The organism is Enterobacter sp. PP-008-ECC_S150, assembly GCF_045257065.1.
GTDB classification, from domain to species: domain Bacteria; phylum Pseudomonadota; class Gammaproteobacteria; order Enterobacterales; family Enterobacteriaceae; genus Enterobacter; species Enterobacter chengduensis.
The window spans coordinates 1-57,671 of the sequence record NZ_JBJHHG010000014.1 but is presented as its reverse complement, the minus strand read 5'-3'; the positions used below and the strand labels follow the sequence as shown (position 1 = coordinate 57,671).

Annotated in this window: 51 protein-coding genes and 1 rRNA gene (1 of these 52 running past the window's edge); 36 read left to right on the top strand and 16 right to left on the bottom strand. The window is 56.0% G+C overall.

Features of this window, described 5'->3' with window-relative positions; genetic code table 11:
- The 6 genes from ACJBF3_RS15915 to fhuB all read left to right on the top strand — a co-directional run.
- Positions 1 to 2,337: the 3' portion of a fimbria/pilus outer membrane usher protein gene (locus ACJBF3_RS15915; protein ID WP_052951230.1), read on the top strand. The gene continues 141 nt to the left of window position 1, outside the view; only the last 2,337 of its 2,478 coding nucleotides appear in the window; its start codon lies beyond the left edge, outside the window; it ends in the stop codon at positions 2,335 to 2,337.
- Between the two features lie 11 nt (positions 2,338 to 2,348).
- Positions 2,349 to 3,347: a fimbrial protein gene (locus ACJBF3_RS15910; RefSeq protein WP_080351093.1), complete on the top strand. Its 999-nt coding sequence runs from the start codon at positions 2,349 to 2,351 to the stop codon at positions 3,345 to 3,347.
- A gap of 204 nt (positions 3,348 to 3,551) precedes the next feature.
- Entirely contained in the window at positions 3,552 to 5,807 is a 2,256-nt protein-coding gene (fhuA, locus tag ACJBF3_RS15905) for a ferrichrome porin FhuA (RefSeq protein ID WP_045327790.1), read from the top strand.
- Between the two features lie 50 nt (positions 5,808 to 5,857).
- Positions 5,858 to 6,655: a Fe3+-hydroxamate ABC transporter ATP-binding protein FhuC gene (gene fhuC / locus ACJBF3_RS15900; protein ID WP_032644120.1), complete on the top strand. Its 798-nt coding sequence runs from the start codon at positions 5,858 to 5,860 to the stop codon at positions 6,653 to 6,655.
- Complete coding sequence (gene fhuD / locus ACJBF3_RS15895) at positions 6,655 to 7,542, top strand: Fe(3+)-hydroxamate ABC transporter substrate-binding protein FhuD (RefSeq protein ID WP_045327793.1); 888 nt, start codon at positions 6,655 to 6,657, stop codon at positions 7,540 to 7,542. Before fhuC ends, fhuD begins: the two co-directional genes overlap by 1 nt.
- Positions 7,539 to 9,521 (top strand): Fe(3+)-hydroxamate ABC transporter permease FhuB, encoded by a 1,983-nt coding sequence (gene fhuB / locus ACJBF3_RS15890; RefSeq protein WP_045327794.1) that lies wholly within the window; start codon positions 7,539 to 7,541, stop codon positions 9,519 to 9,521. The genes fhuD and fhuB overlap by 4 nt, the downstream gene beginning before the upstream one ends.
- Before the next feature lie 67 nt (positions 9,522 to 9,588).
- Here the strand turns inward: fhuB and hemL are convergent, their stop codons facing one another.
- Positions 9,589 to 10,869 carry a glutamate-1-semialdehyde 2,1-aminomutase gene (gene hemL, locus ACJBF3_RS15885; protein WP_032644123.1) on the bottom strand — a complete coding sequence of 427 codons (1,281 nt, stop codon included), beginning with the start codon at positions 10,867 to 10,869 and terminating at the stop codon, positions 9,589 to 9,591.
- 177 nt (positions 10,870 to 11,046) lie between these two features.
- Between hemL and clcA the strand changes: the two genes are divergently transcribed.
- Together clcA and erpA are read left to right on the top strand one after the other, a co-directional pair.
- Positions 11,047 to 12,447, top strand: a complete 1,401-nt coding sequence (gene clcA / locus ACJBF3_RS15880; RefSeq protein WP_045327798.1) for a H(+)/Cl(-) exchange transporter ClcA — start codon at positions 11,047 to 11,049, stop codon at positions 12,445 to 12,447.
- A gap of 85 nt (positions 12,448 to 12,532) precedes the next feature.
- Positions 12,533 to 12,877, top strand: coding sequence for an iron-sulfur cluster insertion protein ErpA (erpA, locus tag ACJBF3_RS15875; RefSeq protein WP_008501923.1), 345 nt, complete (start codon positions 12,533 to 12,535; stop codon positions 12,875 to 12,877).
- A gap of 58 nt (positions 12,878 to 12,935) precedes the next feature.
- Here the strand turns inward: erpA and ACJBF3_RS15870 are convergent, their stop codons facing one another.
- The 3 genes from ACJBF3_RS15870 to mtnN are packed head-to-tail and all read right to left on the bottom strand — an operon-like array spanning position 12,936 to position 15,078.
- The gene (locus ACJBF3_RS15870) at positions 12,936 to 13,559 is read right to left on the bottom strand and encodes a TRIC cation channel family protein (RefSeq protein WP_045327799.1); all 624 of its coding nucleotides are present in this window, start codon (positions 13,557 to 13,559) and stop codon (positions 12,936 to 12,938) included.
- A gap of 27 nt (positions 13,560 to 13,586) precedes the next feature.
- Positions 13,587 to 14,387 (bottom strand): vitamin B12 ABC transporter substrate-binding protein BtuF, encoded by an 801-nt coding sequence (gene btuF / locus ACJBF3_RS15865; RefSeq protein ID WP_045327802.1) that lies wholly within the window; start codon positions 14,385 to 14,387, stop codon positions 13,587 to 13,589.
- Positions 14,380 to 15,078 (bottom strand): 5'-methylthioadenosine/S-adenosylhomocysteine nucleosidase, encoded by a 699-nt coding sequence (mtnN, locus tag ACJBF3_RS15860; protein ID WP_045327804.1) that lies wholly within the window; start codon positions 15,076 to 15,078, stop codon positions 14,380 to 14,382. Before mtnN ends, btuF begins: the two co-directional genes overlap by 8 nt.
- Positions 15,079 to 15,160: 82 nt before the next feature.
- Between mtnN and dgt the strand changes: the two genes are divergently transcribed.
- The 3 genes from dgt (at position 15,161) to cdaR (ending at position 19,547) form a co-directional block, all read left to right on the top strand.
- Positions 15,161 to 16,675, top strand: coding sequence for a dGTPase (dgt, locus tag ACJBF3_RS15855; RefSeq protein WP_045327806.1), 1,515 nt, complete (start codon positions 15,161 to 15,163; stop codon positions 16,673 to 16,675).
- Between the two features lie 131 nt (positions 16,676 to 16,806).
- Positions 16,807 to 18,243 (top strand): serine endoprotease DegP, encoded by a 1,437-nt coding sequence (degP, locus tag ACJBF3_RS15850; RefSeq protein ID WP_045327808.1) that lies wholly within the window; start codon positions 16,807 to 16,809, stop codon positions 18,241 to 18,243.
- Between the two features lie 146 nt (positions 18,244 to 18,389).
- Positions 18,390 to 19,547, top strand: a complete 1,158-nt coding sequence (cdaR, locus tag ACJBF3_RS15845) for a DNA-binding transcriptional regulator CdaR (protein ID WP_045327810.1) — start codon at positions 18,390 to 18,392, stop codon at positions 19,545 to 19,547.
- A gap of 89 nt (positions 19,548 to 19,636) precedes the next feature.
- Here the strand turns inward: cdaR and ACJBF3_RS15840 are convergent, their stop codons facing one another.
- From ACJBF3_RS15840 to map, 4 genes are all read right to left on the bottom strand, one after another.
- Entirely contained in the window at positions 19,637 to 20,026 is a 390-nt protein-coding gene (locus ACJBF3_RS15840; RefSeq protein ID WP_008501916.1) for a DUF3461 family protein, read from the bottom strand.
- A gap of 111 nt (positions 20,027 to 20,137) precedes the next feature.
- Complete coding sequence (gene dapD, locus ACJBF3_RS15835) at positions 20,138 to 20,962, bottom strand: 2,3,4,5-tetrahydropyridine-2,6-dicarboxylate N-succinyltransferase (RefSeq protein ID WP_008501915.1); 825 nt, start codon at positions 20,960 to 20,962, stop codon at positions 20,138 to 20,140.
- A gap of 32 nt (positions 20,963 to 20,994) precedes the next feature.
- Positions 20,995 to 23,670, bottom strand: a complete 2,676-nt coding sequence (glnD, locus tag ACJBF3_RS15830; RefSeq protein ID WP_045327869.1) for a bifunctional uridylyltransferase/uridylyl-removing protein GlnD — start codon at positions 23,668 to 23,670, stop codon at positions 20,995 to 20,997.
- 62 nt (positions 23,671 to 23,732) lie between these two features.
- Complete coding sequence (gene map, locus ACJBF3_RS15825) at positions 23,733 to 24,527, bottom strand: type I methionyl aminopeptidase (RefSeq protein ID WP_015572721.1); 795 nt, start codon at positions 24,525 to 24,527, stop codon at positions 23,733 to 23,735.
- Positions 24,528 to 24,848: 321 nt separating this feature from the next.
- On the opposite strand from map, the gene rpsB reads away from it, so the two are divergent.
- The 20 genes from rpsB (at position 24,849) to tilS (ending at position 48,331) form a co-directional block, all read left to right on the top strand.
- Positions 24,849 to 25,574, top strand: coding sequence for a 30S ribosomal protein S2 (gene rpsB / locus ACJBF3_RS15820; protein ID WP_013095653.1), 726 nt, complete (start codon positions 24,849 to 24,851; stop codon positions 25,572 to 25,574).
- A gap of 116 nt (positions 25,575 to 25,690) precedes the next feature.
- On the top strand, positions 25,691 to 26,542 hold the full coding sequence (gene tsf, locus ACJBF3_RS15815) for a translation elongation factor Ts (protein ID WP_014830708.1): 852 nt from the start codon (positions 25,691 to 25,693) through the stop codon (positions 26,540 to 26,542).
- A 150-nt stretch (positions 26,543 to 26,692) separates the two neighbouring features.
- Positions 26,693 to 27,418 (top strand): UMP kinase, encoded by a 726-nt coding sequence (gene pyrH / locus ACJBF3_RS15810; RefSeq protein ID WP_008501910.1) that lies wholly within the window; start codon positions 26,693 to 26,695, stop codon positions 27,416 to 27,418.
- Positions 27,419 to 27,585: 167 nt separating this feature from the next.
- Positions 27,586 to 28,143 carry a ribosome recycling factor gene (gene frr, locus ACJBF3_RS15805; RefSeq protein WP_014882629.1) on the top strand — a complete coding sequence of 186 codons (558 nt, stop codon included), beginning with the start codon at positions 27,586 to 27,588 and terminating at the stop codon, positions 28,141 to 28,143.
- A gap of 94 nt (positions 28,144 to 28,237) precedes the next feature.
- A complete protein-coding gene (gene ispC / locus ACJBF3_RS15800) occupies positions 28,238 to 29,437 on the top strand; it encodes a 1-deoxy-D-xylulose-5-phosphate reductoisomerase (RefSeq protein ID WP_045327813.1) in 1,200 nt (399 codons plus the stop codon).
- Positions 29,438 to 29,623: 186 nt separating this feature from the next.
- A complete protein-coding gene (gene ispU / locus ACJBF3_RS15795) occupies positions 29,624 to 30,382 on the top strand; it encodes a (2E,6E)-farnesyl-diphosphate-specific ditrans,polycis-undecaprenyl-diphosphate synthase (RefSeq protein WP_024907522.1) in 759 nt (252 codons plus the stop codon).
- Between the two features lie 12 nt (positions 30,383 to 30,394).
- The gene (gene cdsA / locus ACJBF3_RS15790; RefSeq protein WP_047716626.1) at positions 30,395 to 31,252 is read left to right on the top strand and encodes a phosphatidate cytidylyltransferase; all 858 of its coding nucleotides are present in this window, start codon (positions 30,395 to 30,397) and stop codon (positions 31,250 to 31,252) included.
- A gap of 11 nt (positions 31,253 to 31,263) precedes the next feature.
- Entirely contained in the window at positions 31,264 to 32,616 is a 1,353-nt protein-coding gene (gene rseP, locus ACJBF3_RS15785) for a sigma E protease regulator RseP (RefSeq protein ID WP_032644133.1), read from the top strand.
- Positions 32,617 to 32,647: 31 nt separating this feature from the next.
- Positions 32,648 to 35,065 (top strand): outer membrane protein assembly factor BamA, encoded by a 2,418-nt coding sequence (bamA, locus tag ACJBF3_RS15780; protein WP_045327819.1) that lies wholly within the window; start codon positions 32,648 to 32,650, stop codon positions 35,063 to 35,065.
- A 122-nt stretch (positions 35,066 to 35,187) separates the two neighbouring features.
- Positions 35,188 to 35,682 (top strand): molecular chaperone Skp, encoded by a 495-nt coding sequence (gene skp / locus ACJBF3_RS15775; RefSeq protein ID WP_032644135.1) that lies wholly within the window; start codon positions 35,188 to 35,190, stop codon positions 35,680 to 35,682.
- Between the two features lie 3 nt (positions 35,683 to 35,685).
- On the top strand, positions 35,686 to 36,711 hold the full coding sequence (lpxD, locus tag ACJBF3_RS15770) for a UDP-3-O-(3-hydroxymyristoyl)glucosamine N-acyltransferase (protein WP_045327820.1): 1,026 nt from the start codon (positions 35,686 to 35,688) through the stop codon (positions 36,709 to 36,711).
- 102 nt (positions 36,712 to 36,813) lie between these two features.
- On the top strand, positions 36,814 to 37,269 hold the full coding sequence (gene fabZ / locus ACJBF3_RS15765) for a 3-hydroxyacyl-ACP dehydratase FabZ (RefSeq protein ID WP_010426706.1): 456 nt from the start codon (positions 36,814 to 36,816) through the stop codon (positions 37,267 to 37,269).
- A gap of 3 nt (positions 37,270 to 37,272) precedes the next feature.
- Complete coding sequence (lpxA, locus tag ACJBF3_RS15760) at positions 37,273 to 38,061, top strand: acyl-ACP--UDP-N-acetylglucosamine O-acyltransferase (RefSeq protein WP_023310462.1); 789 nt, start codon at positions 37,273 to 37,275, stop codon at positions 38,059 to 38,061.
- Positions 38,061 to 39,209, top strand: coding sequence for a lipid-A-disaccharide synthase (lpxB, locus tag ACJBF3_RS15755; RefSeq protein ID WP_045327821.1), 1,149 nt, complete (start codon positions 38,061 to 38,063; stop codon positions 39,207 to 39,209). The genes lpxA and lpxB overlap by 1 nt, the downstream gene beginning before the upstream one ends.
- Entirely contained in the window at positions 39,206 to 39,802 is a 597-nt protein-coding gene (gene rnhB, locus ACJBF3_RS15750; RefSeq protein ID WP_045327822.1) for a ribonuclease HII, read from the top strand. Before lpxB ends, rnhB begins: the two co-directional genes overlap by 4 nt.
- A gap of 38 nt (positions 39,803 to 39,840) precedes the next feature.
- Positions 39,841 to 43,323 (top strand): DNA polymerase III subunit alpha, encoded by a 3,483-nt coding sequence (gene dnaE, locus ACJBF3_RS15745; protein WP_045327825.1) that lies wholly within the window; start codon positions 39,841 to 39,843, stop codon positions 43,321 to 43,323.
- 12 nt (positions 43,324 to 43,335) lie between these two features.
- Positions 43,336 to 44,295, top strand: coding sequence for an acetyl-CoA carboxylase carboxyl transferase subunit alpha (gene accA, locus ACJBF3_RS15740; RefSeq protein WP_045327826.1), 960 nt, complete (start codon positions 43,336 to 43,338; stop codon positions 44,293 to 44,295).
- 100 nt (positions 44,296 to 44,395) lie between these two features.
- Positions 44,396 to 46,528: a lysine decarboxylase LdcC gene (locus ACJBF3_RS15735; protein WP_045327827.1), complete on the top strand. Its 2,133-nt coding sequence runs from the start codon at positions 44,396 to 44,398 to the stop codon at positions 46,526 to 46,528.
- Between the two features lie 65 nt (positions 46,529 to 46,593).
- On the top strand, positions 46,594 to 46,983 hold the full coding sequence (locus ACJBF3_RS15730) for a VOC family protein (RefSeq protein WP_045327828.1): 390 nt from the start codon (positions 46,594 to 46,596) through the stop codon (positions 46,981 to 46,983).
- A gap of 58 nt (positions 46,984 to 47,041) precedes the next feature.
- Positions 47,042 to 48,331, top strand: coding sequence for a tRNA lysidine(34) synthetase TilS (tilS, locus tag ACJBF3_RS15725; RefSeq protein WP_045327829.1), 1,290 nt, complete (start codon positions 47,042 to 47,044; stop codon positions 48,329 to 48,331).
- 28 nt (positions 48,332 to 48,359) lie between these two features.
- Here tilS and rof read toward each other — a convergent pair whose 3' ends face one another.
- Positions 48,360 to 48,620 carry a Rho-binding antiterminator gene (rof, locus tag ACJBF3_RS15720; RefSeq protein WP_045327830.1) on the bottom strand — a complete coding sequence of 87 codons (261 nt, stop codon included), beginning with the start codon at positions 48,618 to 48,620 and terminating at the stop codon, positions 48,360 to 48,362.
- Complete coding sequence (locus ACJBF3_RS15715) at positions 48,607 to 48,807, bottom strand: YaeP family protein (protein ID WP_008501889.1); 201 nt, start codon at positions 48,805 to 48,807, stop codon at positions 48,607 to 48,609. The genes rof and ACJBF3_RS15715 overlap by 14 nt, the downstream gene beginning before the upstream one ends.
- Positions 48,808 to 49,003: 196 nt before the next feature.
- On the opposite strand from ACJBF3_RS15715, the gene ACJBF3_RS15710 reads away from it, so the two are divergent.
- From ACJBF3_RS15710 to nlpE, 3 genes are read left to right on the top strand one after another with little or no spacing between them, the layout of a single operon-like run.
- On the top strand, positions 49,004 to 49,549 hold the full coding sequence (locus tag ACJBF3_RS15710) for a YaeQ family protein (RefSeq protein ID WP_045327831.1): 546 nt from the start codon (positions 49,004 to 49,006) through the stop codon (positions 49,547 to 49,549).
- Positions 49,546 to 49,968 carry an alternative ribosome rescue aminoacyl-tRNA hydrolase ArfB gene (gene arfB, locus ACJBF3_RS15705; RefSeq protein ID WP_045327832.1) on the top strand — a complete coding sequence of 141 codons (423 nt, stop codon included), beginning with the start codon at positions 49,546 to 49,548 and terminating at the stop codon, positions 49,966 to 49,968. The genes ACJBF3_RS15710 and arfB overlap by 4 nt, the downstream gene beginning before the upstream one ends.
- Positions 49,969 to 50,002: 34 nt before the next feature.
- Complete coding sequence (gene nlpE / locus ACJBF3_RS15700; protein ID WP_032644146.1) at positions 50,003 to 50,701, top strand: envelope stress response activation lipoprotein NlpE; 699 nt, start codon at positions 50,003 to 50,005, stop codon at positions 50,699 to 50,701.
- A 47-nt stretch (positions 50,702 to 50,748) separates the two neighbouring features.
- Here the strand turns inward: nlpE and proS are convergent, their stop codons facing one another.
- The 6 genes from proS to metN form a co-directional block, all read right to left on the bottom strand.
- Positions 50,749 to 52,467 (bottom strand): proline--tRNA ligase, encoded by a 1,719-nt coding sequence (gene proS / locus ACJBF3_RS15695; RefSeq protein ID WP_045327833.1) that lies wholly within the window; start codon positions 52,465 to 52,467, stop codon positions 50,749 to 50,751.
- Positions 52,468 to 52,579: 112 nt separating this feature from the next.
- Positions 52,580 to 53,287, bottom strand: a complete 708-nt coding sequence (gene tsaA / locus ACJBF3_RS15690; RefSeq protein ID WP_045327834.1) for a tRNA (N6-threonylcarbamoyladenosine(37)-N6)-methyltransferase TrmO — start codon at positions 53,285 to 53,287, stop codon at positions 52,580 to 52,582.
- On the bottom strand, positions 53,284 to 53,688 hold the full coding sequence (gene rcsF / locus ACJBF3_RS15685; RefSeq protein WP_045327835.1) for an Rcs stress response system protein RcsF: 405 nt from the start codon (positions 53,686 to 53,688) through the stop codon (positions 53,284 to 53,286). Before rcsF ends, tsaA begins: the two co-directional genes overlap by 4 nt.
- Positions 53,689 to 53,794: 106 nt before the next feature.
- A complete protein-coding gene (gene metQ / locus ACJBF3_RS15680) occupies positions 53,795 to 54,610 on the bottom strand; it encodes a methionine ABC transporter substrate-binding lipoprotein MetQ (protein ID WP_014168729.1) in 816 nt (271 codons plus the stop codon).
- A gap of 40 nt (positions 54,611 to 54,650) precedes the next feature.
- Entirely contained in the window at positions 54,651 to 55,304 is a 654-nt protein-coding gene (locus ACJBF3_RS15675) for a methionine ABC transporter permease MetI (protein ID WP_014168730.1), read from the bottom strand.
- A complete protein-coding gene (gene metN / locus ACJBF3_RS15670; RefSeq protein ID WP_045327836.1) occupies positions 55,297 to 56,328 on the bottom strand; it encodes a methionine ABC transporter ATP-binding protein MetN in 1,032 nt (343 codons plus the stop codon). Before metN ends, ACJBF3_RS15675 begins: the two co-directional genes overlap by 8 nt.
- A gap of 188 nt (positions 56,329 to 56,516) precedes the next feature.
- Here metN and gmhB point away from each other — a divergent pair, with 188 nt between their 5' ends.
- Together gmhB and ACJBF3_RS15660 are read left to right on the top strand one after the other, a co-directional pair.
- The gene (gene gmhB / locus ACJBF3_RS15665) at positions 56,517 to 57,083 is read left to right on the top strand and encodes a D-glycero-beta-D-manno-heptose 1,7-bisphosphate 7-phosphatase (protein ID WP_045327837.1); all 567 of its coding nucleotides are present in this window, start codon (positions 56,517 to 56,519) and stop codon (positions 57,081 to 57,083) included.
- 371 nt (positions 57,084 to 57,454) lie between these two features.
- A 16S ribosomal RNA gene (locus ACJBF3_RS15660) occupies positions 57,455 to 57,671 on the top strand; the annotation flags it as partial.

Below are 57,671 nucleotides of genomic sequence, written 5' to 3'. Positions count from 1 at the left end.
CTCAAAAACTTCATTAACGATAACGGCTTGCTGGCAGGAAGCTATCTCACCACCATCGTGTGGGATCGGGACGTCGTGGATAAACGCGTCGTCAACTATGTACTTTCTGACGATAAGCAGCGGCTTCTGCCGGAGCTGACCAAAGCAGACCTGCGTGAATACGGCGTGAACGTCGACGCCGTTCCGGATCTCAAAGATCTGGACGACGCGGCCTGCATCCGGGATATCTCCCATTTTATTGAACATGCTCGCTACGATTACAGTCAGGATAACCAGACTCTGACGCTGGTCATCCCGCAGGTCTATCGTAGCCGCGCGGCTGCGGGCGCGATTAACCCGAAATTCTGGGATGACGGCGCCCCGGTGGCCTGGACAAGCTATCAGCTCAGCGGCTCTCAGCAGCACTACAGCATGGGCCAAAGCTCATCCACCTGGCTTGGCCTGACGTCGGGTCTTAATTTCGGCGCGTGGCGGCTGCGCAACAACAGTACCTGGAGTGATGCCTCGGGCTGGGACGCCATCGCCACCACCCTGCAGCGCGATATCAAAACGCTGCAAAGCCAGCTTGAGCTGGGCCAGACTTACACCAACGGCGAGCTGTTCGACAGCGTGCAGATGACCGGCATGACGCTGGAGACGGATACGGCTATGCTGCCGGTCAGCCAGCAGGGGTTTGCGCCCGTCGTGCGCGGGATTGCCAACAGCGATGCAAAAGTCACCATTAAGCAGAACGGCTACATGGTTTATCAAACCAACGTCTCGCCGGGGCCGTTTGAGATCCGTGACCTAAGCCAGGTTTCCTCCGGCTCGGATCTGGAGGTGACCGTTGAAGAGGCGGATGGCACAGAGCACAGCTTCATACAGGCGAGCGCGTCGGTACCGGTGCTCCAGCGCGAGGGCGGGTTTAAGTATTCGCTGGCGGCCGGACGCTATCGCGCTAATGAAGGGGAGGAGGAGCCAGCCTTCGTGCAGGGCACGGCCATTTATGGCCTGCCGTACGGGGTAACGGCCTACACCGGAGTGCAGGGGGCGTCGCTGTATCATGCGCTGCTGCTGGGGGTTGGCGCGGATTTGGGCCGTCTGGGGTCTGCCTCGGTAGATCTCACCTCCGCCCGAACCGCCTTTGATGACGGGCGTGACGACGCAAATGGGCTTTCATGGCGTGCACAATATTCAAAAGATATTTCCGATACGGATACTACCGTTACGCTTGCGAGCTACCGCTATTCCACCTCCGGGTTCTATACCTTCCAGGAAGCCATCGATCAGCGCGACAGCGCGATCGATGATGGCATTTATACCTACCGCAGGACCAACAACCGCCGAAGCCGCATGCAGGTAAACCTTTCCCAGCGTCTCTCTGACTGGGGCTCGGCGTATCTTAACGGCTATCAGCAGGATTACTGGGATATGGACGGTCACGAGCGCAGCGTCAGCGCCGGGCTGAGCTCCAGCTGGCGGGATATTACCTGGTCGATAAGCTACAACCTGACCCGCACGCCCGATGCCGATACCGATCGGCAGCTGGCGCTGAACGTCAACATCCCGCTATCGCGCTGGCTTTCTAACGCGTGGGCCAGCTATAGCGTGAACACTGCTGGCGGCGGGTTTGCCTCTCACCAGGTGGGGATCGGCGGATCCGCGCTTGAGGATAACAAGCTGAGCTATAACCTGCAGCAGACCTACGCCAACAAAGATACAGGCTATGGTGCGAGCGTATCAGGACGCTACCGCGGCTCGTCCGGCGAGGTTGGCATGGGGTACAGCTACGGTGGGGATAACCGACAGTGGAACTACAGCGCGCAGGGTTCCATCGTGGCCCACGGTCAGGGCATTACGCTGGGGCAGCCCGTGCGGGACGCCTTCGCGATTGTCCACATCGACGACGGCGAGAACGTCAACGTTCAGAACGGGCGGGGCATTTATACCGATGCCTTTGGCAATGCGATTGTGCCGTCGCTGACGGCATACCGACACAATATCCTTACGGTCAACACGCAGGATCGCAGCGATATTGATATTGACGCGGCAACGCTGGATCTCGTGCCGACAAAAGGGGCGGCGATACTGGCGACCTTCGAGGCCCGCGTTGGGCGTCGCGCGCTGGTCGCCCTGCGTCGTCAGGGTAAACCGGTGCCGTTTGGCGCCATCGTGGCGCTTGATAACACCACCGCGATTGTCGGTGATGAGGGCGAAGTCTACCTCTCCGGACTCAAAGGACACACCTCGTTCAGCGCGCAGTGGGGAGGGGCGCAGAACGAACAGTGCCATGGCACCATCGATTTGCCGGATGGCAATCCCGACGGAATCATTAACATCGCGGCCAATTGCCGCTGAAGCAGGAGTAAATGCGCGTGACTACGCTGGTTAGAAGCTTTATCTCGGTCGTCCTGCTGGCAGCCGCCTCGTTGATACACCCGGCTTTTGCCGACTGTTCCTTCAGCGGCGGGGAGGGCGGTATCGTTACCTTTCAAATTCCTCAGACCATTATTCTCGACCCCGATACGCCTGTCGGCACCATCATTTACGACCATGCCGTCGAAAGCGATGTCATTACGGTGCACTGCGGTGGCGCAGACGAGAAGATCCGACGCGGCTATTTAACCCTGACGGACGCCGACGCGCGCGAGGACGTTATGCCGGGGGTCTATAGAACCAACCTGCCGGGTATTGGCATCCGCGCGGCGGCCTCGACCGAGCGGGTCCCCGTCTACACGGCAGATGATCTTGTGCGCCCCTGGCAATATTACGGCTCCATCCATGGCTACTCTGATAATACGGTCATCTTTCGGGCCGCCGCCCAGCTGGTGGTCATCGGTCCGGTTCAGGAAGGGGATGTGGATACCTCGCGCCTGACCGCGCAGGATACGCTAGGAGGAGCCGTAATTGGCGAGATGCGTTTTTCGCCCACCAGCGTTCATATCGCCACCAACACCTGTAACCTTGCTGACCGTAACATTTATGTTCCCCTCAAAACGGTCAACGCGCAGGATTTTGTTGGAAACTACTCCGACATACTGACTGACAGCAGCTTTAAAATTGCAATAAACGACTGCAGGGCGGGGACGAAGGTGGATTATCAGTTTGTCAGCTCGCGCTCAACGGGGCTCATTAACGACAATATTCTGGACATTGCCTCCGGCGATGCCGCCGCCCAGGGACTAGGCATTCAACTTCTCGACAAAAATAACAATGTGCTGCAGTTCGACCAGACCTATACCGCGTTAACCACCACGCAGGACAAGGCGCCGGTAGAGATCCCCCTGAAGGCTCGCTATATCAAAATGGGGCCGATCAAACCGGGAAAAGTTGAGGCTGTCGCCACGTTCGAGCTGTTTTATCGCTGATGCTTCCGGCCCGCTCCGGCGGGTTTTGGCGATCCTTTCGCTAACATCATTAACCCCCTGTTTTCATCTGGTTAATTCTTAATCCCTTAATTCTGGTAGGGCCGCTTATTGCTTGCTATGCAACCGGCGTTTCGCCTATTATTCTTGCGCTCATAATAATAATTCTCGTTTACGTTATCATTCACTTTTCCATCAGAGATAAACATGGCGCTTTCCAATACAGCTCAGCCAATTAACGCGTCGCTGCGAAAAGTCGCGGTTGTCGTTGCCACAGCGGTTGCCGGCATGTCTGCTTACGCGCAGGCCGCCGACGCCCCGAAAAAAGAAGAAACCATTACGGTAACCGCAGCGCCTGCGGCACAGGAAAGTGCCTGGGGGCCAGCGGCGACTATCGCGGCAAGACAGTCTGCCACCGGCACGAAAACGGATACCCCAATCCAGAAGGTGCCGCAGTCTATTTCAGTGGTCACGGCCGAAGAGATGGCGCTGCATCAGCCCCGCTCGGTGAAAGAGGCCCTGAGCTATACGCCGGGCGTAGCGGTGGGGACGCGCGGTGCGTCAAATACCTATGACTACCTGGTTATTCGCGGCTTTGCGGCCGATGGCCAGAGCCAGAACAACTACCTCGACGGTATGAAGATGCAGGGCAACTTCTACAACGACGCGGTGATTGACCCTTATATGCTGGAGCGCGCCGAGATCATGCGCGGTCCGGTTTCCGTTCTGTACGGCAAAAGCAGCCCTGGCGGTTTGCTGAATATGGTAAGCAAGCGCCCAACCACCGAGCCGCTGAAAGAAGTACAGTTCAAAATGGGTACCGACAGCCTGTTCCAGACCGGCTTTGACTTCAGCGATGCCATCGACGACGATGGCGTCTACTCATACCGCCTGACGGGCGTTGCGCGTTCGAACAACTCGCAGCAGGAAGGGAAAGGCGAACAGCGTTACGCCATCGCGCCTGCGTTCTCCTGGCGTCCGGATGACAAGACCACCTTCACGTTCCTCTCTTACTTCCAGAACGAGCCTGAGACGGGCTACTACGGCTGGTTGCCAAAAGAGGGAACCGTCGATCCGCTGCCAAACGGCGATCGTCTGCCGACGAACTTCAACGAAGGCGCGAAGAACAATACCTATTCCCGTAACCAGAAAATGGTGGGATACAGCTTCGACCACGAGTTCAACGACACCTTTACCGTGCGTCAGAACCTGCGCTATGCGCAGAATAAAACCTCGCAAAACAGCGTCTACGGCTACGGCATGTGTTCCGATCCGCTTTACTCGAGTAATCCGGCCTCCAGCCCTTGCGCGAGCGTTCCTCAGTCGCAGTGGGGACACACGCTGACTCGCCAGTATGTGATCGATAACGAGAAGCTGGAAAACTTCACTGTTGATACGCAGCTGCAGAGCAAGTTCGCGACGGGTTCCGTCGATCATACTCTTCTGACTGGCGTTGATTTTATGCGCATGCGTAATGACATCGACTCTTGGTTTGGCTATGCCGGCTCCGTTGCGCCATCTGATATTTATCACCTCGATCGTGGCGACTTCGATTTCGGTTCTCATCCTGGACCGTCAGGCGCCTATCAGGTGCTGAACAAGCAAAAGCAGACCGGCATTTACGCTCAGGATCAAATTGAGTGGGATAAAGTCCTGGTGACGCTGGGCGGTCGTTATGACTGGGCCAATCAGGAATCGTATAACCGCGTGTTGAATACTACTTCCGAGCGTAATGACACGCAGTTCACCTGGCGTGGTGGCGTTAACTACCTGTTTGATAACGGTGTCACCCCTTACTTTAGCTACAGCGAGTCGTTTGAACCGGCTTCTCAGACCGGAGCGAACGGCAACGTCTTTGCACCGTCTAAAGGTAAGCAGTATGAAGCGGGCGTGAAATACGTGCCGAACGACCGTCCAATTGTCGTCACCGGTGCGGTATACCAGCTCACCAAAACCAACAACCTGATGGCGGACCCTGCGGGATCCTTCTTCTCCGTTGAAGGCGGTGAAATCCGCGCCCGTGGCGTAGAAGTGGAAGCCAAAGCGGCCCTGTCGGCGAGCGTGAACGTTGTCGGTTCCTACACCTATACCGATGCGGAATACACCACCGATACGAACTACAAAGGCAACACGCCTGCCCAGGTGCCTAAACACATGGCATCCGTGTGGGGTGATTACACGATGTTTGATGGCCCACTGTCTGGCCTGACGCTGGGTACCGGCGTTCGCTACACCGGCTCCAGCAAAGGCGATCCGGCGAACACCTTCACGGTAGGCAGCTACACCGTTGTCGATGCGCTGGTCAGATACGATCTGGCGCGCGTGGGCATGGCAGGCTCGAACGTGGCGCTGCACGTGAACAACCTGTTCGATCGCGAGTACGTTGCCAGCTGCTTCAACACCTACGGCTGCTTCTGGGGTGCTGAACGTCAGGTTGTTGCCACCGCGACCTTCCGCTTCTAACCGCTCTTTGGGCACGGTTCGCCGTGCCCTTTTTATTTAAGTTGGCTGATATGCAGGATAATCAAACGCAATCCGACACCACCTTCACGCTCAACCATCTCTCCTTTCGCGTACCCGGACGCACGCTGCTGCATCCGCTCTCTCTGACGTTCCCGGCCGGTAAAGTGACGGGCCTGATTGGCCACAACGGCTCCGGTAAATCCACGCTGCTCAAGATGCTGGGGCGCCATCAGCCGCCGTCTGAAGGGGATATCCTGCTGGATGACCAGCCGCTGGAGAGCTGGAGCAGCAAAGCCTTTGCGCGCAAAGTGGCCTATCTGCCGCAGCAGCTGCCGCAGGCGGAGGGGATGACGGTGCGCGAGCTGGTAGCGATTGGGCGCTATCCGTGGCACGGGGCGCTGGGACGCTTTGGCGTGGCCGACCGGGAGAAAGTGGAAGAGGCGATTGCGCTGGTGGGGCTAAAGCCGCTGGCGCACCGTCTGGTGGATAGCCTGTCCGGTGGCGAGCGTCAGCGGGCGTGGATTGCGATGCTGGTGGCGCAGGATAGCCGCTGCCTGCTGCTGGATGAACCGACCTCTGCGCTGGATATTGCCCATCAGGTCGACGTGCTGGCGCTGGTGCATCGCTTAAGCCAGCAGCGCGGCCTGACGGTCATTGCGGTCCTGCACGATATCAACATGGCGGCGCGCTACTGCGATTATCTTGTGGCGCTCCGCGGGGGTGAGATGATTGCCCAGGGCACGCCGTCAGAGCTGATGCGCAGCGATACGCTGGAACATATTTACGGTATTCCGATGGGTATTCTGCCTCACCCTGCCGGGGCTGCACCGGTGAGCTTCGTTTACTGATGCTGGACAACATGCGCATTAGCCGCCGTCGCCTGCTGACGGCGATGGCCCTCTCACCGCTGCTGTTAAAAATGAATACGGCGCGTGCCGCCGTCGATCCACACCGCATCGTGGCCCTGGAGTGGCTGCCGGTCGAGCTGATGATGGCGCTCGGCGTGACGCCCTACGGCGTGGCGGATATTCCCAACTATAACCTCTGGGTGAACGAGCCGACGCTGCCAGACTCGGTGATCGACATCGGCCTGCGTACGGAGCCAAACCTTGAGCTGCTTACCCAGATGAAACCCTCGTTCCTGTTCTGGTCAGCGGGCTACGGTCCGTCAGAAGAGATCCTGGCGCGCATTGCGCCGGGGCGCGGTTTTTCCTTTAGCGACGGTAAAAAACCGCTGACCGTGGCGAAAAAATCCATAAACGAGATGGCGCATTTCCTCAACCGGGAAGCGGAGGCCAAAAAGCATCTCGACGAATTTGACGCTTTGATTGACTCGCTTAAGCCGCGCTTTGCGCACCGGGGCGATCGCCCGCTGCTGATGGTAACGCTGCTGGATGCCCGCCATGTGCTGGTCTTCGGTAAAAACTGCCTGTTCCAGGAGGTGCTCGACAGCTTCGGCATTCGCAACGCCTGGGAAGGGGAGATGACCTTCTGGGGCAGTACCGCCGTGGGTATCGATCGTCTGGCGGCGTTTCGCGATGTGGACGTGCTGTGCTTCGACCACGGCAACGAACGCGACATGCAGACCCTGATGGCGACGCCGCTCTGGCAGGCGATGCCGTTCGTGCGCGAGGGGCGCTTCCAGCGCGCGCCCGCAGTGTGGTTTTACGGCGCGACGCTGTCGGCCATGCATTTTGCCCGCGTGCTGGATAACGCGCTGGGAGGCAAAGCATGAGTCAGCGTATTGCCCGTTTCCCGCTCCTGCTGCTGTCCGCGCTTTTGCTGGCCGCGCTGGTACTCACCGGGTTCAATCTCTCGACGGCGTTACCGCGCGCGCAGTGGGGCGTCGCGCTGGCCTCGCCGGATATCGACAATATTCAGCAGATGCTGTTCCACTACAGCCTGCTGCCGCGTCTGGCGATCTCCCTTTTGGTCGGGGCCGGTTTAGGGCTGGTGGGCGTGCTGTTCCAGCAGGTTTTACGCAACCCGCTGGCGGAGCCGACCACGCTCGGCGTCGCGACCGGGGCGCAGCTTGGGATCACCGTCACGACGCTGTGGGCATTGCCCGGCGCGTTAACCTCGCAGTTTGCGGCCCTCGCGGGGGCGTGCGTCGTGGGGGCACTGGTCTTTGGCGTAGCCTGGGGAAAACGTCTTTCGCCGGTCACGCTGATCCTGGCCGGGCTGGTGGTCAGCCTCTATTGCGGGGCGATCAATCAGCTGCTGGTGCTGTTCCATCACGACCAGCTGCAAAGCATGTTCCTGTGGAGTACCGGCACCCTTACCCAGACTGACTGGAGCGTTGTTGAGCGCCTGTGGCCGCAGCTGGCTGGCGGCGCGCTGCTAACGATGCTGCTGCTGCGTCCGTTAACGCTGATGGGGCTGGATGATGGCGTGGCGCGCAACCTGGGCCTGGCGTTATCACTGGCGCGTCTGGCGGCGCTGGCGCTGGCGATTGTGCTCAGCGCGCTGCTGGTGAATGCGGTGGGGATTATCGGCTTTATCGGGCTGTTTGCCCCGCTGCTGGCGAAAATGCTCGGGGCGCGTCGCCTTCTGGCGCGTCTGCTGCTGGCTCCGCTGATCGGGGCGCTGATCCTCTGGCTTTCCGATCAAATTATTCTCTTTTTGGCCCGCGTCTGGATGGAAGTTTCTACGGGCTCGGTGACGGCGCTAATCGGTGCGCCGCTGCTGCTGTGGCTGCTGCCGCGTCTGCGCAGCATCAGCGCGCCCGCGATGGATGCGGGCGATAACGTTTATGCTGAGCGCCAGTCTGTGCTGTGGTTTAGCCTTGCGGGCCTGGCCGTGCTGTTGCTGGCCTCCTTTGCGGCGCTCGCGTTCGGGCGCGATGCAACCGGCTGGCACTGGGCCACGGGTGATTTGCTCAATGAACTGCTGCAGTGGCGCTGGCCGCGTATCTTCGCTGCGCTGATCGCAGGGGTGATGCTGGCGGTGGCGGGGTGTATTATTCAGCGTCTGACCGGCAACCCGATGGCGAGCCCTGAAGTGCTCGGGATCAGCTCCGGCGCCGCCTTTGGCGTGGTGCTGATGCTGTTCTTCGTACCGGGTAACGCGTTTGGCTGGCTGATGCCTGCCGGAAGTATCGGTGCGGCAGCCACGCTGATGATTATCCTGATAGCCGCCGGTCGCGGCGGGTTTTCACCGCACCGCATGCTGCTGGCAGGGATGGCGCTCAGCACCGCCTTTACCATGCTGCTGATGATGCTGCAGGCAAGCGGCGATCCGCGTATGGCGAAGATCCTGACCTGGATTTCCGGCTCAACGTACAACGCCACCGGCAGCCAGGTGCTCTGGTCCGGGAGCGTGATGCTCGTACTGCTGGCGATGGTGCCGCTGTGCCGCCGCTGGATGACCATTCTGCCGCTCGGCGGGGAAACCGCGCGCGCGGTGGGGATGGCGCTGACGCCAGCCCGTGTCGCGCTGCTGCTGCTCGCTGCGTGCCTGACGGCGACGGCAACCATGACCATTGGCCCGCTGAGTTTTGTCGGATTAATGGCACCGCACATTGCCAGAATGATGGGATTCCGCCGGACGATGCCGCATATCGTGATGTCGGCCCTGACGGGTGGGGTAATGCTGGTGCTGGCGGACTGGTGCGGAAGAATGGTGCTTTTCCCGTATCAGATCCCGGCGGGACTGCTGTCAACCTTTATCGGCGCGCCGTATTTTATTTATCTCTTGAGAAAGCAGAGCCGGTAATAAAAGCAAACGGCAATCTTTAGAACATCGTAGGCCGGGTAAGCGTTAGCGCCACCCGGCAATTCCCTTAGAGCTTCGCAAACACCTTACGCGCCGCGTCGATGGTGTTGTTGATATCCTCTTCGCTGTGCGCCACGGACATAAAGCCCGCTTCGAACGCTGACGGCGCGAGGTACACGCCTTCTTCCAGCATCAGGTGGAAGAAGCGCTTGAAGCGTTCAACGTCGCATTTCACCACGTCCTGATAGCAGGTCACGGTTTTCGCATCGGTGAAGAAGATCCCGAACATGCCGCCCACGTGGTTGACCACCAGCGGAATGCCAGCCTCTTCTGCGGCTTCCAGCAGACCGTTTGCCAGCTGGGTGGTACGGTCGGTCAGGGTTTCGTGGATGCCCGGCTGCGCCACTTCGGTCAGGCAGGCAAAACCCGCCGCCATCGCGATAGGGTTACCGGAGAGCGTGCCCGCCTGGTAAACCGGGCCGGTAGGCGCCAGGGCTTCCATCACGTCCTTACGGCCACCAAACGCGCCGACCGGCATGCCGCCACCGATGATTTTACCGAGGCAGGTCAGATCCGGCTCGACGTCATAATAAGACTGGGCACCCGCCAGCGCCACGCGGAAGCCGGTCATAACTTCATCGATGATCAGCAGCGCGCCGAACTCATCGCACAGGGCGCGCAGGCCCGGCAGGAAGTCAGGCTGCGGTGGGATGCAGTTCATGTTGCCCGCAACCGGCTCAACGATGATGCAGGCGATCTCCTGCGGATACTGCTCGAACGCCGCGCGAACGGTGCTCAGATCGTTGTAGGTGCAGGTCAGGGTATGCTTCGCGAAATCTGCCGGTACGCCCGGGGAGTTTGGCTGGCCGAGGGTCAGCGCGCCGGAACCGGCTTTTACCAGCAGACAGTCCGCGTGGCCGTGGTAGCAGCCTTCGAATTTAATGATTTTATCGCGGCCGGTAAAACCGCGCGCCAGGCGGATCGCGCTCATGGTCGCTTCAGTACCGGAGTTCACCATACGCACCATGTCCATGGTCGGCACCAGTTCAGTCACCAGCTCCGCCATCTTCACTTCCATCTCGGTTGGCGCACCGAAGCTCAGGCCGCGCTGGGCGGCTTCAATCACCGCGTTACGAATGGCAGGATGGTTATGCCCCAGCACCATCGGCCCCCAGGAACCGACATAATCAACGTAGGCTTTGCCATCGACATCATACAGATATGCGCCGTCAGCGCGTTCAATAAACAGCGGCGTGCCGCCCACGCCGGTAAAGGCGCGCACGGGTGAGTTCACGCCACCCGGAATTAGCTCTCGGGCTGCACTGTAGAGGTTTTCTGACTTGCTCATGGCGTCGTTCCTGATTCGTATAAAATGATTAAGCACACTATTCTAAGTGATCCTCAGAAGGTAATGAAATTTTTGCCCCATTAATGCCTAAACAATTGTTAAGGATTTTTCACGGGACGACGCGATGGTCTCTGGTAAAATCTTCGCGGATTTTTGTATGACGAATAAGAACAGAATATGAAATCAGATTCTCCGTCTTTTGAAGAACAACAGTTTACGCGCGCCCAGCACCGAATCAGCATTCGGCGGCTGCTTAATCGCGATAAAACCCCGCTGGCTATCCTGCTGGCCGCAGCCGTGGTGGGAACGCTCGCGGGCCTGGCTGGCGTGGCGTTTGAAAAAGCGGTCAATGCCGTACTTAACTGGCGAGTGGGGACCGTGGCCGGTTTCGCCGACAGCGAGTGGCTGGTCTGGGTTATGGCATTTGGCCTGTCGGCGCTGTTTGCCATGGTGGGGTATTTTCTGGTGCGTAAATTCGCGCCGGAAGCGGGCGGCTCAGGCATCCCGGAAATTGAAGGGGCGCTGGAGGAGCTGCGCCCGGTGCGCTGGTGGCGGGTGATTCCGGTTAAATTTATCGGCGGCATGGGGACGCTGGGCGCGGGGATGGTGCTGGGCAGGGAAGGGCCAACGGTGCAGCTGGGGGGCAACGTCGGCCGCATGGTGGGCGATCTGTTTCGCATGCGAAGCGCCGAAGCGCGCCATACGCTGCTGGCCACCGGCGCGGCGGCGGGGCTTTCAGCCGCGTTTAACGCGCCGCTGGCGGGCATCTTGTTCATTATCGAAGAGATGCGCGCGCAGTTTCGCTACAACCTGATCTCCATAAAAGCGGTGTTTACCGGCGTCATTATGTCGAGCATTGTCTTTCGCCTCTTTAATGGCGAGGGGGCGGTGATTGAGGTGGGCAAGCTGACCAACGCCCCGGTCAACACCCTGTGGCTTTACCTGATCCTCGGCATGGTTTTTGGCGTCGTGGGGCCGCTGTTTAACACCTTTATCCTGCGCGCTCAGGATATGTTCCAGCGCGTTCACGGCGGGAACACCACGAAATGGGTGCTGATGGGCGGCCTGCTGGGCGGAATGTGCGGCGTGCTTGGCTTTATTGAGCCGAATGCCGCAGGCGGCGGGTTCGGGCTGATCCCCATTGCGGCGGCGGGGAACTTCAGCGTCGGTCTGCTGCTGTTTATGTTTATCTCCCGCGTCATCACGACGGTGCTCTGCTTTTCCTCCGGCGCGCCCGGCGGGATATTCGCCCCGATGCTGGCGCTGGGTACGCTGCTGGGCACCGCGTTTGGTATGGCGGCTGAAGCGGGTTTTCCCGCCTATCATCTTGACGCCGGGACCTTTGCGGTGGCCGGAATGGGGGCGCTGCTGGCCGCTTCCCTGCGTGCGCCGTTGACCGGGATCGTGCTGGTGCTGGAGATGACGGACAATTACCAGCTCATTTTGCCAATGATCATTACCTGTCTCGGCGCGACACTATTAGCCCAATTCCTGGGTGGAAAACCGCTATACTCCACCATCCTCGCGCGTACCCTGGCAAAACAAGAGGCTGAGCGGGCCGCCACGCAGAATACTTGAATGAATTACCAGGGTATTAGATAATGACACAAAGAATTGGGTGAATTTTGCCCAATGGCAGTAGCAGTATTCATGGGAGCATAAGATGAGTGATGATGTAGCTGTGCCGCTGGAGTTTACCGAAGCAGCAGCCAACAAAGTGAAAACCCTGATTGCCGACGAAGACAATCCGGATCTGAAACTGCGTGTTTATATTACCGGTGGCGGCTGCAGCGGCTTCCAGTATGGTTTTACCTTTGACGATCAGGTTAACGATGGCGATATGACCATCGAGAAACAGGGCGTCGCGCTGGTGGTTGACCCGATGAGCCTGCAATATCTGGTGGGTGGTTCGGTGGATTACACCGAGGGTCTGGAAGGCTCGCGCTTTGTGGTGACCAACCCGAACGCGACAAGCACCTGCGGGTGTGGTTCTTCGTTCAGCATTTAAGCCTGAATGCGGATTGTAGGCCCGGTAAGCGAAGCGCCACCGGGCTTATAAACGACGCCTATCTTGAATTTTCATCCAGCGCAAACGTCGGCAGCTTCAGGTGCCAGCGTATCGCCGCCAGACGAATCACCAGCGTCACGACCATCCCCAGCATCGCGGCATTTTCCAGCGGGATTGCAAAGGTGTAGTACGCAGTCGCGTGAACAATCCCGCCCGCAATGCAGGCCGTTGCGTAAATTTCAGTACGCAGGATCATCGGCACTTCGCGCGCCAGAATGTCGCGAATGATCCCGCCGCCCACGCCGGTTAATACGCCCATGCAGATTGCCACCATCGGACCGGTACCCGCATTAAACGCCTTATTGACGCCAATACCGACAAACACGGCCAGACCGACGGCATCCAGTACCGGCAATATCCACTTGGGTAATCTGCGAGGCTGGCGAACCAGCACGATGGTTAACAGGCAGGTGACCATCGCGACCACCAGATCGGTCGGATCTTTCACCCAAAACACCGGGCCATTCGCCAGCGCCATGTCGCGGATCGTCCCGCCGCCGACGGCGGTCACCACGCCCAGCACCAGCACGCCAAACGGATCCATGCGTAGTTTTCCGGCAAGCAGGACGCCGGAGATAGCAAAAACGGCTGTGCCAAGAATATCCAGCCAATAAACGAGCATCGTTAAATCCTCGAAAAAGGTCTTCTGTTAGTGACTCTCTGCCAGCGCGGCACAGAGCTGTTTTGCGGCGAGGATAATACGCGGGCTGGCGCGTTCAAACCAGTCGCTGTTGAGGGGTATGACCGGTATTTTTAGCTGCTTTTGCCAGAATTGTTCAATTTTGGGAATTTCGCTCGCATTTCCGACCACGACGATGGCCTGCGGCTGGCGTGCCAGAACCTGCTCACGGCTTACCTGAGGCCACGGCACCCGGCTGGCTGCAAAAATGTTTTCACCCCCGCAGACTTCCAGCACCTGATTCTGAATCGACCCTTTTCCGGTGGTGAACAGCGGCTGGCTGCCAAACTGCAGGAAGATGCGCTTTCTCGCAGGGGTATCGTATTGGGATTTCAGCGCGGCATAGTCGCTCAGCATCTGGTTCGCCGCAGCCTCGGCTTTTTTGGGCGCAGGGCTATAAGGGGCGAGGGCGCGCAGCGCCTGAGCGACCTGCTCAATGCTGACGGCATCAATCCACATGACCTTAATGCCAAGCGAGGCAAGCTGGTTAACCTGCCGCTCGGCGTTGCCGCCCCGCCAGGCCAGCACGAGATCCGGCTTGAGCGCCACGATGCGCTCAACGTTCATCCCCTGCCAGGTGGCCACCTGTTCAATACCCGCGGCCTGCGGCGGGTAATCCGAATAGCTGCTCACGCCAACCGGCGTGATCCCGGCGGCAAAGGCCAGTTCCGTATTTGCAGGGGAGAGCGTAATCACGCGCGGTACGGCATAGAGCCACAGCGGGGCGAGAAGAAGCAGGGCGACCAGCGCCCTGACGGTATGTTTAGCCACGTGCCAGGTTCTGCACCAGGCGTTCCACCATCACGGTGGACTGTTTTGCCGCAACGGTCAGGAACTCGTCGAAGCTGATGTGGGACTGCTGGTCTGCCACGTCAGAGATGGCGCGAACCACCACGAACGGTACGTTAAAGTTATGGCAAACGTGCGCAATCGCGGTCGCTTCCATCTCAACGCCCACCGCCTGAGGGAAGTTATGGCGGATTTTTGCCAGCCCAACGGAGCCGTTGATGAAGGCATCACCGCTAACGATCAGACCGCGTACCGCGTTGAGGTTGAGTTCTGCAATGCAGGTCTCTGCCGCCGCAATCAGCTTGTCGTCAGCTTTAAAACCCGCAGGGCATCCCGGAAGCTGACCGTATTCGTAACCAAATGCGGTGACGTCGGCATCGTGGTAACGCGCTTCGTCGGAAACCACGATATCACCCACTTTCAGCGTCGGCGCCAGGCCGCCCGCAGAGCCGGTGTTAACGATCACGTCCGGCTTGCAGCGCTCAAGCAGCAGGGTTGCACCCAGCGCAGCAGCTACTTTACCGATGCCTGATTTCAGCAGAGCCACCTCAACACCGTTCAGCTGGCCGGTGTAGATCTCACAACCCCCCAGAGAGAGGGTCTGACGGTTCTCAATTTTGTCACGCAGCAGCGTAACTTCTTCTTCCATTGCACCAATAATGCCGATTTTCATAGATTTACTCGCGATGTGCCTTGTTAAGATGCATAGTCTATCATGCGGTTAAGGGGAAACGCATTCTCACGCGGGGGAGCACATGTCACCAATCGATTTTCGTACCAAAATTAACTGGCACCGACGTTTCCGTTCGCCGCAGGGCGACAAGAGCGAACATGAGATCCTGCGTATCTTCGAAAGCGATCGCGGGAGAATCATTAACTCGCCTGCCATTCGCCGTCTGCAGCAAAAGACCCAGGTGTTCCCGCTGGAACGTAACGCCGCGGTGCGCACGCGCTTAACCCACTCAATGGAAGTGCAGCAGGTGGGGCGCTACATTGCCAAAGAGATTTTGAGCCGTCTTAAAGAGCAGCGTTTACTGGAAACCTATGGGCTTGACGAGCTGACGGGGCCCTTCGAGAGCATCGTTGAGATGGCCTGCCTGATGCATGACATCGGCAACCCGCCTTTCGGCCACTTTGGCGAGGCGGCAATCAATGACTGGTTTAAACAGCGGTTTCATCCTTCGGATGCGTTAAGCCAGCCGCTGAGCGATGACCGCTGCACCGTTCGGGATTTACGCCTGCGTGAAGGCGAGGACGAGCTTAACGATCTGCGCCGCAAAGTGCGTCAGGACGTGTGTCACTTCGAGGGCAACGCGCAGGGGATCCGGCTGGTTCATTCCCTGATGCGCATGAACCTGACCTGGGCACAGGTTGGCTGCATTCTGAAATATACGCGCCCCGCGTGGTGGATGGGGGAGACGCCCGCGTCCCACAGCTATTTAATGAAAAAGCCGGGCTATTACCTGTCCGAAGAGGCCTATATTGAACGGCTGCGTAAAGAACTTTCGCTGACGCCAAACGGCCGCTTTCCATTGACCTGGATTATGGAAGCCGCGGATGATATTTCCTATTGCGTGGCCGACCTGGAAGACGCCGTGGAGAAAAGAATCTTCAGCGTCGAGGAGCTGTATCAGCATCTTTATGCGGCCTGGGGTACTCATGAAAAAGGCTCGCTGTTTGCTCAGGTGGTCGAAAATGCCTGGGAAAAATCGCGTTCAAATACGTTAAGCCGCAGTACGGAAGACCAGTTCTTTATGTATTTGCGGGTCAATACATTAAATAAACTGGTACCGTATGCGGCGTCGCGCTTTATTGATAATTTGCCGCTCATCTTCAGCGGGGAATTCAACCACGCGCTGCTGGAAGACGACAGCAGTTTCAGCCAACTCCTTGAGCTTTATAAACATGTGGCGATGCGGCATGTATTCAGCCATCCGGATGTCGAGCAATTAGAACTGCAGGGCTATCGGGTCATCAGTGGCTTACTGGAAATTTATTCTCCGCTGCTCCAGCTGTCGGCCGAGGAATTCAGCGAGCTGGTGGAACACGAGCGCGTGCGCCGGATCCCGATTGAATCGCGGCTTTATCAGAAACTCTCTACCCGGCATCGTCTGGCGTATGTCGAAGCCATTGGCAAGCTGGATCGCCATTCTTCCCAATGGCCGGTGATGGAATATTATTATCGCTGCCGCCTTATTCAGGACTATATCAGCGGCATGACGGATTTGTATGCCTGGGATGAATACCGCAAGCTCATGGCGGTGGAATAACGTCGGAGTTTTGTAAAGACGGCCAATAAATTTTTACCTTTTCCATAAACTTATCGCCGGAACTAAGCGGTATAAAATGAATCTGAGTTACACAGCAATTTTGCGTTACCTGTAAATCGAGATTAAGAAACATGAAAAAAACCACATTAGCAATGAGTGCACTGGCTCTGAGTTTAGGTTTAGCGCTGTCTCCTCTGACTGCTACTGCAGCCGAGACCGCGTCGTCGGCAGCAACCGCGCAGCAGATGCCAAGCCTGGCACCGATGCTCGAAAAAGTGATGCCATCGGTGGTGAGTATTAACGTTGAGGGTAGCACGACCGTCAATACGCCGCGCATGCCGCGTAACTTCCAGCAGTTCTTCGGTGACAACTCACCGTTCTGCCAGGACGGTTCGCCATTCCAGAGCTCGCCGTTCTGCCAGGGCGGCGGTGCCGGGGATGACGGCCAGGGCGGCGGCCAGCAGCAGAAATTCATGGCGCTTGGCTCGGGGGTGATTATTGATGCCGCTAAAGGCTACGTCGTCACCAATAACCACGTTGTTGATAACGCCAGCACCATTAAGGTTCAGCTGAGCGATGGCCGCAAGTTCGACGCCAAGGTGGTGGGTAAAGATCCGCGCTCCGACATCGCGCTGATTCAGATTCAGGATCCGAAAAACCTGACGGCGATTAAGCTTGCCGACTCTGACGCGCTGCGCGTCGGTGACTACACCGTGGCGATCGGTAACCCGTTTGGTCTGGGTGAAACCGTGACCTCGGGCATCGTCTCTGCGCTGGGCCGTAGCGGCCTGAACGCGGAAAACTACGAGAACTTCATCCAGACGGATGCGGCGATCAACCGCGGTAACTCCGGCGGTGCGCTGGTGAACCTGAACGGCGAGCTGATCGGTATCAATACCGCGATCCTGGCGCCGGACGGCGGCAACATCGGTATCGGCTTTGCTATTCCGAGCAACATGGTGAAAAACCTGACCGCGCAGATGGTGCAGTACGGCCAGGTGAAACGCGGCGAGCTGGGTATCCTCGGTACGGAACTGAACTCCGAGCTGGCTAAGGCGATGAAAGTTGACGCTCAGCGCGGGGCATTCGTCAGCCAGGTGATGCCGAACTCCTCTGCGGCAAAAGCGGGCATTAAGGCAGGTGACGTGATCACCTCCCTGAACGGTAAGCCGATCAGCAGCTTTGCCGCGCTGCGCGCCGAAGTGGGCTCAATGCCGATTGGCAGCAAAGTGACCCTCGGCCTGCTGCGCGACGGTAAGCCGGTTAACGTGAGCCTGGAGCTGCAGCAGAGCAGCCAGAATCAGGTGGATTCCAGCACCATCTTCAGCGGTATTGAAGGAGCTGAGATGAGCAACAAAGGCGCAGATAAAGGCGTGGTGGTGAACAACGTGAAGGCGAACTCACCGGCAGCCCGCATCGGCCTGAAAAAAGGCGATGTGATTATGGGGGCTAACCAGCAGCCGGTGAAAAACATCGCTGAACTGCGCAAAATTCTCGACAGCAAGCCGTCCGTGCTGGCGCTGAATATCCAGCGTGGTGATACCTCTATCTACCTGCTGATGCAGTAATCCTCTTAAGCCCCTGTTCGCAGGGGCTTTCTCGTTTCTGTGACGCTTAGCACAACTCCATACATCTTCCTCTCTCTTTGTGCATTCGCACAATGCAGCCGATACTGAACTTCCCTATGCTTGAGCTCTGCTCAAAGGAGGATTCCATGGCTGGCTGGCATCTTGATACCAAAATGGCGCAGGATATCGTGGCGCGCACCATGCGCATCATTGATACCAATATCAACGTAATGGATGCCCGTGGGCGCATTATTGGCAGCGGCGATCGTGAGCGTATTGGGGAATTGCACGAAGGTGCGCTGCTGGTGCTTTCTCAGGGGCGGGTCGTGGATATCGACGATGCGGTAGCGAAACACCTGCACGGCGTTCGCCAGGGCATCAACCTCCCGCTGCGCCTTGAAGGCGAGATTGTCGGGGTCATCGGCCTGACCGGCGAGCCGGAGTCTCTGCGAAAATATGGTGAGCTGGTCTGCATGACGGCAGAGATGATGCTGGAGCAGTCGCGCCTGATGCACCTGCTGGCTCAGGATAGCCGCCTGCGTGAAGAGCTGGTGATGAACCTCATTCAGGCGGAAGAACATACGCCTGCACTCAGCGAATGGGCGCAGCGTCTGGGGATCGATCTGAACCAGCCGCGCGTGGTGGCGGTCATAGAGGTCGACAGCGGCCAGCTTGGCGTGGACAGCGCGATGGCCGAGCTGCAGCAGCTGCAAAATGCGCTGGCGACGCCGGAGCGCGATAACCTGGTGGCGATCGTTTCCCTGACGGAAATGGTGGTGCTCAAACCGGCGCTCAATGCGTTTGGCCGCTGGGATGCGGACGATCATCGCCGTCGCGTGGAGCTGCTGATCTCCCGCATGAAGGAGAATGGCCAGCTGCGTTTTCGCGTTGCGCTGGGCAACTACTTTACCGGGCCGGGCAGCATCGCCCGCTCCTGGCGTACCGCGCGCACCACCATGATGGTGGGCAAGCAGCGGATGCCGGAGAGCCGGAGCTACTTCTATCAGGATCTGATGCTGCCGGTGCTGCTCGACAGCCTGCGCGGAGGCTGGCAGGCCAACGAGCTGGCGCGGCCTCTGGCGCGTCTGAAAGCCATGGACAACAACGGCCTGCTCCGCCGGACGCTGCAGGCGTGGTTCCGCCATAACGTGCAGCCGCTGGCGACCTCGAAGGCGCTGTTTATTCACCGCAATACCCTGGAGTATCGGTTAAACCGGATTTCAGAGCTGACGGGGCTGGACCTGGGGAATTTTGACGACAGGCTGCTGCTGTATGTGGCGCTGCAGCTGGACGAACAGAGATGATGCTTTTTGCCGGGTGGCGGCTTCGCCTTACCCGGCCTACATGCGTTCGTAGGCCCGGTAAGCGAAGCGCCACCGGGCAATAAAACGGCTTATTTATTGCGCGTTAACTTCTCAAGATCCGCTTCAATCTCGCTGATCTTGTTGGTCACAACGCTTTCAAGGTGACGCAGATCGTCAAGGATCTTACGCTTGAGATCGACTTCGGTGCGGTCGCGCTGGCAGATCTGATCGAGTTCGTCGATCACATAGCGCAGGTTAGGGCTGATTTCCTGTACTTCTTTGTATCCCTGACCTACGCCGTCAGCAACAACGGTCTTACGCTGGCGTGGATATTTAAACTTCACGCTTTTGGCGAAAAACTCTCCTTTATCCTTGTGAAAATAGATTTTCAAAATATCGTTATTGGCTTCCTGACGGAGGCTGTAACGATCAATTTCATCAGGATTGGTAATGCCCAGACTTTTCAGATTATCGTACATAGCGGTACCCTTGATCTCAACATAACCTTTGAATAATTAACGAAAAAATCTATTTTCGCCACCCTCAGATATAAAAAAAGCGGGGTTGCCCCCGCTTTTTGTTATACCCGATTAATCGATGGTGCGCAGCAACTCGTTGATGCCCACCTTACCGCGCGTTTTCGCATCCACTTTCTTCACGATAACCGCACAGTACAGGCTGTATTTGCCATCTTTTGACGGCAGGTTGCCGGAAACCACCACCGAGCCGGCCGGAACGCGACCGTAATGCACTTCGCCGGTTTCACGGTCGTAAATACGGGTGCTCTGACCGATGTAAACGCCCATGGAGATCACGGAACCTTCTTCTACGATCACGCCTTCAACCACTTCAGAGCGCGCGCCGATGAAGCAGTTGTCTTCGATGATGGTCGGGTTAGCCTGCAGCGGCTCCAGAACACCACCGATGCCCACGCCGCCGGACAGGTGAACGTTTTTACCGATCTGCGCGCAGGAACCCACTGTGGCCCATGTATCAACCATGGTGCCTTCGTCAACGTAGGCACCGATGTTCACGTAGGAAGGCATCAGCACGGTGTTGCGCGCGATAAAGGCGCCCTGACGCACTGCCGCAGGCGGTACCACGCGGAAGCCTTCTTTCTGGAAACGCGCTTCGTCGTAGTCAGCGAACTTCATCGGCACTTTATCGAAGTAGCGGCTTTCTGCGCCGTCGATAACCTGGTTATCGTTGATGCGGAAAGAGAGCAGCACGGCCTTCTTCAGCCATTGATGAGTGACCCACTGACCGTCGATTTTTTCTGCCACGCGCAGCGCGCCGGAATCCAGCAGGGAAATCACCTGGTTTACCGCTTCACGGGTCACGGTATCCACATTTGCCGGGGTAATCTCGGCGCGACGCTCAAAAGCGGACTCAATAACGTTCTGTAACTGCTGCATTGTTTACTCTTTCCATTTCACTAAAAAACATATCACCCTTTATCGTTTGGATTGAGGGCTGCTGTCAACCGTTGTTGCACTTCAAGCTGCAGGTCATTATTAAGGGCACGCCGGTCCGCTGTCGCGATTATAAATAAATCTTCTACTCGCTCGCCAATGGTTGTAATTCGGGCTCCATGAAGCGAAATTCCCAGATCGGCAAAAACCTGGCCGACGCGGGCAAGCAGCCCCGGCTGGTCGAGCGCGATCAGCTCCAGGAACGATTTACGGTCGGTGTGGGTCGGCAGGAAATTGACCTCGGTATCGACGGTAAAGTGGCGCAATTTCGCCGGCTGGCGACGCGGCTGCGGGGGCTGCCAGCTGCGCTGGGTAATGGCCTGCTCCAGACCAAAACGGATCCCTTCATGCCTGTCCGACGAAAGCGGGCTGCCGTCCGGCTCCAGCACGATAAAGGTGTCCATCGCCATGCCGTCGCGGGTAGTGAAAATCTGCGCGTCGTGAACGCTCAGGTTACGCCTGTCCAGCTCGGCGCAGACCGCTGCAAACAGATAAGGGCGATCCGGGCTCCAGATGAAAATCTCCGTCCCGCCGCGGGTGGCCTGCGGGCTCAGCAGAATCATAGGCTGGGAGAGATCGTGCTTCAGCAGATGCCGCGCGTGCCAGGCAAGCTGGTTTGGGCTGTGGCGGACAAAATAGTTGGCGCGGCAGCGGGCCCAAATCTGATGCAGCGCCTCTTCATCAATGTTGTCCATGCGCAGCAGCGCCAGCGCCTGAAGCTGATGATGACGCACGCGCTCGCGCATGTCCGGGGTATTTTGCATCCCGCGACGCAGCTGTTTTTCGGTGGCGAAGTACAGCTCGCGCAGCAGGCTCTGCTTCCAGCTGTTCCACAGGGTTTCGTTGGTGGCGCAGATATCGGCCACCGTCAGGCAGACCAGATAGCGCAGACGGTTTTCCGTCTGGACCTCTTCGGCGAACTGCTTGATCACCTCCGGATCCTGAATATCACGACGCTGTGCGGTGACCGACATCAGCAGGTGATGACGCACCAGCCAGGCCACCAGCTGCGTTTCGCGTGAGTTAAGCCCGTGCAGCTCGGCAAATTTCAGCACGTCCTGCGCGCCGAGCACCGAGTGGTCACCGCCGCGGCCTTTGGCGATATCGTGGAACAGGGCGGCAATCAGGATCAGTTCCGGATGGGTGAGCCGCGGCCACAGCTCGACGCACAGCGGGTGGCGGGAGCGCGTCTCTTCTTTCGCAAAGCTTTCCAGCTTGAGCATCACGCGGATTGTGTGTTCATCCACCGTGTAGGCGTGGAACAGATCGAACTGCATTTGCCCGACGATGTGCGACCACTGCGGCATATAGGCCCACAGCACGCTGTGGCGGTGCATCGGCAGCAGGCCTCGGCTGACGGCGCCCGGGTGGCGAAGCATGCTCAGGAACAGCGAGCGCGCTTCCGGGATATAGCACAGCGGCTGCGTCAGATGGCGGCGCGCGTGGCGCAGATGGCGCAGGGTGGTGGAGTAGATCCCGGTGATGGTGCTGTTGCGCACCATAGTATAAAACATCCGCAGAATCGCTTCCGGCTCGCGGATGAACAGCGTTTCGTCGCGCAGATCGATAAGCGTGCCGCGCAGCTGGAATTCGTCATCAATCGGTCGCGGCTTTTCGTCCGCCGTCAGGGCCAGAATGGCCTCGTCGAACAGCTGCAGCAGCATCTGGTTCAGCTCGGTCACCCGGCGGGTGACGCGGAAGAAATCCTTCATCATCTGCTCAACCGGCTCGTTACCTTCGCCCTGATAATTTAGCCGCTGCGCTACGCTGAGCTGGCGGTCAAACAGCAGACGGTTATCGTAGCGGGTGACCTCCAGATGCAGGGCAAAGCGGATGCGCCAGAGCAGATGCAGGCACTCGTTCAGCTCGTTACGCTCCGCCTCGGTTAAGAAGCCGAAGCCGACCATCTCGTCCAGCGAGGTGGCGCCAAAATGGCGGCGGGCGACCCACTGCAGCGTGTGGATATCGCGCAGGCCGCCGGGACTGCTTTTTATATCGGGTTCAAGATTATAGCTGGTGCCGTGGTAGCGCTGGTGGCGCTGGTTTTGCTCCTCGACCTTTGCGGCGAAGAACTTTTCTGACGGCCAGAAGCCGTCGCTGAAGATGTGTTTTTGCAGCTCCAGGAACAGCGCAACGTCGCCGATCAGCAGACGGGTTTCAATCAGGTTGGTGGCGACGGTCAGGTCAGATAATCCTTCCAGCAGACACTCTTCCAGGGTGCGCACGCTGTGGCCAACCTCCAGCTTCACGTCCCAGAGCAGCGTCAGCAGTTCACCAATTTTTTGCGCCTGTTCGTCCGGCAGCTTTTTGCGGCTTAAGATCAGAAGGTCGATATCGGAAAGCGGATGCAGCTCGCCGCGGCCATAGCCCCCGACGGCAACCAGCGCGACGTCGCTCACCTGACCAAATCCGTACTCGATCCACAGGCGCTGCAGCAGCTGGTCGATAAATTCGGTACGCGCTTCGATGAGCTGCTCGGCGGAGACGCCGGCGTCAAACGCGCTGCCCAGCCAGCGATGGAACGTTTCCATATGGGCTTTAATGTGGGCGCAGGACAGCTCGTGCGATGGCCAGACGCCCGGGTTATCGGGCTGGTCGGGGAGGGTGGGAAGGGCTGTGTTAGCATACTGTTCGGGTAAAAGATTACTCATCGTGCGCCACCCATAAGAAAAAGCTATCGCCATTAAAAAAGCCGGCATTTGCCGGCTTCTTATCACTCAATGTTCGTCAGTATCGCCGGGATGGTGTCATCCTTGCGCAACGTCATAATTTCGCAGCCGTTGTCCGTTACCACAATAGTATGCTCGTACTGCGCAGACAAGCTCCGGTCTTTGGTTTTCACCGTCCAGCCGTCTTTCATGGTGCGGATGCGGTAGTCACCCGCGTTCACCATCGGCTCGATGGTGAAGGTCATGCCTTTTTGCAGCACCACGCCGCCGTCATCGGCATCATAGTGCAGAACCTGCGGCTCTTCATGGAAGACGCGACCAATGCCGTGACCGCAGTACTCGCGAACCACGGAGAACCCTTCTGCTTCCACAAACTTCTGGATGGCTGCACCGATGGTGCGCAGGCGAATACCCGGCTTCACCATTTTCAGCGCCAGGTAGAGGCTCTCTTGCGTCACTTTGCACAGGCGCTCGCCAAGAATAGTCGGCTTGCCAACGATGAACATTTTTGAAGTGTCACCGTGGTACTCGTCTTTGATGACGGTCACGTCGATGTTAACGATGTCGCCATCTTTCAGCAGCTTTTCGTCGTCCGGGATGCCGTGACACACCACTTCATTAATAGAGATGCAGACGGATTTCGGGAAACCGTGGTAGCCAAGGCAGGCGGAAACCGCGTGCTGCTCGTTCACGATATAGTCGTTACAAATGCGATCCAGTTCACCGGTGCTGACGCCCGGCTTCACGAACGGTTCGATCATTTCCAGCACGTCCGCGGCCAGACGACCGGCAACGCGCATCTTTTCAATTTCTTCAGGTGTCTTAATAGAGATAGCCATGTAATCTGTCCATCGGTGTCGATTTTTTCGACAATACTAGTCTAAGTGTCGTCAATGGTATCAGTCAGGCACGCCCCGTGCCAAATTGAGAATCATTAACAGCACTCACAGCCAACAACTGTTGGTTTCTGGTCGTGTTTTGTGGTATAAAGCGCGCCGGACTTCCGATCCATCTCAGATACACAGGCTGGACGGGAGCGACAAATCTCACTTTGTGTAACAACACACACGTATCGGCACATATTCCGGGGTGCCCTTCGGGGTCGGTAATATGGGATACGTGGAGGCATAACCCCAACTTTCAATATAGAGGTTTTAAACATGGCAACTGTTTCCATGCGCGACATGCTCAAGGCTGGTGTTCACTTTGGTCACCAGACCCGTTACTGGAACCCGAAAATGAAGCCTTTCATCTTCGGCGCGCGTAACAAAGTTCACATCATCAACCTTGAGAAAACTGTACCAATGTTCAACGAAGCCCTGGCTGAGCTGAACAAGATCGCTTCCCGTAAAGGTAAGATTCTGTTCGTTGGTACTAAGCGCGCTGCAAGCGAAGCTGTGAAAGATGCTGCTAACAGCTGCGACCAGTTCTTCGTGAACCATCGCTGGTTGGGCGGCATGCTGACCAACTGGAAAACTGTTCGTCAGTCCATCAAACGCCTGAAAGATCTGGAAACCCAGTCTCAGGACGGTACTTTCGACAAGCTGACTAAGAAAGAAGCGCTGATGCGCACCCGTGAACTGGACAAGCTGGAAAACAGCCTGGGCGGTATCAAAGATATGGGCGGCCTGCCAGACGCGCTGTTCGTAATCGATGCAGACCACGAGCACATCGCAATCAAAGAAGCTAACAACCTGGGTATCCCGGTATTCGCTATCGTTGATACCAACTCCGATCCGGACGGTGTTGACTTCGTTATCCCGGGTAACGACGACGCAATCCGTGCTGTTAGCCTGTACCTGAGCGCTGTAGCTGCTACCGTTCGTGAAGGCCGTTCCCAGGATCTGGCTTCTCAGGCGGAAGAAAGCTTCGTAGAAGCTGAATAATAAGGTTTTACCCCTTATTAGTACCGTGTATGAATAGGGGCCCATTACCGGCCCCTTTTTTCAATTTACACTGTTTGGCCCCGGCCGGGCAGTTCACATCTCCCGAGGATTTAAGAATGGCTGAAATTACCGCATCCCTGGTAAAAGAGCTGCGCGAGCGTACTGGCGCAGGCATGATGGATTGCAAAAAAGCGCTGACTGAAGCGAACGGCGACATCGAGCTGGCAATCGAAAACATGCGTAAATCCGGTGCGATCAAAGCAGCTAAAAAAGCAGGCAACGTTGCTGCTGACGGCGTGATCATCACTAAAATCGACGGCACCTACGGCATCATTCTGGAAGTTAACTGCCAGACTGACTTCGTTGCTAAAGATGGTGGTTTCCAGGCATTTGCGAACAAAGTTCTGGACGCAGCTGTTGCTGGCAAAATCACTGACGTTGAAGTTCTGAAAGCACAGTTCGAAGAAGAACGTGTTGCGCTGGTTGCTAAAATCGGTGAGAACATCAACATCCGTCGCGTTGCTTCTCTGGAAGGCGACGTTCTGGGCTCTTACCAGCACGGTGCACGTATCGGTGTTCTGGTTGCGGCTAAAGGCGCTGACGAAGAGCTGGTTAAACAGCTGGCAATGCACATCGCTGCAAGCAAACCAGAATTCGTTAAGCCAGAAGACGTATCTGCTGAAGTGGTAGAAAAAGAGTACCAGGTTCAGCTGGACATCGCGATGCAGTCTGGTAAGCCAAAAGAAATCGCAGAGAAAATGGTTGAAGGCCGCATGAAGAAATTCACCGGCGAAGTTTCTCTGACTGGCCAGCCATTCGTAATGGACCCAAGCAAGTCTGTTGCTCAGCTGCTGAAAGAGCACAACGCTGACGTAACTGGCTTCATCCGCTTCGAAGTGGGCGAAGGCATCGAGAAAGTTGAGACTGACTTCGCAGCAGAAGTTGCTGCAATGTCCAAGCAGTCTTAATGATTGAAAAGGAGCCGCCTGAGGGCGGCTTCTTTTTGTCACCCGTCACAGGAAATCAGACAGGCTCCAGTATCGCTGTGCTGATTTGCGGCATATCATGTCGCCAGAATTAACCCCCATCTTAATCGTTGACAGTCTCAGGAAAGAAACATGGCTACCAATGCAAAACCCGTGTACAAACGCATTCTGCTTAAGCTGAGTGGCGAAGCGCTGCAGGGATCGGAAGGCTTCGGTATTGACGCAAGCATCCTTGATCGCATGGCACAGGAAATCAAAGAACTGGTCGAACTGGGTATCCAGGTTGGCGTGGTCATTGGCGGTGGCAACCTTTTCCGTGGCGCTGGTCTGGCGAAAGCGGGGATGAACCGCGTTGTGGGCGACCACATGGGTATGCTGGCCACCGTTATGAATGGCCTGGCAATGCGTGACGCGCTGCATCGCGCCTATGTGAACGCCCGCCTGATGTCCGCGATCCCCCTGAATGGCGTTTGCGATAATTACAGCTGGGCAGAAGCCATCAGCCTGCTGCGCAACAACCGCGTGGTGATCCTCTCCGCCGGTACGGGTAACCCGTTCTTTACGACCGATTCCGCTGCCTGCCTGCGCGGTATCGAGATCGAAGCCGATGTGGTTCTGAAAGCGACTAAAGTAGACGGCGTGTTTACTGCCGACCCGGCAAAAGATCCTTCTGCCACCATGTACGATCAGCTGAGCTACAGCGAAGTGCTGGATAAAGAGCTGAAAGTGATGGATCTTGCCGCCTTCACGCTGGCTCGCGACCACAAACTGCCGATCCGTGTCTTCAACATGAATAAACCTGGCGCTCTGCGTCGCGTAGTCATGGGCGAAAAAGAAGGCACTTTGATCACGGAATAATTTCCGTTGACGATAAATACAGGTAAGATTCCGCTTTATTTTGTAGTGGTATCTTACCCGGGCGCGCCTTTGGCGTTGTCATGAATTAAACGCGACTATACTTAGCACACCTGTAGCGCTGTGCTGGCGGATAGTCTGCCTGAGACAAGTTTTCAAGGATTCGTAACGTGATTAACGACATCAGAAAAGATGCTGAAGTACGCATGGAAAAATGCGTAGAAGCGTTCAAAACCCAAATCAGCAAAATCCGTACCGGCCGTGCTTCCCCAAGCCTGCTGGATGGCATCATCGTAGAATACTACGGTACGCCAACCCCGCTGCGTCAGCTGGCGAGCGTGACGGTAGAAGATACCCGTACGCTGAAAATCAACGTGTTCGATCGCTCTATGAGCCCGGCGGTTGAGAAAGCGATCATGGCCTCTGACCTCGGTCTGAACCCAAGCTCTGCGGGTTCTGACATCCGCGTTCCGCTGCCTCCGCTGACGGAAGAGCGTCGTAAAGATCTGATCAAAGTCGTGCGTGGCGAAGCTGAGCAGGGTCGTGTATCCGTGCGTAACGTCCGTCGTGACGCGAACGATAAAGTAAAAGCGCTGCTGAAAGAAAAAGAGATCAGTGAAGATGACGATCGTCGTTCTCAGGACGACATTCAGAAAATGACCGACGCGGCCATCAAGAAAATTGATGCGGCGCTGGCAGACAAAGAAGCGGAACTGATGCAGTTCTGATTTCTATCGTACACTGATAAACGCCGTTCAGAGGGACTTTGGGTCTTGCTGGCGGCGTTTTGCTTTTATCTGGTCTAACTTTTTCGGGCATCTCATGAAGCATTTAACACTCCTCGGCTCAACCGGCTCTATCGGTTGCAGCACTCTCGACGTTGTTCGCCATAATCCTGAACTTTACACCGTGACAGCGCTGGTGGCCGGTAAGAATGTGCAGCGAATGGTCGAGCAGTGCCTGGAGTTTGCGCCTCGCTACGCGGTGATGGATGACGAAGAGAGCGCACGCCTGCTGAAAGCACAGCTGCTTGAGAAGGGCAGCCGAACCGAAGTGCTGAGTGGCCAACAGGCAGCCTGCGAGATGGCGGCGCTGGATGAGGTGGATCAGGTGATGGCGGCTATCGTCGGGGCGGCAGGATTATTGCCGACGCTTGCCGCGATTGATGCCGGTAAGGATGTTCTGCTGGCCAATAAAGAGTCGCTGGTCACCTGTGGACGTCTCTTTATGGATGCGGTGAAGCAGCGCGGCGCGCGCCTTTTGCCGGTCGACAGCGAACACAACGCGATTTTTCAGAGTTTACCGCAACCTTTTCAGCAGAACCTGGGGTACGCTGACCTGGAGCAGAATGGCGTAGTGTCTATTCTGCTAACCGGGTCTGGTGGCCCGTTTCGTGAAACGCCACTGTCTGAACTGCGCGCCATGACGCCGGATCAGGCGTGCCGTCATCCGAACTGGTCGATGGGGCGTAAAATCTCCGTTGATTCTGCCACCATGATGAACAAAGGTCTGGAATACATTGAAGCGCGCTGGCTGTTTAATGCGTCAGCGAAACAGATGGAAGTACTGATTCACCCGCAATCGGTGATTCACTCGATGGTGCGTTATCAGGATGGCAGCGTGCTGGCACAGTTGGGCGAGCCGGACATGCGTACGCCGATTGCCCATTCCATGGCGTGGCCAAATCGAGTGAAATCCGGCGTGAAGCCGCTCGATTTCTGCAAGCTAAGTTCCCTGACGTTCAGTGAACCAGACTATGACCGCTATCCGTGTCTGAAGCTTGCGATGAATGCTTTTGACCAGGGGCAGGCGGCAACGACGGCACTTAATGCAGCCAATGAAATTACCGTTGAAGCATTTCTGAATCAGCAAATTCGATTTACCGATATCGCGTCGTTAAATTTATCGGTACTGGAGAAGATGGATTTGCGCGAACCACAAAGCGTGGAAGAGGTGCTGGCGGTGGATGCAGCTGCGCGTAATATTGCGCGCCAACAGGTGACACGCCTCGCAAGCTGGTGATAAAGCAAGCACTAGTCGTCGTGCTATTTGTTAGCGTTGGGCTTCAGTGATATAGTCTGCGCCACCTGATCGCAGGTATTTGACTTAATGTGGTCAGGTGAGCCGTGGTTTGACACGGCTTTTTTATGTATAGGCTTCAGTATTCCTGAGTACCGTTAAATCCTTTTCAGGGACAAAAAACGCGTTATGTTGTCTGCGAATCAACCAATAAGCGAAAATTTGCCAGCTCATGGCTGCCGTCATGTAGCAATCATTATGGATGGCAATGGCCGCTGGGCGAAAAGACAAGGGAAGATACGAGCCTTTGGGCATAAAGCGGGGGCGAAATCCGTTCGCCGCGCCGTTTCTTTTGCCGCCAACAACGGCATTGATGCGTTAACGCTCTATGCTTTTAGCAGTGAAAACTGGAATCGACCGCTGCAGGAAGTGACTGCGTTGATGGAGCTGTTTGTGTGGGCGCTAGACAGCGAAGTAAAAAGCCTGCACCGCCACAACGTCCGCCTGCGCATCATTGGCGATACCAGTCGTTTTAACTCACGTTTGCAGGAACGGATTCGTAAAGCAGAGGCGCTGACGGAAAATAATACCGGTCTGACGCTGAATATTGCGGCGAATTACGGTGGACGCTGGGATATTATCCAGGGCGTTCGGCATCTGGCCGAACAGGTTCAGGAAGGGCTGTTGAGACCCGACCAAATTGATGAAGAGGCGCTGAGCAAGCAAATCTGCATGAATGAACAGGCGCCTGTGGATTTGGTAATTAGGACAGGGGGGGAACATCGCATAAGTAACTTTTTGATATGGCAGATTGCCTATGCCGAACTTTACTTTACGGATGTTCTTTGGCCCGATTTTGATGAACAAGACTTTGAAGGTGCGCTGCATGCCTTTGCCAATCGAGAGCGTCGTTTCGGCGGCACCGAGCCTGGTGGCGACAAAGCCTGATGGGGGTAGCTTTTGCTGAAGTATCGCCTGATTTCCGCTTTTGTATTAATACCCATTGTCATTGCGGCGCTGTTTTTACTGCCCCCAGTGGGATTCGCGATTGTCACGCTGGTGGTGTGCATGCTCGCCGCGTGGGAATGGGGACAGTTTAGCGGCTTTACCTCGCGCTCTCAGCGAGTATGGCTTGCGGTACTTTGTGGCTTTATCCTGGCCATAATGCTGTTTACGCTGCCTGAATATCATCATGATATTCATCAGCCGCTGGTCGCCGGTTCCTTGTGGATATCGCTGGCCTGGTGGGTGGCGGCGCTGTTGCTGGTTCTTTTTTATCCAGGCTCAGCGGCTTTGTGGCGTCACTCAAAAGTGCTGCGACTGATTTTCGGTTTGCTCACAATTATTCCTTTTTTCTGGGGTATGGTTGCGCTGCGCGCCTGGCACTACGATGAAAATCACTACAGCGGTGCGATCTGGCTGCTTTATGTGATGATTCTGGTCTGGGGGGCTGACTCCGGGGCCTATATGTTTGGTAAACTGTTCGGCAAACATAAGCTGGCGCCGAAGGTTTCTCCGGGCAAAACCTGGCAAGGATTCATCGGCGGCCTGTTTACGGCAGCGATCATCTCCTGGGGCTACGGCGTCTGGGCGAATCTTGAAGTGGCACCGTCAATACTGCTGGTGTGCTCGATTTTTGCTGCGCTTGCCTCCGTGCTCGGTGATTTAACCGAAAGTATGTTTAAGCGTGAAGCAGGGATTAAGGACAGCGGACACCTGATTCCAGGGCATGGCGGCATACTGGATCGCATTGATAGCCTGACAGCGGCTGTTCCCGTGTTTGCGTGTTTGCTTTTACTGGTATTCGGGACGATTTAACGGAAGGTTTTATGCTGAGCATTCTCTGGAATCTGGCGGCGTTCATTGTTGCACTGGGTGTACTGATTACCGTGCATGAATTTGGCCATTTCTGGGTTGCTCGCCGCTGTGGCGTGCGCGTAGAGCGGTTTTCCATCGGTTTTGGTAAATCACTCTGGACGCGCACCGACCGTCACGGCACGGAATTTGTCATCGCCCTTATTCCGCTGGGCGGCTACGTCAAAATGCTCGACGAACGCGTCGAGCCCGTCGCGCCAGAGCTGCGACACAGCGCATTCAACAATAAAACCGTTGGACAACGCGCCGCCATCATTGCTGCCGGACCGGTAGCCAACTTCATCTTTGCGATTTTCGCTTACTGGCTGGTGTTTATCATCGGCGTCCCTGGCGTTCGTCCGGTAGTGGGTGAAATTGCGCCCAACTCTATCGCGGCGAGTGCGCAAATTACATCCGGGATGGAACTTAAAGCGATTGATGGCATCGAAACCCCTGATTGGGATGCCGTGCGACTGCAGCTGGTAGCCAAAATCGGCGATCCGCAGACCACCATCAGCGTATCGCCGTTTGGTTCAGATGCGCGTCAGGACAAAGTACTCGATTTACGTCACTGGCGTTTCGAACCAGACAAAGAGGATCCCGTCGCTGCGCTGGGCATTCGTCCACGCGGCCCGCAAATCGAGCCGGTATTAGCCGAAGTCCAGGCCAATTCGGCGGCGAGCAAAGCGGGTTTGCAAGCGGGCGACAGGATCGTTAAAGTCGATGGTCAACCATTAACAGAGTGGATGACCTTTGTTACTCTGGTGCGTGATAATCCGGGAACGTCTCTCGCGCTGGAAGTTGAAAGGCAGGGCAGTCCGCTTTCGCTGACGCTGATCCCGGATACGAAGTCGGTCGGCAAAAAGGCAGAAGGGTTTGCAGGCGTGGTGCCAAAAGTGATCCCGCTGCCAGATGAGTACAAGACAATACGCCAGTATGGGCCGTTCAGCGCCATCCTTGAAGCCACGGATAAAACATGGCAACTGATGAAGCTGACGGTCAACATGTTGGGGAAATTGATAACCGGTGATGTGAAACTGAACAACCTCAGTGGGCCAATTTCGATTGCTCAGGGGGCTGGGATGTCAGCGGAGTTCGGGGCGATTTACTATCTCATGTTCCTCGCGCTCATTAGCGTGAACCTTGGGATAATCAACCTGTTCCCGCTTCCCGTTTTAGACGGGGGTCATCTGCTGTTTTTAGCGATTGAAAAGCTGAAAGGCGGACCGGTATCCGAGCGAGTTCAAGACTTTAGTTATCGCATTGGCTCGATTTTGCTGGTGCTGTTAATGGGGCTTGCACTTTTCAATGATTTCTCTCGGTTGTAAGAGAGTTAGTTAGGAAGAACGCATAATAACGATGGCGATGAAAAAGTTGCTCATAGCGTCGCTGCTGTTTAGCAGCGCCACCGTATACGGTGCTGACGGGTTCGTAGTGAAAGACATTCATTTCGAAGGCCTTCAGCGTGTCGCCGTTGGTGCGGCCCTCCTCAGTATGCCTGTGCGCCCCGGCGATACGGTTAATGATGATGATATCAGTAACACCATCCGTGCTCTGTTTGCCACCGGCAACTTCGAGGATGTCCGCGTCCTGCGCGATGGTGATACGCTGCTGGTACAGGTAAAAGAACGTCCAACGATCGCCAGTATCACTTTCTCCGGCAACAAGTCGGTGAAAGATGACATGCTCAAGCAGAACCTTGAAGCATCCGGTGTTCGTGTGGGGGAATCCCTGGACCGCACAACCCTTTCAGACATTGAAAAAGGTCTGGAAGACTTCTACTACAGCGTCGGTAAATACAGCGCCAGCGTGAAAGCGGTTGTCACTCCGCTGCCGCGTAACCGTGTTGACCTGAAGCTGGTCTTCCAGGAAGGTGTTTCTGCGAAGATCCAGCAGATCAACATTGTTGGTAACCACGCGTTCAGCACCGACGAACTGATCTCCACCTTCCAGCTGCGCGACGAAGTGCCGTGGTGGAACGTGGTGGGCGATCGCAAATACCAGAAGCAGAAACTGGCGGGCGACCTTGAAACCCTGCGCAGCTACTATCTCGATCGTGGCTATGCGCGTTTCAATATCGACTCGACTCAGGTCAGTCTGACTCCGGACAAGAAAGGCATCTACATTACGGTTAACATCACTGAAGGCGATCAGTACAAGCTTTCGGGTGTTGAAGTGAGTGGTAACCTGGCCGGACATTCTGCGGAAATCGAATCGCTGACCAAAATTCAGCCAGGCGAACTGTATAGCGGTTCCAAAGTGACCAAAATGGAAGACAGCATTAAGAAGCTGCTCGGCCGCTATGGTTATGCCTACCCGCGCGTACAGACGCAGCCGGAAATTAACGACGCGGATAAAACCGTTAAGCTGCACGTGAATGTGGATGCGGGCAACCGTTTCTACGTGCGTAAGATCCGCTTCGTCGGTAACGACACCTCCAAAGACTCCGTTCTGCGTCGCGAAATGCGTCAGATGGAAGGGGCATGGTTGGGGAGCGACCTCGTTGATCAGGGTAAAGAGCGTCTGAACCGTCTGGGCTATTTTGAAACGGTGGATACCGATACCCAGCGTGTACCGGGCAGCCCGGATCAGGTTGATGTCGTCTATAAAGTGAAAGAGCGCAACACCGGTAGCTTCAACTTCGGTGTGGGCTACGGTACGGAAAGCGGCGTCAGCTTCCAGGTCGGCGTGCAGCAGGATAACTGGCTGGGTACGGGTTACTCTGTCGGGATTAACGGCACCAAAAACGACTACCAGACCTATTCTGAGTTCTCTGTCACTAACCCATACTTCACCGTTGACGGTGTGAGCCTGGGCGGTCGTATCTTCTATAACGACTTTAAAGCAGACGACGCGGATCTGTCTTCCTACACCAACAAGAGTTACGGTGTAGACGGTACGCTTGGCTTCCCGGTTAATGAATACAACACCCTGCGTGCGGGCTTAGGTTACGTGCATAACGACCTGTCCAACATGCAACCGCAGGTGGCGATGTGGCGTTATCTGGACTCTATTGGTCAGTCAACCAGCAAAGATGGTCATAACAACGGCTTCGCGGCGGATGACTTCACCTTTAACTACGGCTGGACCTATAACCGTCTCGACCGTGGCTACTTCCCAACGGAAGGTTCTCGCGTCAACCTGAACGGTAAAGTGACCGTGCCGGGCTCCGATAACGAGTTCTACAAGGTGACGCTGGATACCGCGTCCTACTTCCCGATCGATGACGATCATAAGTGGGTAGTGCTGGGTCGTACCCGCTGGGGCTATGGCGATGGTTTAGGCGGCAAAGAACTGCCGTTCTATGAAAACTTCTATGCCGGTGGTTCCAGTACCGTGCGTGGCTTCCAGTCCAACAACATTGGTCCGAAAGCGGTCTATTACGGTGGTAACGACAAGGATAACTGTAACAAATCCTCGTCTTCTGAGGTCTGTAGCTCCAATGACGCGGTGGGCGGTAACGCCATGGCCGTTGCCAGTCTGGAGTTCATCACCCCAACGCCATTTATCAGCGATAAATACGCGAACTCGGTTCGTACCTCCTTCTTCTGGGATGCGGGTACCGTGTGGGATACCAACTGGCAGAATACCGCCCAGATGCGTGATGCTGGCGTTCCAGACTACAGCGATCCGAGCAATATTCGCATGTCTGCCGGTATCGCATTACAATGGATGTCACCGCTGGGGCCGTTGGTCTTCTCTTACGCCCAGCCGTTTAAGAAATATGATGGAGATAAGTCGGAGCAATTCCAGTTTAACATTGGTAAAACCTGGTAATAATCCGCGGCAAAGGAATGCGTTGGCAGTGTAGCGCTGACAACTGGCGATCGGTAACACGGTCGCCTTGCCACGCAAAGAACGGTACCTTCTGGTGCCAATGGGATGGTAAGGAGTTAATTGTGAAAAAGTGGTTATTAGCTGCAGGTCTCGGTTTAGCGATGGCAACTTCTGCTCAGGCAGCAGACAAAATTGCAATCGTCAACATGGGTAATTTGTTCCAGCAGGTTGCACAGAAGACTGGTGTTTCTGCGACTCTGGAAAACGAATTCAAAGGCCGTGCAAGCGAACTGCAGGGTATGGAAAACGATCTTCAGTCCAAAATGCAGCGTCTGCAGCGTGATGGTTCTACCATGAAAGCAAGCGACCGCAGCAAGCTGGAAAAAGACGTAATGGCTCAGCGCCAGACGTTCTCCCAGAAAGCGCAGGCTTTCGAGCAGGATCGTCAGCGTCGTTCTAACGAAGAACGCGGCAAGCTGGTGACTCGCATTCAGACCGCTGTTAAGGCAGTGGCTGCCGATCAGAGCATCGATCTGGTTGTAGATGCGAACGCCGTTGCTTATAACAGCAAAGATGTTAAAGACATCACTGCTGATGTTCTGAAACAGGTTAAATAAGTAATGCCTTCAATTCGACTGGCTGATTTAGCTCAGCAGTTGGATGCAGAATTACACGGTGATGGCGATATCGTCATCACCGCTGTTGCGTCCATGCAATCTGCTAAAGCTGGCACGATTACCTTCATGGTAAGCCCTAAGTACCGTGAGCAACTGGCTCAATGCCAGGCGTCAGCGGTTGTTCTGACGCAGGACGACCTCCCATTTGCCACTGTAAGCGCGCTGGTAGTGAAAAATCCCTACCTGACGTATGCACGCATGGCTCAAATTCTTGATACCACGCCGCAGCCGGCGCAGGACATTGCTGCCAGTGCAGCGATTGATGCGACGGCAACGCTGGGTAGCAACGTCGCCGTTGGCGCGAATGCGGTTATCGAGTCCGGCGTTGTGCTGGGCGATAACGTCGTTATTGGCCCAGGTTGCTTCGTTGGGAAAAATACGAAAATCGGCGCCGGGACCCGTTTATGGGCCAATGTGTCCGTTTATCATGACGTTGAAATTGGCGAAAATTGCCTCGTCCAGTCCAGCACCGTGATCGGTTCTGACGGCTTTGGTTACGCTAACGATCGCGGTAACTGGGTGAAGATCCCGCAGCTTGGTCGCGTTATTATTGGCGATCGCGTAGAGATCGGCGCCTGCACCACCATTGACCGTGGCGCGCTTGATGACACGATCATTGGCAATGGTGTTATCATCGATAACCAGTGCCAGATTGCGCATAACGTTGTGATTGGCGACAATACCGCAGTTGCGGGTGGCGTCATCATGGCTGGCAGCCTGAAAATTGGCCGTTATTGCATGATTGGCGGTGCGAGCGTGATTAATGGTCATATGGAAATATGCGACAAGGTCACAGTGACGGGCATGGGCATGGTTATGCGTCCTATCACTGAACCTGGCGTCTATTCCTCCGGCATTCCGCTCCAACCCAACAAGGTATGGCGTAAAACAGCAGCTCTGGTGATGAACATTGATGATATGAGCAAGCGCCTCAAGTCTCTTGAGCGTAAGATCGATCAACAAGATTAAGCGTCATCCGTTTAACGCTATTTTTCCCGGCCTGTCGGCTTTCTAATAAACCGGCAGGCCGTGTTATTATTGTTATCAGTACATTTTGACAGGAAGAGTATTTTGACTACTGACACTCATACTCTGCATATTGAAGAGATTTTAGAACTTCTGCCGCACCGCTACCCGTTTCTGCTGGTAGACCGCGTGCTGGATTTTGAAGAAGGTCGTTTTCTGCGCGCAGTGAAAAATGTTTCCGTGAACGAGCCGTTTTTCCAGGGTCACTTCCCTGGTAAGCCTATCTTCCCGGGTGTGTTGATTCTGGAAGCAATGGCTCAGGCTACCGGTATTCTGGCGTTTAAAAGCGTCGGCAAACTGGAGCCAGGTGAGCTTTATTACTTCGCGGGTATTGATGAAGCGCGCTTTAAGCGTCCTGTCGTGCCTGGCGATCAGATGATCATGGAAGTCACTTTTGAAAAAACGCGTCGTGGCCTGACTCGCTTTAAAGGCGTAGCGCTGGTAGACGGCAAAGTTGTTTGCGAAGCGACGATGATGTGTGCTCGTAGCCGGGAGTCCTGATACGTGATTGATAAATCCGCCTTTATTCATCCTACCGCGATTGTGGAAACCGGTGCCATTATTGGTGCTAACGTCCACATTGGCCCGTTTTGTATTGTTGGACCCCATGTCGAAATTGGTGAGGGTACAGTACTGAAATCTCACGTTGTCGTGAATGGTCACACGACCATTGGCTGCAATAATGAGATCTATCAGTTCGCCTCCATCGGCGAAGTTAACCAGGATTTAAAATATGCTGGTGAGTCGACCCGTCTGGAAATTGGCGATCGTAACCGTATTCGCGAAAGCGTCACCATTCATCGTGGAACAGTACAGGGTGGTGGGTTGACGAAGGTGGGCAGCGATAACCTGTTTATGGTGAATGCGCATATCGCGCACGACTGTACCGTGGGTGACCGCTGTATTCTTGCCAACAACGCAACGCTGGCAGGACACGTATCGGTTGATGACTTCGCAATTATTGGCGGCATGACCGCAGTCCATCAGTTCTGCATCATTGGTGCGCACGTGATGGTTGGCGGATGCTCCGGTGTGGCGCAGGACGTCCCACCGTATGTGATTGCGCAGGGCAACCATGCCACGCCGTTTGGCGTGAACATCGAAGGCCTCAAGCGTCGTGGTTTTAGCCGCGAAGCGATTACTGCCATCCGCAACGCGTATAAACTGCTGTACCGTAGCGGTAAAACGCTGGAAGAGGCGAAGCCGGAAATTGCCGAGCTGGCGAATAAGCACCCGGAAGTGAACGCGTTCATGGAGTTCTTTGACCGTTCAACAAGGGGTCTGATTCGTTAATGGTCGACAGTCGTCCGCTTACGATAGCCCTGGTCGCCGGAGAAACCTCCGGCGATATTCTTGGTGCCGGTCTCATCCGCGCACTGAAGGCGCGTGTACCTAACGCACGCTTTGTTGGCGTTGCTGGGCCGCTGATGCAGGCCGAAGGCTGTGAAGCCTGGTACGAAATGGAAGAGCTGGCCGTGATGGGCATCGTTGAGGTGCTTGGGCGCCTGCGTCGTTTGCTGCACATCCGTGCCGATCTCACACGTCGCTTTACCGAGCTCAAGCCCGATGTGTTTGTCGGTATCGATGCACCTGATTTCAACATTACCCTCGAAGGCAATCTGAAAAAACAGGGCATTAAAACCATTCACTACGTCAGTCCGTCCGTCTGGGCGTGGCGACAGAAACGCGTTTTCAAAATTGGACGGTCCACCCACCTGGTGCTGGCTTTTCTACCTTTCGAAAAAGCGTTTTACGACAGATTTAACGTTCCGTGCCGCTTCATCGGCCATACCATGGCGGATGCGATGCCGCTGGATCCGGATAAAAACGCGGCGCGCGACGCGCTGGGCATTCCCCATGATGTGCACTGTCTGGCCTTGCTGCCGGGCAGCCGTGGTGCAGAAGTGGAGATGCTCAGCGCCGATTTCCTGAAAACCGCGCAGATTCTTCGCCAGACCTACCCCGATCTTGAAGTGGTCGTGCCGCTGGTGAATGCCAAACGCCGTGAGCAGTTTGAGCGGATCAAAGCGGACGTTGCCCCGGATCTCCACGTCCGTCTTCTGGACGGGAAAGGTCGGGAAGCGATGTATGCGAGTGATGCCGCGCTGCTGGCCTCCGGCACGGCGGCGCTGGAATGTATGCTGGCAAAATGCCCGATGGTGGTTGGCTATCGCATGAAGCCGTTCACCTTCTGGCTGGCAAAACGTCTGGTGAAAACGGATTATGTCTCCCTGCCAAACCTGCTTGCCGGGCGCGAGCTGGTGAAAGAGCTGTTGCAGGATGAGTGCCAGCCGCAGGCGTTAGCCGATGCGCTGCTGCCGCTGCTTGCCAACGGTAAAACCAGCCACCAGATGCATGATACCTTCCGCGAACTGCATCAACTGATCCGCTGTAACGCTGATGAGCAAGCGGCCGATGCGGTGCTGGAGTTAGCAAAATGATGGAATTTGTTTACCCTCACACCCACCTTGTGGCGGGTGTGGACGAAGTCGGACGCGGCCCTCTTGTGGGCGCTGTCGTAACCGCTGCTGTGATCCTCGATCCTGCTCGCCCGATTATTGGGCTGAACGACTCCAAAAAACTGTCCGAAAAGCGTCGACTGGCGCTCTTCGATGAAATTAAAGAGAAAGCGCTGGCCTGGAGCCTTGGCCGCGCAGAGCCGCATGAGATCGACGAGCTGAATATTCTGCATGCCACGATGCTGGCGATGCAGCGTGCGGTAGCGGGCCTGAAAATTTCCCCGGAATATGTTCTGATTGACGGCAACCGCTGTCCGGCGTTGCCTATGCCTTCAATGGCGGTCGTGAAAGGCGATAGCCGGGTCGCCGAGATTAGCGCAGCGTCCATTATTGCCAAAGTGACGCGCGATGCCGAAATGGCCGCGCTGGACCTCACTTACCCTCAGTATGGTTTCGCCCAGCATAAGGGGTATCCTACGCCTTTCCATCTGGAAAGGCTGGCTGAACATGGCGCAACCGAGCACCACCGGCGCAGTTTTGGCCCGGTCAAACGCGCGCTGGGACGGGTGTCCTGAATCAATACGCAAGCAATTAAGTAACGCGGAATCTGAAGATGGCTGAACCACGTTTCGTACACCTGCGGGTGCATAGCGACTACTCCATGATCGATGGGCTGGCGAAGACCGGGCCGCTGGTAAAAAAGGCGGCCTCTCTTGGCATGCCCGCACTGGCGATCACCGATTTTACCAACCTGTGTGGCCTGGTGAAGTTCTACGGAACGGCGCACGGCGCGGGAATGAAGCCTATCGTCGGCGCAGATTTTCATGTGCAGAGCGATCTCATCGGCGATGAACTGACGCAAATCTCCGTGCTGGCGATGAACAACACGGGCTATCAAAACCTCACTCTGCTCATCTCAAAAGCCTATCAGCGCGGCTATGGCGCGCTGGGCCCGTGGATCGACCGGGACTGGCTGGCGGAATTGAACGAAGGGCTGCTGCTGATCTCCGGTGGCCGCATGGGTGACGTCGGTAAATGCCTGCTGCGCGGCAACAGCGCGCTGGTGGATCAGTGCGTCTCGTTCTATGAAGAACACTTCCCGGATCGCTATTATCTTGAGTTGATCCGCACCGGTCGCCAGGACGAAGAGAGCTATCTGCACGCGGCGGTCGCGCTTGCGGAAGAGCGCGGGCTGCCCGTCGTCGCAACGAATGACGTGCGTTTCCTTGAGTCCGGCGATTTTGACGCGCACGAAATTCGCGTGGCGATCCACGATGGCTTTACGCTCGACGACCCGAAACGGCCGCGTAACTACTCCGCTCAGCAGTACATGCGCAGCGAGGAGGAGATGTGTGAACTCTTCTCCGATATTCCCGAAGCGCTGGAAAACAGCGTAGAGATTGCCAGGCGCTGTAACGTTACCGTGCGCCTCGGCGAATACTTCCTGCCGCAGTTCCCGACGGGTGACATGACCACGGAAGATTTCCTGGTCGTGAAATCGAAGGAAGGTCTGGAAGAACGTCTCGAATTCCTCTTCCCGGATGAAGAAGAGCGTAAAAAGCGTCGTCCTGAATATGACGAACGCCTGGACATTGAACTCCAGGTTATCAACCAGATGGGCTTCCCGGGCTACTTCCTGATCGTAATGGAGTTTATCCAGTGGTCGAAGGATAACGGCGTACCGGTCGGACCGGGCCGTGGCTCCGGTGCGGGCTCGCTGGTGGCGTATGCGCTGAAAATCACCGACCTCGATCCGCTGGAATTCGACCTGCTGTTCGAACGTTTCCTCAACCCGGAACGTGTTTCCATGCCCGACTTCGACGTCGACTTCTGCATGGAGAAACGCGACCAGGTGATCGAGCACGTGGCCGATATGTACGGTCGTGACGCGGTATCGCAGATCATTACGTTCGGTACCATGGCGGCGAAAGCGGTTATCCGCGACGTGGGCCGCGTGCTGGGCCACCCGTACGGTTTTGTCGATCGCATCTCTAAACTGGTGCCGCCCGATCCGGGCATGACGCTGGCAAAAGCCTTTGAGGCCGAACCTCAGCTGCCTGAAATCTACGAAGCGGACGAAGAGGTCAAAGCGCTGATCGACATGGCGCGCAAGCTGGAAGGCGTCACGCGTAACGCCGGTAAGCATGCGGGGGGCGTGGTTATCGCGCCGACCAAAATTACCGACTTCGCGCCGCTCTACTGCGATGAAGCGGGTGAGCATCCGGTCACTCAGTTTGATAAGAACGACGTGGAGTACGCCGGGCTGGTGAAGTTTGACTTCCTCGGCCTGCGTACGCTGACGATCATCGACTGGGCGCTGAAGATGATCAACCCGCGCCGGGAAAAGCAGGGCCTTGAGCCGATAGACATCGCCGCCATCCCCCTGGACGACAAGAAAAGTTTCGACATGCTGCAGCGCTCGGAGACGACAGCCGTCTTCCAGCTTGAATCCCGCGGCATGAAGGATCTGATTAAACGCCTGCAGCCTGACTGCTTCGAAGATATGATCGCACTGGTCGCCCTGTTCCGTCCGGGCCCGCTGCAGTCGGGGATGGTAGATAACTTTATCGACCGTAAGCACGGGCGCGAAGAGATTTCCTATCCGGACGTGCAGTGGCAGCACGAAAGCCTGAAGCCGGTACTGGAGCCAACCTATGGCATCATCCTGTATCAGGAACAGGTTATGCAGATCGCCCAGGTGCTTTCCGGCTATACCCTCGGCGGCGCGGACATGTTGCGTCGTGCGATGGGTAAGAAAAAGCCGGAAGAGATGGCCAAGCAGCGCTCCATCTTTGAAGACGGGGCGAAGAAAAACGGCGTAGACGGCGAGCTGGCGATGAAAATCTTCGACCTGGTGGAGAAATTCGCCGGGTATGGATTTAACAAATCCCACTCCGCCGCCTATGCTTTGGTGTCGTATCAAACGCTGTGGCTGAAGGCGCACTATCCCGCTGAATTTATGGCGGCAGTGATGACCGCCGATATGGACAACACCGAGAAGGTGGTGGGCCTGGTGGACGAGTGCTGGCGCATGGGGCTGAAGATCCTGCCGCCGGATATTAACTCAGGCCTCTACCATTTCCACGTCAACGATGACGGAGAGATCGTATACGGGATCGGCGCGATCAAGGGCGTGGGTGAAGGTCCGATCGAGGCGATCATCGAAGCGCGTAACAACGGCGGCTATTTCCGCGAGCTGTTCGATCTGTGCGCCCGTACCGATACCAAAAAGCTGAACCGCCGCGTGCTGGAAAAACTGATTATGTCCGGCGCGTTCGACAGGCTGGGGCCGCACCGCGCCGCGCTGATGAACTCTCTTGGCGATGCGTTAAAAGCGGCGGATCAGCACGCAAAAGCGGAAGCCATTGGTCAGGCGGATATGTTCGGGGTGCTGGCGGAAGAGCCGGAGCAGATTGAGCAATCGTATTCCAACTGCCAGCCGTGGCCAGAACAGGTGGTGCTGGATGGGGAGCGTGAGACGTTAGGCTTGTACCTGACGGGGCACCCGATCAACCAGTACATCAAAGAAATTGAGCGCTATGTCGGCGGCCACAGGCTAAAAGACATGCATCCGACAGAACGTGGTAAAATCACCACGGCTGCGGGGCTCGTGATTGCCGCAAGGGTTATGGTCACCAAGCGCGGCAATCGTATCGGCATCTGTACGTTGGATGACCGTTCCGGGCGTCTGGAGGTGATGCTGTTCACCGACGCGCTGGATAAATACCAGCAATTGCTGGAAAAAGACCGCATACTTATCGTCAGCGGACAGGTCAGCTTTGATGACTTCAGTGGGGGGCTTAAAATGACCGCCCGCGAAGTGATGGACATTGACGAAGCCCGGGAAAAATATGCTCGCGGGCTTGCTATCTCGCTGACGGACAGGCAAATTGATGACCAGCTTTTAAACCGACTCCGTCAGTCTCTGGAACCCCACCGCTCGGGGACAATTCCAGTACATCTCTACTATCAGAGGGCGGATGCACGTGCGCGGTTGCGCTTTGGTGCAACGTGGCGTGTCTCTCCGAGCGATCGTTTACTGAACGATCTCCGTGGCCTCATTGGTTCGGAGCAGGTGGAACTGGAGTTTGACTAATACAGGAATACTATGAGTCTGAATTTCCTTGATTTCGAACAGCCGATTGCTGAGCTGGAAGCGAAAATCGATTCTCTGACAGCGGTAAGCCGTCAGGATGAAAAACTGGATATTAACATCGACGAAGAAGTGCATCGTCTGCGCGAGAAAAGCGTAGAGCTGACGCGCAAAATCTTTGCCGATCTCGGCGCATGGCAGGTGGCCCAGCTGGCTCGCCATCCGCAGCGTCCGTACACCCTGGATTATGTCCGCCTGGCGTTTGACGAATTTGACGAACTGGCCGGCGATCGCGCATATGCTGACGATAAAGCCATCATTGGCGGTATCGCGCGTCTGGACGGACGCCCGGTGATGATCATTGGTCATCAGAAAGGTCGTGAAACCAAAGAAAAAATCCGTCGTAACTTCGGTATGCCAGCACCAGAAGGCTACCGTAAGGCCCTGCGTCTGATGGAGATGGCTGAGCGTTTCAACATGCCAATCATCACCTTCATCGACACCCCGGGTGCCTACCCTGGCGTGGGCGCGGAAGAGCGCGGTCAGTCTGAAGCCATCGCGCGCAACCTGCGCGAGATGTCTCGTCTGAAGGTGCCGGTCATCTGTACCGTTATCGGTGAAGGTGGCTCCGGCGGCGCGCTGGCGATTGGCGTGGGCGATAAAGTGAATATGCTGCAGTACAGCACCTATTCCGTTATCTCCCCGGAAGGCTGCGCGTCCATTCTGTGGAAAAGCGCCGATAAAGCGCCGCTGGCTGCAGAAGCGATGGGCATCATTGCGCCACGCCTGAAGGAGCTTAAGCTGATCGATTCCATTATCCCGGAACCGCTGGGTGGTGCGCATCGTAAGCCGGAAGTGATGGCGGCGTCTCTGAAAGCGCAGCTGCTGGCTGACCTGGCAGACCTGGACGTGCTGAGCAAAGAAGATCTGCTCAACCGCCGCTACCAGCGCCTGATGACCTACGGTTACGCGTAAGCTTCACAATTATCTGAAAAGCCGCACAATGTTGCGGCTTTTTTTATACCTGCGGTTTAGCCGGACTATGCTTAGCTAATGTTTTTTAAGGAGGAAGCCCATGAATATCATTGCCATTATGGGGCCACACGGCGTCTTTTATAAAGATGAGCCGATTAAGGAGCTGGAGCAAGCCCTGCAGTCGCGCGGATATCAGCTAATCTGGCCGCACAACAGCGCCGACCTGCTGAAGTTCATCGAGCATAACCCGCGCATCTGCGGCGTGATCTTCGACTGGGACGAATATGATCTCGAACTGTGCAGCGATATCAACAAGCTGAACGAATACCTCCCGCTGTATGCCTTTATTAACACCCACTCCACCATGGACGTAAGCGCCAACGATATGCGTATGGCGCTGTGGTTCTTTGAGTATTCGCTCGGCGTGGCGGAAGACATTGCGACCCGCATTCAGCAGTACACGAATGAATATCTCGATAACATTACGCCGCCGTTTACCCGGGCGCTCTTCACCTACGTGAAAGAGGGGAAATATACCTTCTGTACGCCGGGCCATATGGCGGGAACGGCCTATCAAAAAAGCCCGGTGGGCTGCCTGTTCTATGATTTCTTTGGTGGCAACACGCTGAAGGCGGACGTGTCGATTTCAGTCACCGAATTGGGCTCTCTGCTGGATCACACCGGCCCGCATCTGGAAGCCGAAGAGTATATCGCCCGCACCTTTGGCGCCGAGCAGAGCTATATGGTGACCAACGGCACCTCCACCTCGAACAAAATCGTCGGCATGTACGCCGCGCCTGCGGGCAGCACGCTGCTGATTGACCGAAACTGCCATAAGTCGCTGGCCCATTTGCTGATGATGAGCGACGTCGTACCGCTCTGGCTGTCGCCCACGCGTAACGCGCTCGGTATTCTTGGCGGCATTCCGCGCCGGGAGTTCACCCATGACGCCATTGAAGGTAAGGTCGCGGCAATTACCGGCGCGAGCTGGCCCGTCCATGCGGTGATCACCAACTCAACTTACGATGGTCTGCTGTACAACACGGACTGGATCAAAAAGACGCTGGACGTGCCGTCGATCCACTTCGATTCCGCATGGGTGCCGTACACCAACTTCCACCCGATCTATGCGGGTAAAAGCGGCATGAGCGGTGAACGCGTGCCGGGTAAAGTCTTCTTCGAAACGCAGTCGACGCACAAAATGCTGGCCGCGTTTTCCCAGGCTTCGCTTATCCATATCAAAGGCGAGTACGACGAAGACACGTTCAACGAAGCGTTTATGATGCACACCACCACCTCACCGAGCTATCCGCTGGTGGCGTCTATCGAAACGGCCGCGGCGATGCTGCGCGGCAATCCGGGTAAACGTCTCATCAACCGTTCCGTGGAGCGCGCGCTGCATTTCCGCAAAGAGGTTCAGCGGCTGAAAGAGGAAGCCGACGGCTGGTTCTTTGATATCTGGCAGCCGGAAGAGATTGATGAGGCGGAGTGCTGGCCCGTCTCGCCCGGCGAAGAGTGGCACGGCTTCCGGGATGCCGATAGCGAACACATGTTCCTCGATCCGGTAAAAGTGACGATCCTGACGCCGGGCATGAACGAGCAGGGCAAGATGAGCGACGAGGGGATTCCGGCCGCGCTGGTCGCGAAATTCCTTGACGAGCGTGGCGTAGTGGTGGAGAAAACCGGTCCCTATAACCTGCTGTTCCTGTTCAGTATTGGTATTGATAAGACCCGGGCGATGGGGCTGCTGCGCGGGCTGATGGAGTTTAAGCGCGCCTACGATCTCAACCTGCGCGTGAAGAACATGCTGCCGGATCTCTACGCGGAGGATCCTGACTTCTATCGCAACATGCGCATTCAGGATCTGGCCCAGGGGATCCACAGGCTGATCCGTCAGCACGATCTGCCGCGCCTGATGCTTCAGGCGTTTGATGTGTTGCCGGAGATGAAGTTGACTCCGCACAAGGCATGGCAGCGCCAGGTGAAAGGGGAGGTCGAAACCGTCGAGCTGGAAAACCTGGTCGGGCGCGTATCGGCTAACATGATCCTGCCTTACCCACCGGGCGTTCCGCTCCTGATGCCGGGAGAGATGATTACCGAAGAGAGTCGCGCCGTGCTCGATTTCCTGCTGATGCTCTGTTCGGTGGGGCGCCACTATCCCGGTTTTGAGACGGATATCCACGGTACGAAGCGCGACGAGAACGGCGTTTACTGGGTGCGAGTCCTAAAATAAGGGGGGCCGCTTGCCAGGTGCGGGTTTTCGGTTGTAACGTTCAGGCATCATAAAAAGGAGAAGCTATGCTGGGTTTAAAAGCTGTTCATCATATTGCGATTATTGCCACCGATTACGCGAAAAGTAAGGCCTTCTACTGCGACATTCTGGGCTTTACGCTGTTGAGCGAGGCCTACCGCGAGGAGCGTGACTCCTGGAAGGGCGATCTGGCCCTGAACGGGCAATATGTGATTGAACTGTTCTCTTTTCCTTTTCCGCCTGCGCGCCCGTCCCGCCCGGAAGCCTGTGGCCTGCGCCATCTTGCCTTCAGCGTCGATGACCTGGATAGCGCAGTCAAACATCTCGACGCGCACGGCGTGACGTGTGAAGCGATCCGCGTCGATCCGTTTACCGACAAGCGCTTTACCTTTTTCACCGACCCGGACGGCCTGCCGCTGGAGCTTTATCAGCAGTAATCTTCTTCCTGTGTGATAATGCCCGCTCAGTTCGGGCATTTTTTATGTGTAATTTCCTATGACTTTACCCGCTATCGCACACGCCGTTTCACCGTACCGCCAGCTGCTGGTGGGGTTTAGCGGTGGCCTGGATTCCACCGTTCTGCTCCATCGTCTTAAGCGCTGGCGCGATCGGGAGCCTGACGTCCAGCTTCGGGCGATGCATATTCATCACGGATTAAGCCCTCACGCAGAGGCGTGGGTGGCGCACTGCGAAGCCTTGTGTGCGGCCTGGGATATCCCGCTCCTCGTTGAGCGCGTCACCGTTGCGGAAGAAGGGCTGGGCATTGAGGCGCAGGCGCGCAAAGCCCGCTATACCGCTTTTAGCAACGCATTACGTCCCGGCGAGGCGCTGGTGACGGCCCAGCATCTGGATGACCAGTGTGAAACCTTTCTGCTGGCGCTTAAGCGGGGCAGCGGGCCTGCGGGGCTGTCTGCCATGCCGGCGCGTTCTGAATTTGCCGGCACAACGTTGCTGCGTCCGCTGCTTGGCGAGACGCGTGCCTCACTGGAAGCCTGGGCGCGGGAACATCAGCTGAGCTGGATCGAAGATGAGAGCAACCAGGATGACGGCTATGACCGTAACTTTCTGCGTCTGCGCGTCCTCCCGCTATTGAGCGAGCGCTGGCCGCATTTCGCCGACGCGACGGCACGAAGCGCCATGCTGTGCGCCGAACAGGAATCGCTGCTGGACGAGCTGTTAAGTGACGAGCTGGCTGAACTAATTTCTAAAGACGGAGCGCTGGCGATTGCACCGCTGACAGCGATGAGCCCGGTGCGTCGCGCTGCATTGATACGGCGCTGGCTGGCTTCTCATCATGCCGTGATGCCGTCGCGGGCGATGCTGAGCCGACTCTGGGACGAGGTTGCGCTGGCGCGGGAGGATGCTTCCCCGTGCGTCCACCTGAACGGTTTTGAGGTGAGACGCTATAAGGGGGAACTCTGGTGGATAAAATCCATGCCCTCGCTGACCGATGCGGTGCTCGACTGGCTTTCTCCTGACGCACCGCTGGTCTTACCCTGCGAGGCAGGGCACGTCTCTCTTATACCGTCTGGTCATGTGCGGCTGCCGAAGCCCGGTGAACCGGTCTCCGTACGCTTTAAGGCGGGCGGTATGCTGCATATCGTCGGGCGTAACGGAGGGCGGAAGCTGAAGAAAATCTGGCAGGAGTACAGCGTGCCGCCGTGGCTGCGCGACACAACGCCGCTGCTGTTCTACGGTGAAACGTTGATTGCTGCTGCGGGGGTCTTCATCACGGAAGAGGGATGGTCGGAAGAGGGAGTCCGCTTTGAGTGGCAAAAAGCGTAACGGGCAGCCAGGCTGCCCGTTAGTGTCATCAGGATTCGCTCACCACGACGGTGCCGATTTGCGGGTGGCTGAAGCTGGCTATTTTGTCCAGACGCAGCTCGCGCGTCTCACCGGCGTCTTCCACTATCAGGTATTCCACATTCTTTCGTGAAACCAGGTCGCTGGCTTTCGCCTTCAACACTTCGCCATCTTTTAGCTCCAGCGTCAGTAATAAATGATGCTGGCAGGCGAGTTCGAGGTTGTCATAGTCATCACAATTGATGGGTTGATAAGTATCATTCATCGACATAATCGCTCACCAGTAAATTCGCTGCAGCATACGCTGCTTTTTCCCTGACCGACTCTGAAAGGCTCTCATCAGAGGCCACTTCATTAAGCACTTTCAATACACAGCCCAACGCGTCCGGGACATACCCCAGATCTCCGCTGGCGATTTCCGCATACCGTTTGCGAATTAACTCACAATAATTATTCACATCCCCTCCCGCCAGCGCACTGACTTACTGTGAGATATCATTAAGCCTACGAAGATAAACTCGGTTTAGCAAGGTGACTATACCATACTCATTTAAGCAATATCAGCGCCTTGATAGCGGTGTATTTATCACCCTGTAACAGCCTTTTGCCGCGGTTTTCGCTACAATGTGCCCCTGATTCGAATGGAGTTCTCTCATGGCGCTGAAAGCGACTATTTATAAAGCAGTGGTCAATGTGGCCGATCTGGATCGCAACCGGTTCCTCGACGCGTCGCTTACGCTGGCACGCCACCCCTCCGAAACCCAGGAGCGCATGATGCTGCGCCTGCTGGCGTGGATTAAGTATGCCGACGAGCGTCTGCAGTTTACCCGTGGGTTAAGCGCCGAAGACGAGCCTGAAGCCTGGCTGCGCAACGATCATCTGGGTATCGATTTGTGGATCGAACTTGGACTGCCGGACGAGCGCAGAGTTAAGAAGGCCTGTACCCAGTCCGCTGAAGTGGCGTTATTCGCGTATAATCAGCGCGCTGCGGAGATCTGGTGGCAGCAAAACAAGAGCAAGTGCGGACAGTATAAAAATCTCACGGTCTGGTACCTGGACGATGAGCAGCTGGCGCAGCTGAGCGAGTTTGCCAGCCGGACCATGGTGCTGCAGGCGACGATTCAGGACGGTGCCATCTGGCTCTCTGATTCTCAGAATAATCTGGAAATTCATTTAACGGCGTGGCAACCGGCGCCATGATTGACTTGTCCCGAAACGTCAGCATTCCTGACAACGAGCTGGAGATCTCCGCCATCCGTGCGCAGGGGGCCGGTGGGCAGCACGTTAACAAGGCGTCGACGGCTATCCATTTGCGTTTTGACATTCGGGCATCAAGCCTGCCAGAGTATTATAAAGAAAGCCTGCTTGCTGCCAGCCATCACCTTATTACCAGCGATGGCGTGATTGTGATCAAAGCCCAGGAGTACCGTAGCCAGGAGCTTAATCGGGAAGCGGCGATAGCTAGGCTGGTGGCGGTTATCAAAGAATTAACGGCAGTACAAAAAAGCCGCCGGGCAACGCGGCCAACCCGCGCATCGAAAGAGCGTCGGTTGTCTTCTAAGGCCCAAAAATCCACAGTGAAAGCACTACGCGGTAAAGTTCGTCGCCCGACTGAGTGACGAAAGGGAACACACTTTTCATAAGGAATTCATTGTGAAAAAAGCATTATTATCAGCGCTGGCAGTGAGTACGCTGTTTGCGCTTTTCGGGTGTAACAACCGTTCCGAAACGCAGGTTTTGCAACCCACGCAAACGGAAGAGTTAAAACCGATGCAGCAAAGCTGGCGCGGCGTATTGCCTTGCGCAGACTGCGAAGGTATTGAAACGTCTCTGTTCTTGCAAAAAGATGGCACCTGGGTGATGAATCAGCGCTATCAGGGCGCTAAAGAGCCGTCTTCTTTTGCGACGTATGGCACTTGGGCGCGTACCGCCGAGAAGCTGGTATTGACGGATACCACGGGCGATAAAACGTATTTCCGCGCTAAGGGCGAGGGGATGGAGATGCTCGATCGCGAAGGCAATCCGATTGAATCCCAGTTCAACTACACGCTGGCGCCGGTAAAAGCGGCTCTGCCTGCTACGCCGATGGCAATGCGGGGGATGTACTTCTATATGGCGGATGCGGCGATCTTTACCGACTGCGCCACCGGCAGGAAGGTCAGCGTGGCAAACAATGCGCAGCTTGAACGTGATTACGCGGTGGCACGCGGTAATGACAGCAAGCCGGTACTGCTGACGGTTGACGGTCACTTTACGCTGGAGCCAAACCCGGACAGCGGGGAGATGGTGAAAACGCTGGTGGCGGATAAAGACGCGAAGTTTATTGCAGGTAAAGACTGCAACAGCAAATAAGCTGACGTTGAGCCATTAAAAAACCCCGCCTGAGCGGGGTTTTTTGTTTAGCCTTTGATGGCTTTCACCAGGTAATCAAGAATGTCGCCGGTCTTGATCATCTGTTTTTCGCCGCTGCGACGGTATTTGTATTCAATCTCATCGCTGTCGAGGTTGCGGTCGCCGATGACGACGGTGTGCGGAATACCGATCAGTTCCATATCGGCAAACATCACGCCTGGACGCTCTTTACGGTCATCCATCAGCACTTCGATACCCTGAGCGCGCAGCTCGGCATACAGCTTCTCGGCCAGCTCCTGCACGCGGTAAGACTTGTGCATGTTCATTGGCAGAATAGCGACCTGGAACGGCGCGATGTTGTCCGGCCAGACGATACCGCGCTCGTCGTAGTTCTGCTCAATGGCGGCAGCCACCACGCGCGTCACCCCGATACCGTAGCAGCCCATGGTCAGGATCTGGTTACGACCATCTTCACCCTGAACGGCGGCGTTCAGCGCACGCGAGTATTTATCGCCCAGCTGGAAGATGTGGCCCACTTCGATACCGCGCTTAATCATCAGGGTACCCTGACCGTCCGGGCTTGGATCGCCTGCGACTACGTTACGGATGTCAGCCACTTCCGGCGTCGCCACGTCGCGATCCCAGTTGATGCCGAAGTAGTGTTTACCGTCGATGTTCGCACCGGCGGAGAAGTCGCTCATCGCGGCTACCGTACGGTCAATAACAACCGGCACCGGCAGATTGACTGGGCCCAGTGAACCTGGACCCGCATTGACCACGGCGCGGATTTCCGCTTCCGTGGCGAACGTCAGCGGGCTGGCGACCTGCGGCAGCTTCTCGGCTTTTACTTCGTTCAGCTCGTGATCGCCACGCACCAGCAGGGCAACCAGCGGGTAAGCGCTCCCTTCGGTGGATTTCACCAGCAGGGTCTTAACGGTTTTTTCGATCGGCAGGTTGAACTGCTCAACCAGCTCGGAGATGGTTTTCGCGTTTGGCGTATCAACCAGCGTCATCTCCTGCGTTGCCGCAGCACGTGGTTCTTTTGGTGCCAGCGCTTCTGCAAATTCGATGTTTGCCGCGTAATCGGAAGAGTCAGAGAAGATCACATCGTCTTCACCGCTCTGCGCCAGAACCTGGAACTCATGAGATGCGCTACCGCCGATGGAGCCGGTATCAGCCTGCACGGCGCGGAAATCCAGACCCATGCGGGAGAAGATTTTGCTGTAGGCTGCGTACATGGCGTCGTAAGTCTCTTGCAGGGATTCCTGAGAGGTATGGAAAGAGTAGGCGTCTTTCATCAGGAATTCGCGAGAGCGCATGACGCCGAAACGTGGGCGAACTTCGTCACGGAACTTGGTCTGGATCTGGAAGAAGTTCAGCGGCAGCTGTTTGTAAGAGCTCAGCTCATTACGAATCAGGTCGGTAATGACTTCTTCATGCGTTGGGCCGAGAACGAACGGACGCTCGCCGCGATCGACGAAACGCAGCAGCTCTGGGCCATATTGCTCCCAACGGCCGCTCTCCTGCCACAGGTCAGCGGGCTGAACCACAGGCATAGACACCTCGATAGCACCGGCGTTGTTCATCTCTTCACGCACGATGTTTTCGACTTTTTTCAGGACGCGAACGCCGGTCGGCAGCCAGGTATATAACCCGGAGGCCAGCTTGCGGATCATCCCGGCGCGCAGCATCAGCTGATGGCTGATCACTTCGGCGTCGGCAGGCGTCTCCTTCAGAGTGGAGAGCAGATATTGGCTAGTACGCATGTTGTTACGGTTCCATTTCGACGATTGGAACAGGCTGAAACGCCAGCCTGACACAAAAAAAGTGGTTTAGTTTACCAGTGTGGCAAAGATGCCAAAAGAGAGGAGAACAAAATTACCTGGGTTCAAGGGCAAACACTTCAAAACCTGCCCCGGTAACGCGCCAGCGAACGTTAAAATCCAGCAGCCAGACGGCGTATGTTTTTCCTGCTTCCTCTTCTTTACGGTAGGCCGGACGCGGGTCCTGTGCCAGAACCTCGGTGATGAAGTCCCGTAAGCGAGGATAGCGTTTCTCCAGCTGGCCAAGCTGCGCGGTTATCTCAGACGTAAAATAAACAGGCATGTCCGCCTGCGGTGCGTCCTGAGCATAGCTGGCACGCGCGTGCGGAAGCGCTTCGGCGAAGGGCAAATAGGGTTTGATGTCGATAACCGGCGTGCCGTCGACCAGGTCCAGACTGCCTAACTCTAGTATCACCTGCTCTTTCTGGCAGCGTATGCCTTTCAGTTCAACCAGCGACATGCCTACCGGGTTTGGACGGAAGGTTGAGCGCGTCGCAAACACGCCCATTCTCGCATTGCCGCCCAGACGAGGAGGGCGCACGGTAGGACGCCAGCCACCTTCCATCGTCTGATGAAACACGAACACCACCCATAGATGGCTGAACGCCTCAAGCCCGCGTACCGCATCGGCCTGATTGTAAGGCGCAACCAGGTGAAGCTCGCCGCCTCCGCTGGTGACCAGGCCGGGCTGGCGGGGTACGGCGAACTTCTCTTTATAAGGAGAGCGGATAACGCCTATCTGCTCGAACTGAAATGCACTCATTTCGCCGTAATGTTTAGCGCAGAACCGATGCAAACCGCCTGACGGTAGCAGCCCGGCGTGCCGCTGGTGACTTCACAGCTGTGCAGCATAACCGCGTTGGCTTTCATTTTGGCCGCGTTAATCTGCATGCGTTTACGCGCTGTCGGGACATTCGGTGGCGAGTCCTGATTGGTCGCCTGACAGGATTCGCCGCTTACTTCGCCCAGCTCACGGAACGGTTTACCGACGAGTTCGTCCGCTTTCGTAATAATGCGAACCGGCGCAGGGCGAACCACTTTCGGCTTCGCAGGCTCGGTCTTTGGCGGGGTTGCCGTGCTTTGAACAGGTTCAACGGGAGATCTGCTTAGCATAGAACAGCCGCTCAGCATGAGTGCTAAAAGACAGATCGGTAAAGCACGCATAATATTTCCTCAATGGATAATCAAAACGTCAGGTATTGAATCAGTTGACTGCACAAATGACAAGACGGGCATAAGCCCGTCCTGATGATATTACACTGAGGTGAGATTACCAGCCTTTAACAGCGCCGCCGTTAAACACTTTGTTGGCTTCCTGGTAAACTTCATCCGACTGGTAGGCCTGAACGAATTTCTTCACGTTTTCCGCGTCTTTGTTGTCTTCGCGAGTCACGATCAGGTTAACGTACGGGGAGTCTTTATCTTCAACGAAGATACCGTCTTTGGCTGGCGTCAGGCCAATCTGGCTGGCATAAGTGGTGTTGATGACGGCCAGGGCAATCTGCGCATCGTCCAGGGAACGTGGCAGCTGCGGCGCTTCCAGCTCAACAATTTTCAGATTTTTCGGGTTCTCGGTGACGTCCAGAACGGTTGGCAGCAGGCCAACACCGTCTTTCAGTTTGATCAGGCCCACTTTCTGCAGCAGCAGCAGGGAACGACCGAGGTTGGTTGGGTCGTTAGGCACCGCAACCTGAGAGCCCGGCTGCAGTTCGTCCAGAGATTTAATTTTCTTAGAGTAACCAGCAATTGGATAAACGAAGGTGTTACCCACGCCCACCAGCTTATAGCCACGATCTTTGATCTGCTGGTCCAGGTATGGCTTATGCTGGAAGGCGTTCGCGTCGATATCGCCTTTGCTCAGCGCTTCGTTCGGCAGAACGTAATCGTTGAAGGTCACCAGCTCCACGTCCAGGCCATACTTCTCTTTTGCCACTTTCTGGGCAACTTCCGCAACCTGCTGTTCTGCACCCACGATAACGCCCACTTTAATGTGGTTTGGATCCTTTTCGTCCTGACCGCAACCCACCAGTGCCAGAGAGCCGATCAGCGCGCCTACTGCTGCGAAGGTCTTTAATTTAAACGCCATGTTTTATCCTTAACTCGTAGAGTTTGTGTTGTGTGTAACGTTATTTGTGCGTAACGGTCCGGACGATGCGATCGCCAGAGAACTGGATTAAGTAAACCAGAACAACCAGCAATACCAGAACGGTATTCATCACGGTAGCGTTATATCCAATATAGCCGTACTGATAACCAATCTGGCCTAAACCGCCAGCGCCAACGGCACCGCCCATTGCGGAATAACCGACCAGGGTAATGAGCGTAATGGTTGCCGCATTCACCAGGCCTGGCAGTGCTTCCGGCAGAAGAACCTTACGGACGATCTGCATCGGCGTTGCGCCCATCGCGCGGGAAGCTTCGATCAGGCCGGTTGGGATCTCCAGCAGGGCGTTTTCCACCATGCGGGCGATAAACGGTGCTGCGCCCACGGTGAGCGGAACGATGGCCGCCTGCAGACCGATAGACGTTCCGACGATCACGCGGGTAAACGGAATCATCCACACCAGCAGAATAATGAACGGGATAGAACGGAAGATGTTCACCAGCGCAGAGAGCGTACGGTACAGCTTCGCGTTCTCAATGATTTGACCCGGACGCGTCACGTACAGCAGTACGCCGACCGGCAGGCCAATCACAAAACCAAAGAAGCCAGAGACAAAGGTCATTGCCAGCGTTTCCCAAACGCCGCGAACCAGTAGCCACATCATCGGCTCAGACATAACCCAGTACCTCTACTTTTACGTGGTGTTCTTGCAGCCAGGCAATAGCTGCCTGGGTTTCTTCTTGTGTACCGTGCATTTCCGTCAGCATGATGCCGAACTTCACGCCACCGGCGTAATCCATCTGCGCGCTGATAATATTGTTGTTCACGTTAAAGCGACGCGCGGTTTCGGAAAGCAGGGGGGCATCAACGGACTGGCCGGTGAACTCCATGCGCAGCATCGGGACGCTGTCTGCCGCAGGTTCGCTTTTCAAACGCGCCAGATAATCTTCCGGAATATCCAGATGCAGCGTGGACTGGATGAACTGTTGCGCCAGCGGCGTCTTCGGATGCGAGAACACTTCACTTACCGTGTCCTGCTCGATCAGCTCACCGTTGCTGATGACCGCCACGCAGTCGCAGATGCGTTTCACCACGTCCATCTCGTGCGTAATAAGGAGGATCGTCAGGCCCAGACGACGATTAATGTCCTTCAGCAGTTCCAGAATAGAACGCGTGGTGGCCGGGTCCAGCGCGCTGGTGGCCTCATCACACAGCAGTACCTTAGGATTACTTGCCAGCGCGCGGGCAATGGCCACACGCTGTTTTTGCCCGCCGGACAGGTTGGCCGGATAGCTGTCATGTTTGTCGCCCAGACCCACGAGGTCGAGCAGCTCGGTCACGCGACGCTTCACTTCCTCTTTCGGCGTGTTGTCCAGCTCCAGCGGCAGGGCAACGTTGCCGAACACGGTGCGGGAGGCCAGCAGGTTAAAGTGCTGGAAGATCATGCCAATTTGACGACGCGCTTTGGTCAGTTCTTTCTCTGAAAGGGCGGTAAGTTCCTGGCCGCCAACTTCTACGCAGCCCTGGGTTGGGCGCTCAAGCAGGTTAACACAACGGATCAGCGTGCTTTTGCCTGCACCCGATGCGCCAATGACGCCATAAATTTGACCAGCAGGAACATGCAGGCTGACGTTGTTCAGCGCCTGAATCGTTCGGTTCCCCTGCTGGAACACTTTGGTGATATTGGAAAGTTTAATCATTAGATTATTTTTATCGTATGTAAGTTAGCCGTGGCATTTTCTTCTGCCAGATACGGGTAATGACCGTAAACAAAACGGATGTTAAGGCATCCAGACGTCTAAATCAATCCAACTCTGTACGATGAGCACTTTATTGCGCTGCGATTCATGAGATACTAGTCGAACATGCCTTTTTCAGGAGCAAACCGGTGGCAAAATCAGTACCCGCAATTTTTCTCGATCGTGACGGCACTATTAATGTTGATCACGGTTATGTCCATGAGATTGATGAGTTCGAGTTTATCGAGGGCGTAATAGATGCCATGCGCCAGCTGAAAGAGATGGGGTATGCGCTGGTGGTGGTGACGAACCAGTCCGGTATTGCACGCGGAAAGTTCACCGAAGCGCAGTTCGAGACGCTGACGGAATGGATGGACTGGTCGCTGGCCGACCGCGGCGTAGATCTCGACGGCATCTACTATTGCCCGCATCACCCGCAGGGAAGCGTAGAAGAGTATCGTCAGACCTGTGACTGCCGTAAGCCGCACCCGGGAATGTTCATCTCTGCGCAGGAGTTCCTGCACATTGATATGGCGGCTTCTTATATGGTGGGCGACAAGCTGGAAGATATGCAGGCAGCCGCCGCTGCGGGTGTAGGAACCAAAATATTAGTTCGCACCGGTAAGCCAGTGACGCCAGAAGCAGAAAATGCAGCGGATTGGGTGATTAATAGTCTGGCCGATCTGCCAAAAGAGATTAAAAAGCACCAAAAATAGCCTTTTTGGCGAAAAGGTGAGCGATTGAAATAAAAATGCATTTTTCCGCTTGTCATTCCTCGGCGGCCCCCTATAATGCGCCTCCATCGACACGGCGGATGTGAATCACTTCACACAAACAGCCGGTTCGGTTGAAGAGAAAAAAATCCTGAAATAACGGGTTGACTCTGAAAGAGGAAAGCGTATTATACGCCACCTCGCAACGGTGAGCGAAAGCCGCGTTGCACTGCTCTTTAACAATTTATCAGACAATCTGTGTGGGCACTCAAAGTGACATGGATTCTTAACGTCGCAAGACGAAAAATGAATACCAAGTCTCTGAGTGAACATGCGTAATTCATTACGAAGTTTAATTCACGAGCATCAAACTTAAATTGAAGAGTTTGATCATGGCTCAGATTGAACGCTGGCGGCAGGCCTAACACATGCAAGTCGGGCGGTAGCACAGAGAGCTTGCTCTCGGGTGACGAGCGGCGGACGGGTGAGTAATGTCTGGGAAACTGCCTGATGGAGGGGGATAACTACTGGAAACGGTAGCTAATACCGCATAACGTCGCAAGACCAAAGAGGGGGACCTTCGGGCCTCTT

Coding starts and splice junctions, on each gene's coding strand:
- ACJBF3_RS15910 (WP_080351093.1), top strand. CDS start 2,349: ATGCGCGTGACTACGCTGGTTAGAAGCTTTATCTCGGTCGTCCTGCTG.
- fhuA (WP_045327790.1), top strand. CDS start 3,552: ATGGCGCTTTCCAATACAGCTCAGCCAATTAACGCGTCGCTGCGAAAA.
- fhuC (WP_032644120.1), top strand. CDS start 5,858: ATGCAGGATAATCAAACGCAATCCGACACCACCTTCACGCTCAACCAT.
- fhuD (WP_045327793.1), top strand. CDS start 6,655: ATGCTGGACAACATGCGCATTAGCCGCCGTCGCCTGCTGACGGCGATG.
- fhuB (WP_045327794.1), top strand. CDS start 7,539: ATGAGTCAGCGTATTGCCCGTTTCCCGCTCCTGCTGCTGTCCGCGCTT.
- hemL (WP_032644123.1), bottom strand. CDS start 10,869: ATGAGCAAGTCAGAAAACCTCTACAGTGCAGCCCGAGAGCTAATTCCG.
- clcA (WP_045327798.1), top strand. CDS start 11,047: ATGAAATCAGATTCTCCGTCTTTTGAAGAACAACAGTTTACGCGCGCC.
- erpA (WP_008501923.1), top strand. CDS start 12,533: ATGAGTGATGATGTAGCTGTGCCGCTGGAGTTTACCGAAGCAGCAGCC.
- ACJBF3_RS15870 (WP_045327799.1), bottom strand. CDS start 13,559: ATGCTCGTTTATTGGCTGGATATTCTTGGCACAGCCGTTTTTGCTATC.
- mtnN (WP_045327804.1), bottom strand. CDS start 15,078: ATGAAAATCGGCATTATTGGTGCAATGGAAGAAGAAGTTACGCTGCTG.
- dgt (WP_045327806.1), top strand. CDS start 15,161: ATGTCACCAATCGATTTTCGTACCAAAATTAACTGGCACCGACGTTTC.
- degP (WP_045327808.1), top strand. CDS start 16,807: ATGAAAAAAACCACATTAGCAATGAGTGCACTGGCTCTGAGTTTAGGT.
- cdaR (WP_045327810.1), top strand. CDS start 18,390: ATGGCTGGCTGGCATCTTGATACCAAAATGGCGCAGGATATCGTGGCG.
- ACJBF3_RS15840 (WP_008501916.1), bottom strand. CDS start 20,026: ATGTACGATAATCTGAAAAGTCTGGGCATTACCAATCCTGATGAAATT.
- dapD (WP_008501915.1), bottom strand. CDS start 20,962: ATGCAGCAGTTACAGAACGTTATTGAGTCCGCTTTTGAGCGTCGCGCC.
- glnD (WP_045327869.1), bottom strand. CDS start 23,670: ATGAGTAATCTTTTACCCGAACAGTATGCTAACACAGCCCTTCCCACC.
- map (WP_015572721.1), bottom strand. CDS start 24,527: ATGGCTATCTCTATTAAGACACCTGAAGAAATTGAAAAGATGCGCGTT.
- rpsB (WP_013095653.1), top strand. CDS start 24,849: ATGGCAACTGTTTCCATGCGCGACATGCTCAAGGCTGGTGTTCACTTT.
- tsf (WP_014830708.1), top strand. CDS start 25,691: ATGGCTGAAATTACCGCATCCCTGGTAAAAGAGCTGCGCGAGCGTACT.
- pyrH (WP_008501910.1), top strand. CDS start 26,693: ATGGCTACCAATGCAAAACCCGTGTACAAACGCATTCTGCTTAAGCTG.
- ispC (WP_045327813.1), top strand. CDS start 28,238: ATGAAGCATTTAACACTCCTCGGCTCAACCGGCTCTATCGGTTGCAGC.
- ispU (WP_024907522.1), top strand. CDS start 29,624: ATGTTGTCTGCGAATCAACCAATAAGCGAAAATTTGCCAGCTCATGGC.
- rseP (WP_032644133.1), top strand. CDS start 31,264: ATGCTGAGCATTCTCTGGAATCTGGCGGCGTTCATTGTTGCACTGGGT.
- bamA (WP_045327819.1), top strand. CDS start 32,648: ATGGCGATGAAAAAGTTGCTCATAGCGTCGCTGCTGTTTAGCAGCGCC.
- lpxD (WP_045327820.1), top strand. CDS start 35,686: ATGCCTTCAATTCGACTGGCTGATTTAGCTCAGCAGTTGGATGCAGAA.
- lpxB (WP_045327821.1), top strand. CDS start 38,061: ATGGTCGACAGTCGTCCGCTTACGATAGCCCTGGTCGCCGGAGAAACC.
- rnhB (WP_045327822.1), top strand. CDS start 39,206: ATGATGGAATTTGTTTACCCTCACACCCACCTTGTGGCGGGTGTGGAC.
- dnaE (WP_045327825.1), top strand. CDS start 39,841: ATGGCTGAACCACGTTTCGTACACCTGCGGGTGCATAGCGACTACTCC.
- accA (WP_045327826.1), top strand. CDS start 43,336: ATGAGTCTGAATTTCCTTGATTTCGAACAGCCGATTGCTGAGCTGGAA.
- ACJBF3_RS15735 (WP_045327827.1), top strand. CDS start 44,396: ATGAATATCATTGCCATTATGGGGCCACACGGCGTCTTTTATAAAGAT.
- ACJBF3_RS15730 (WP_045327828.1), top strand. CDS start 46,594: ATGCTGGGTTTAAAAGCTGTTCATCATATTGCGATTATTGCCACCGAT.
- tilS (WP_045327829.1), top strand. CDS start 47,042: ATGACTTTACCCGCTATCGCACACGCCGTTTCACCGTACCGCCAGCTG.
- rof (WP_045327830.1), bottom strand. CDS start 48,620: ATGTCGATGAATGATACTTATCAACCCATCAATTGTGATGACTATGAC.
- ACJBF3_RS15710 (WP_045327831.1), top strand. CDS start 49,004: ATGGCGCTGAAAGCGACTATTTATAAAGCAGTGGTCAATGTGGCCGAT.
- arfB (WP_045327832.1), top strand. CDS start 49,546: ATGATTGACTTGTCCCGAAACGTCAGCATTCCTGACAACGAGCTGGAG.
- proS (WP_045327833.1), bottom strand. CDS start 52,467: ATGCGTACTAGCCAATATCTGCTCTCCACTCTGAAGGAGACGCCTGCC.
- tsaA (WP_045327834.1), bottom strand. CDS start 53,287: ATGAGTGCATTTCAGTTCGAGCAGATAGGCGTTATCCGCTCTCCTTAT.
- rcsF (WP_045327835.1), bottom strand. CDS start 53,688: ATGCGTGCTTTACCGATCTGTCTTTTAGCACTCATGCTGAGCGGCTGT.
- metQ (WP_014168729.1), bottom strand. CDS start 54,610: ATGGCGTTTAAATTAAAGACCTTCGCAGCAGTAGGCGCGCTGATCGGC.
- ACJBF3_RS15675 (WP_014168730.1), bottom strand. CDS start 55,304: ATGTCTGAGCCGATGATGTGGCTACTGGTTCGCGGCGTTTGGGAAACG.
- metN (WP_045327836.1), bottom strand. CDS start 56,328: ATGATTAAACTTTCCAATATCACCAAAGTGTTCCAGCAGGGGAACCGA.